This window comes from Paenibacillus qinlingensis (assembly GCF_013204845.1).
GTDB classification, from domain to species: Bacteria; Bacillota; Bacilli; order Paenibacillales; family NBRC-103111; genus Paenibacillus_E; species Paenibacillus_E qinlingensis.
The window spans coordinates 57,672-115,342 of record NZ_JABMKY010000015.1; the positions used below are offsets into that span (position 1 = coordinate 57,672).

A 57,671-nucleotide genomic window follows, 5' to 3' on the forward strand; every position below is an offset into this window, starting at 1 on the left:
GTCGCTCCAATAATAGCCGCTCTAATACTTTGACTCATTCCCATGACCTCCCGATGTTCCGAAAATATATGTATTATTATACATTCGTATACATAATAATTCAATGAATTTTTTTGCGCTCTGACTTTGGCCGAAATTGCTATTTAGCAAGGTATTTCAAGGCTTTTATTCGGTAAAATTGAATTGATTTTAGTTAACTGAATAGTCTGACTATATCGAGTTATATGCACATTATGCATCAATTTTCGCAAGTCGTGCATAAAAAAATCTTAATCGCCGCCATCGCTTCTTCCGTTGCCAATGCACTTAGCCCTACTCATTATCCCAAAGACTATAGTCAGAAGGCAAATTATGTTAGCTACCCTCAAGTTATGCACATTTGTACACAGGCATTGTGTATAAGTCATAGGATTGCGCACAGATTGCCAACAAGTTATCCACAAAAAAGGACCATCAGGTATTCATTCTCCTGACGGTCCTCTACTATGCATGGCGCTTAAACCCTTCTCCCAACACTTCATTCGTTTCACTCAAAATTACAAAAGCCTGTGGATCCACAGATTGCACGAGTGTTTTTAATCGACTGACTTCATTCTGTTTCACGACCACCATCATGACCGTTCGCGATTCCCCCGTAAATCCACCCGATCCGCTAAGTTCGGTTAACCCGCGATCCAAATCGTACAAAATCGCCTTCCGTATGGCATCCGTATGATCTGAAATAATAAAGGCTACCTTGGCATAGTTAAAGCCGAGCTGCACGATATCAATCGTCTTGGTGGTGACGAATAAGCCGATCATCCCGTACAGCGCATTCTCTGGGGTAAATACCAGGGCAGAGCTGATGATGACAAGTCCATCGAATATGGCAACCGATAAGCCAAGGCTTAAGCCGGAGTATTTATGCAATAGTTGTGCTGCCAACCCCAGTCCACCTGTGGAGCCGCGCCCTTTAAAAACGATCCCCAGACCTAAACCCACGCCGATGCCTCCATATACAGCAGCTAGCAGCGGATTGTGTGTAGGTACGCCTAAATGACTGGTGATAAGTACGCAGAATGGGAAAATAACCGATCCTACGATCGCTTTAATGCCGAATTTCTTCCCAAGCAGCCATAGTGCTAATAGTAAAATCGGAATATTGAGCGCCCACTGTGTGTACGCCGGGTTTATTTGGGTGACTTCCTGCAAAATGGTTGAAATCCCCGAGACCCCGCCTGTTGCGATTCGGTTCGGGTTCAGAAAGCTGTTAAAGCTCGCTGCCATGATCAACGAACCAACGATTAGTAATATATATTCGAAAACGGTATGCGTGGGACTTCCCATTGTGATTCGCGGTTCTCTTCTGGACACCCGTGGTCCTCCTTTGTTCGTTTACATGAAAAATCCTACACCTAATAGGTGTAGGATCAACGTTTATGACGTGAACCATGCACAGCTCGGCAAATCAGCTTGCTTGGCTTGTGGCAGGCTTACTCTGGCTTCCGTATTTGATGGCGCAGATACGCGTCGATAAAGGCATCAAGGTCGCCGTCCATGACCGCTCCAATGTTCCCCGTCTCAGCGGAGGTTCTATGATCCTTCACCATGCTGTACGGATGGAAAACGTAGGAGCGAATCTGGCTGCCCCACGCAATATCCGACTGCTCGCCGCGAATCTCGGCTAGGTGCTTCAATTGCTCTTCGATCTTCCGCTCATAGAGCTTGGAGCGAAGCATTTTCATCGCTTTCTCGCGGTTCTTGATCTGCGAGCGCTCTTGCTGACAGCTCACCACGACGCCAGTCGGAATGTGCGTAATCCGCACAGCCGAGTCCGTGGTGTTGATGTGCTGACCGCCGGCGCCGCTTGCGCGGTACGTATCGATCTTGAGATCCTCGGAGCGGATCTCGCCCACGTCTGTGTCGTCTTCGATCTCTGGCATCACGTCACACGATGCGAACGAAGTGTGACGACGGCCAGAGGCGTCGAACGGCGAGATCCGGACGAGCCGGTGCACGCCCTTCTCTGCCTTCAAGTAGCCGTAGGCGTTGAAGCCTGTGATCTGCAGCGTGACACTCTTCACGCCGGCTTCGTCGCCGGGCAAATAGTCGAGTACCTCGACTTTGTAGCCCCGCTTCTCCGCCCAGCGGCGGTACATCCGCAGCAGCATCTCTGCCCAGTCCTGCGACTCCGTGCCGCCGGCGCCTGGATGCAGCTCTAGAATCGCATTCAGCCGGTCGTACGGCTGATTGAGCAGCAAACCAAGCTCGAAGGATTCGAGCTTCTTGACGAGCGCCGCGATGCCGGTTTCGATGTCTTTGACAAGACCCGCATCGCTCTCTTCTTCCTCGAGTTCGACCATGACCTGAATATCCTCGAATGTGTTCGTGAATCCTTGGAACTCATCTACGACACTCTTAATCACATTGAGCTCGGCGATCGTCTTCTGGGCACGTTCATTATCGTCCCAGAAGTCTGGCGCACCCATTTTTTCCTCGAAATCCCCGATGGCTTCTAGCTTATGATCTAAGTCAAAGAGACCCCCGTAATTCGGTTAGTCGCTTCGCTGTTTCTCTTAAGTCTTGTTTAACTTCTGGTTCTAGCATGTCGTACACCTCGTTTATTCTGCTTGCATGTACCTAGACAAGTTGTTAAGTCGGTTGTTAAGTCGCTTACATGCCTTGACCATGGCACTGCTTGAACTTCTTACCGCTGCCGCATGGGCATGGGTCGTTGCGTCCAATACGCTGCTCTTCATCGCGTACTAGCGGTTTTTTGCCGCCTGCTTCATTCTTCGTGTCAACAGCCTGACCTTCTGCTACCGCTTGGCGCTCCAGGTTGCTCTGTACGTGTGCTTTCATGATGTACATCGCGACTTCTTCACGAATGTTATCGATCATCTCTTGGAACATCTCGAAGCCTTCGAATTGGTACTCACGAAGTGGATCTGTACCGCCGTATGCACGCAAGTGAATACCTTGGCGAAGCTGATCCATTGCATCAATATGATCCATCCATTTGCTATCTACTGCACGGAGCGCTACAACTTTCTCAAACTCACGCATAAACTCTGCGCCAATTTCCGTTTCACGCTCATCATACCGTTTGCTCACAAGATCTTTGATCAGCTCAATGATCTCATCTTGCTCTTTACCCCAAATGGTTTGATCCGTAATTTGTGCATCGTCATGCAGCAAGTTGTTGTTCACAAAGTTCGCAACTTCTTGCAGTTCCCACTCTTCTGGGATTGTTTCTTCTGGACAGTGTGCTTTCACGATGCGCTCGATTACTGCGCCGATCATACCTTCGATGACTTCACGGATATTCTCGGACTCCAGCAACTCGCGGCGCTGTTTATATATAATTTCACGTTGTTGATTCATGACATCGTCATATTGAAGGACGACTTTACGTACATCGAAGTTGTTACCCTCAACGCGTTTTTGCGCGGATTCCACGGCACGGGAGATCAATTTGCTTTCAATTGGTTGATCTTCTTCCATTCCGAGACGATCCATCATCGCCATAATATTTTCAGCGCCGAATCGTTTCATCAACTCATCTTCAAGAGAAAGGTAGAATTGTGAGGAACCAGGGTCACCTTGACGTCCTGCGCGTCCACGCAGCTGATTATCGATTCGTCTGCTCTCATGACGTTCAGTACCTATGATATGCAAACCGCCAGCATCATGTACGCCTTGACCAAGCACAATGTCCGTACCACGACCCGCCATGTTCGTTGCAATCGTAACGGATCCGGGTTGACCTGCACGTGAAACGATTTCCGCTTCTTCGGCATGATACTTGGCATTCAGTACTTTATGTTGAACACCTTTCTTCTTCAGCAACTCGGAAAGTCGCTCTGAGTTCTCGATCGATACCGTACCGACAAGCACCGGCTGATTCAGCTTATGGCGTTCCAGGATTTGCTCTACGACAGCTCTGAACTTACCGTTCTCTGACTTATACACCACATCCGGCAGATCCTTACGAATCATTGGACGGTTCGTCGGCACGATAATAACTTCAAGGCCGTAAATTTTCTTCAACTCTTCTTCTTCCGTCTTCGCTGTTCCCGTCATTCCCGCTAGTTTGCGGTACATACGGAAATAGTTCTGGAACGTAATCGTAGCGAGTGTCATGCTCTCATTCTGAACTTTCAGCTGCTCTTTCGCCTCAATGGCTTGGTGCAACCCATCACTATAACGACGGCCCGTCATGATACGACCCGTAAATTCATCAACGATCATAACTTCTTCTTCTTGAACAACGTAGTCCACGTCACGTTTCATAATGAAACGAGCTTTGAGCGCTTGTGTGATGTGGTGGTTGATGTTTACGTTTTGATGATCAAATAAGTTCTCAATACCAAAAGCTCGCTCACCTTTCGCCACGCCATCTTCCGTTAACGCGACAGCACGCACTTTGATATCAATCGTGTAATCCTCTTCTTCTTTCAGCGTCGAAACAAAACGATCGGCCGTAAAGTACATGTCTGTCGATTTCGCAGCTTGTCCAGAAATGATCAATGGCGTTCTCGCTTCATCGACTAGAATGGAATCGACCTCATCGATGACCGCATAGTAAAGCGGACGTTGAACCATCTGCTCTTTGTACAGCACCATGTTGTCACGCAGGTAGTCAAACCCGTATTCATTATTCGTTCCATACGTAATATCACAAGCATAAGCTGCTTGCTTCTCTTCATGAGACAAGTCATGCAAGTTAACCCCAACGGTTAAGCCGAGGAACTCATAAATTTGACCCATTTCCCCGCTATCCCGCTGTGCCAAATAGTCATTGACGGTAACAACGTGTACGCCTTTACCAAGCAAAGCATTCAAATAAACAGGAAGTGTTCCAACTAACGTTTTCCCTTCCCCTGTTCTCATCTCTGCGATACGGCCTTCGTGCAGCACCATACCCCCGATAAGTTGAACGTCATAATGACGTTTTCCTAGTACACGAATACCTGCTTCTCTAACTACTGCAAAAGCTTCTGGCAATAAATCATCGATTTCTTCGCCCTTCTCAAGACGTTCTCTGAACTCGATTGTTTTCCCTTTTAACTGTTCATCGGTCAGCGGTTTAATGCTGGCTTCAAGCTCGTTGATGTAGTCAACGGCCTTAAGCATCCGTTTAATCTCCCGTTCATTGGAATCACCAAAAATTTTCTTCACTAGTCCTAGCATCGGTGAACCCCTTTCCCTTGCGTTCGTATCCTTAAATTGTACCACTTATGACAGTCTTGTCGCAACAAACGAGCATTCCCTTCCTTCTAAAACCTATAGAAATAGGACTTAAAAACCATGCTTTTCGTTTTTCTTAGTATGAAATGGAGAGGCCGCTAACATGCATAGCTAGGTTTATGACTTCATGTGCCGAAATAAACGGCTACGCCGTCCTTCAAAGATGGGAGCGTTTATCCAGAAATATAAGTCACATTAGTATGTGAAACTTATAAAGTCTTTTATTTTAAAGCAAAGAGCTTAATCCGATGATATCGAATTAAGCTCACTTGATCATTTTGTATAGGAATGTTGATTGAATGTATTAGGCAATTGTTTATGCATTACATCGCTGGTTCAATTAAACCGTACTTACCGTCGTCTCGTTTGTAGACCACATTGACTGTGTCTGTCTCCATGTTCGAGAATACAAAGAAGTTATGACCCACCATATTCATTTGGAGAATCGCTTCTTCCACGTCCATCGGTTTCAAATTGAATCGTTTGTTACGCACGAGCTCGAAGTCCTCTTCTTCTTCCATATAGGAAGCTGCCGCGACTTCAACCTTGAACAAATCACGTTTGCCACCATCTTGGCGGATTTTACGATTCGTTTTGGTCTTGTGCTTACGAATTTGGCGCTCTAATTTGTCCACAACCAAATCAATGGATGCGTACATATCGGTGTTGCGTTCTTCTGCTCGCAGTAGCACGCCTGTTAATGGGATGCTTACTTCAATGGCTTGAAGACCTTTAACCACACTTAGCTTTACTTGTACATCGGATGTAAGGGGAGCTTCAAAATACCTCTCTAGTCTATTCAACTTCTTGTCGACATAGTCTCCGAGGGCTTCAGTAACTTCAAGGTGTTCTCCGCGAATGCTAATTTCCATAGTTAAACATCTCCCTTCCTGCTTACATTATACCACATTCCACTTCATCTTCATAATTCCTTTAAATACCGAGCTAACATTCTAGCAAAATATAAAAAAACACCCTAGAGTAGTTCCTCCAGGGTGATCTTGTTGGTTAGTGTATGCAATGGCACAACACGTGCCAAGATAATTATAGTCTGCTTACGTTTGCAGCTTGTGGTCCGCGAGCGCCTTCTACGATGTCAAACTCAACAGCTTGACCTTCGTCTAGCGTTTTGAACCCTTCGGACTGAATCGCTGAGAAATGAACGAATACATCTCCACCATCTTCGCGCTCAATGAAACCATACCCTTTTTCTGCGTTAAACCATTTCACTTTACCTTGCATATCGTACACAATCCTTTCGTTTTAAAAAATATAAATGATAAGAGCGAGAAAATGAAAACCCTTACATTTTGACTATACCATCTATCTGCTTGACCTGTCAATTTATAACTTTTAATAAAGTGAATATTTAGAAAATTCAAGTATTTACATCCCGTGGATAACTGCAGAAAATGTAGAATCCTGTCATAGCGGGATTCTTTACATGTTATTAACAAAGTTATTCACAGGTTTATGCACATTATCCACAGGTTGAGTGGAGAGAAATATGGATAACTCGCGCTAAAACCTTTCATTTATTCACATGGTGGGGCCAGATCGGATTGTTTATCCACGGAATACTGTAGGTGATTGAGGAAAACAGAGGATAAAAGAAAAAACCTCCTGCCGCGGCAAAAGGTTGGTGTGAATAGCTTACTTCTTCTTGTCGAAGAAGTAACTATCTCCGTCATATTGGTTGTCATACGCATTCTTTTGTGTCTTCCCGTTGTCGATCTTCGTCAATTGGGATCTAGCTTGATCACGGAATTTCGTTAGCTTTTGCAGGAAGATAGGATCAAGGCTCACGATCGCTTGAATACGTTCCTTGAACTTCTCCTTATCACGGGCAGAAGCGCCTTCTGTAGCGTTAATTAAGGCTTGCATCAGCGCGCCTCGCTGCTCCATGAATTCGGAAAGCTGCTCAATATCCATCGTGGCAAGCTCGGCTAGCGCCTGCTGCGTTCGTTGTTCTAGCTCAGAGACCAACTCATCCATGGGAAGCTCCAGCAGGTGCAGTACTTGCTGCGCCGCTTTTAACTTGTAATGCAGCTTGCACCCAAGTTTCTTTCAACTGAATCAGAAATCCTAACACTTCTTCAGCTGGCTCCACTGATTTTTTCATATTAGCCTCAATTAAACGATGATTGAAGTACTCATATAAACGCAACAACTCAACGGCAATTGGAGCATTACGATCAATCGTGATGGAGAACTCGCTAATAATGTCCTGTACCTTGACTAGGTTGGTGTTAGCGTCTTGGTAGTTGGTATTTTTCAAAGCCTCTATACCCGCACGGCAAAAACGAATAGCCCCATCACAAAGCATAATTAACAATTGCGCGGGGGTTGCTGTTTGAACAGTGTTCTCCAAGTATTTATTACGTTGGGCTTGAATCATGGATATTTCCCCCTAGTTTAAAGTAGGACTCTTACTAGCCCATTTGCTGTGTTAGTTGTGCACTTTGTGCCGTCATTTGATTCATGTACTTTTCCATCGCTGTGAATTGTTTATAGTAGCGAGTTTCAAGTGCTTTTAGCTTGTCTGTAAAATTATCGATGCGTTCGTTCATATCTTCTAACGTCTCACCCATGAGATAACTTGAATCGGCACTATTCGTAATACCTGCTTTAGCCGTGATATTCTTGAACACAGCATCAGCTTGGTCAGAAAGACGTCTTGCCAAACCGTCACCTTTATTCGAATCTTTGAGACCATCGTTCGCGTTAAACAACGCCATCACTTCATCCGGCTTCTCTGCTATCGCTTTCTTCAACTTGTCTTCATCAATATAGATTTTACCATTCTCTAAATAGCTACCCGAAATACTCTTACCACTAACAATGGCTGTTGATATCCCGATCTGAGAAAGGGTCTTCGCATTGCCAACAGGAAGCCCCTCGACAGTACTTGAAAAAGCTATCCTGAAATTAGTTAATCCACTTGTAAGTAATGGATCCCTGCGGAGCATACCGCTTTTTGCTTTTGTTTCCCAAATTGTGATCTGATCTTCCTTCATAGATTCTCGCTGCTCGTCAGTTAGTGGAGTGAAATCCTTATATTTCTTTTCGGAAGTCTTCGTATTTACCGTGTCAATAAGCTCGTTATATTTATCTACAAACGATTTGATGGAGTTGAAGACGGTATCCACATCACGTGTGTTTGTGATATTAACTACGGTTGTTGGTGAAGCTTTTTTAATTGTAATATTCATCCCGCTGATAGCAAAGGTGTTCGTATCATACTCAGCAGATGCACCATTGAATTCAATTTGAGCCTTTTGCCCTGTAATGCGGAAAGAAGCATAATCTTTCCCTGGAGCAGGTGATGAAATTGGCGCAGTTACCCCTAATTTATCAAGAAGGTTGTAGGAATCTGCTGTTGCGTCGCCGAAAGTAATCGGCTTCGTTTGGTCTGGATTGTTAAATGCAAGCTTATTATTTTCGTCTAGATACGCTGATACACCAGACTTACCAATATCCGAGCTATTAATTTGGTCAATCAACTGACCAACAGTGGTTGTCTTAGATATCTCATAGTCAAGCGACTTTCCGTTAACTTCCATATGAAACTTCTGAACGGTTGTTAAATCTTTGTCGATTAGCGTTGTAATGCCATCAGCGAAGTTCACAGTTCCTGTCAATGTTTGGCCTTTATCGACTACATCAGTTGAGAGCGGAGTATTCGGTGTTACTGGATTGTTATCTGCATCGCCGTTTAACTTTAACACCGATGTTAGAAGATTATGACCGTTTTCATCGCTTCCCATTTTAAGATCAATGGCTGCTTTACTTCCAGTTGAAGAAGACGCAAAGAAAAATTTATCAATGGTTGCATCGTAGCTCATCGTTACGCCGGTAGTACTTGATTTACCATTAACAGATGCAACTAATAACGCAATAGAATCAGTTGGTTTAACTGTTATCGTTGCCGTTCCTTTTTCCCCGCCAATGGACAAAGTCGTGTTAGCAGTAAACGTTGGATCAATGTCCTTAAGCAAGGCACTATCAGATGATTTGCCAGTTGCTTCGGAAGTCACAGAAGCTGAAGTAGCAAGCTTATTGACTTTCAACGAATAGATACCCTCTGGTGCTGTTGCTGTAGAAGTAACTGAGAGTATACTCTCATCAGCCGAGGAAGATTTCTTAGATTGAAAAATCCCTTGACGTGTCATATCCGTTGCTGCGCTACGGAAATTTAAAATCTTCGTATTTATCGCACGATAATCGTCGCGTTGCCATTCAAGTATTTGCTTTTGTTGTTTAAGCTTATCTTGTGGTATTTTAGCCGCAGCCATTAGCTTCTTGACTGTTTCATCGATATCTATACCTGAATTTGAAAATCCACTCAATCGTAGTACCATATTATCCTACCTTTCATGCTGGAATACTAACTTTTATCTCTTCTCATCGACAAGAATCCCTGCCATTTTCCAAAGCTTAGCTACAAAATCCAAACTCTTTTCTGGCGGAATTTCACGAATCGTTTCGCCTGTATCTTTATCTAACACTTTTACGGAGATTAACTTCGTTTTTTGGTGGATAGAAAACTCAAGCGAAGTTGTTCTTCCTTGCATGGCTTTGATCGCGTGCTCAATCGCTCTAACGACTTGCGCGTCACTAATAGTGACATTCTCACCTTGTAATTCCGCTTGTTTGAGATCCGTAGTATTCGTAAAATTGGATGCAATGATTGCTGCTGCACTACTCGTTCCGATCTCATCCACTTTATGAACTTTTACCGGTTCAGGAGAAGGTCTGCTATCTCCCGAACTTCCAAAACCACTTACAGGGTTATTAATACTCATAGAAACAACCTCCAGCCGAAGATATATATATCATATATATCGGATGGAGGTTGTTGATGTGTAATAGACTCAACATAAATATTTAAAAAATATCTATATATTCTCACAGTTCAAAAAAAGTTCACTATATTTGAGTTTTCAAATGTTCGTAGTAATTTTGAATATTACTTTTATCATTAAGATAAACCATAGAATGTTCATTGCTCAAACAATATTTATAAGCTCTATCAAGCAATTCAAGTGGTTTAGCACTTTCTACTCTCTTGTAAAATACATTTATCGAAAGAGCAACTAAAGTTAGAGTTTTTACGCAAAGTTTTGTATACATCTCACCAAAGAGAGTAAAATCATCTATACATAACTCTAGATTTCGAAAAATATTTAAAAAACCATCATGTTGCTCTAATCTACCCTCAATTGTCGCATAATAAGGAATATTAATTTGATCCCCTATTTCTGCCTCTTCAGTTTCATTTTTTTCTGCTTTACCTTCATAAATAAACATAAGGTCGGTACCTTCCACATTACCGAATTGACTCAAAAGCAATTCCCAATACATATGGGGATACCAGAAACATATGCTGTTATTTTGATTTTCAATTATATATTCAATCCCTTTATATTGCTTAAGCATCTCCCTGTTAAATATAATACCCGACATATAATTAGAGGTAAGCATATACGTTAACATTGCATCTTTGCCCTGCTTTGCCAGTCTGTAGGAAGGCGGCCTACTTTGAATTGAGGTAGATGTTCTCAATATTGCTAGGGAGTCTTGGGATTGATTTAATATATTCATTATTTTATCAATAACATGAAAGTTCACCATATCTTCATCACTCAATAGTAAAATGAATTTCCCTCTTGCTAATTCACATACCTTGCATAAGTTTATAGCAAATCCTTGATTCTCTTCAAACTCAAAATACGTCAATCTCGCATCGGTAATATCATCCCTAATATGGTTATAATAAGTCTTTGTCATATTTTGGGTTCCATTATTAGAAAGGATGATTTCAATTTCTTCATCATATGAAGTTTGTAGTAACTGTACTATATTTTCAAGAGCTCTGTTACCTCTGTTATAACTTGGAATACAAATACTAAGAAGAACATTATCACCATATCTGTTTTCTTTAACAATTCGAAGATTGTGAATATTATCTATACTATTTTGAGGAGTGTAACTATTATCTAATAGATTAATTATATTTCTGGGAATATATGCATTTTTGCCGCTAAAATACTTTTCCATGCTAATAAAACTATCAAAAATAACTACATTAGAAATAAGATATTCATTTAAAAGAGCTCCTTGCAAGCAAGAAAGAAATTTCTGTATATCGTTTAATACAATATACGTTTTCCTATTAGCCTTTTTAATAACATTAGTATAAGTAAGTACACTCTTCCAATCCCAATCTTCTATTAGTAAATAGTCGGAAAAGTCATCATCAGCTTGTATTACAGGTATAATTTCATACTTAAATAGTACAACTTTTTCTTTTATAAGCTTTTCTTCTTTGTCATACATATAATATTCATTCGGAACTCCAGTCGGTAGGATCCAAAATGATAACTTCTCGAAATTAACTGCTTCCTTTATATGTTTATTTGCAATTAAAAAGTTTATGTTTGATTCATAAATGTCTTTAAATTCACTAATGTTCGGCTCAATAAAGGCTTCCCATAGCACCTTTTCTATTTCATCTCTTGAATATCCATGAGTCTGTGCTTTTATTAACATCAAAAAGAAATAATCATACTCAGACACTCTAAACAAAAAGTATGCAAATGAGGCATATGTATCTGCTTTTAACCTATCATCTGTTTCGAATTCATTACTTTCAACCTTTTTTATTAACTCCGTATATTTACTATGTGCTGTCTCCAATAAACCAATCTCGAGCATTTTTTCTATATCTGATAGGAATTGATCTATATGCCTCTTGCTTTCAAATATTTTTTCATCTGCCACGCTATCTATCACCTTTCTAACAATCCACTATCTCGTTTTCTCAGAAACGTAATAGTTTATATTCACCACAATTACTTTAATAAATTTGAATTACCTATCCTGGCAAAATTAATAACATATTCGGCAATAAGTAAATCCATTTCCGTATCAATATCAATTGAACGTTCCTTGGTCATTAAATACCCCGCAGTCTCACTACGTAGAAAAGATTTATGTTCTTTAAGCCATTCGACTTTAGCAACATATAAAGCGCCATTTAATACATAGGATTTAGGGAGATCCTGTCTCCTTGCTATGCTTTTCATATCAATAATCGGGGTTAATCTACCTGATTCATTAAAGTTATACATCCAATATGGACTCTTGTCTGGTTCACATACTGACACACATGAATAGAAATTGTTATTTATACAGTGTTCAATACCACCATCAATATCATCAATCTTTCTGAGTATTGAAGTTGGCTGCAATAAAACAACATAATCATATCCATTAATCACATCAAGAGCATGAAGAACAGGCTCAATTCCTGGCGTATCATCTTGTGAAAGTTCCTCAGGTCTATCAAGTACTTCACTACCAAAAAGTGTCGATACTTGTTTGATTTCTTCATCTTCAGTTGAAACCACTATTCGATCAATATATTTAGATTGCCTTGCTTCCTCAATTGTCCAAGCAATTAGTGGTTTACCAGCTATTGCTCTCAAATTCTTCCGATGAATCCCTTTAGATCCTCCTCTTGCGGGAATGATGGCAAGAATTTTATGGTTATTAATCATAAGAAGACCTCTTTAAATTCATCATTGGCTTTCTCATAATCTGCAATTTGTCCAATATCAACCCAGTACTCTCTTATTGGAAATGCTGAGACTGGCCTTAGACTTGTCAGATTTTTTTCAAATAAAGTAGGCATATCAAAGAATGCTTTCTTTGGAATATGCTTTAATAAATCAGGATCAAGTAAATATATTCCCGCATTTACGAAAAAACTATATACCGGTTTTTCTTTTATATTTAAAAGCTTATCATCATTTAGTTCAACTACACCATAAGGCACTTGAAGAACATGATCTCTAACACACATAGTAGCAATAGATTTTTGCTCCTCATGAAAGTCTAACAACTGAGCAAAGTTTACCTTAGTAAGAATATCTGCATTCATCACAAAAAATGGAGAAGACGGTTTTTCCTCTAGCAAACTTAAAGAACCGGCTGTGCCCATTCTCTCATTTTCCCTCAAATATCTAATTTCGATATTCCATTTTGAACCGTCACCAAAATAATCTTCGATCATATCTGCCATATAATTTACTGATATGTAGAATTTACAAAATCCATGTGTAATAAAGCTTTCAATAATTGTCTCCAGAAGGGGTTTTCCCCCCACGTTTAAAAGGGGCTTTGGACACTGATCTGTTAGTGGTCGTAACCTTGTTCCTAAACCACCTGCCATTAAAATGACCCAATTATCCCTTTCTTCTGTTACATTGCCATCTTTCATTAGTAAATTTAGTATTTTACCATTATTATCCAATATTGGAATATGCCTGAGTTGTTGTCTCTTCATTAATTCCAATATGCTTGGACGACTATCTGATAATTTTGCAGTAATCGGCTTCTCGTTCATAACTTCTTGTACAGATGATTGTAAAGAAATACCTCGAAGAATTCCTCTTCTAACATCACCATCGGTAATTACACCTAACAAAATTCCGTTCTGATCAGCGATCAGAGCAATTTGCAACCCTCCCTCATCAATGATTTTCAAAGCATCAATAATAGGAGTGTCTACGCTTACGAGTACTTGTCTCCAGTTCATTTCAGCACCTCTTATGTTTCATTTCTTTGTGCCTGAGATCACCCATTCTTTTACACAATCCACCCGATTGTGTGCTTGACGCGAAATCAGTTCCACTTCATTTATCATAAAACATTCAAAGAGATCATTTATCTCATTATAATCCGTAAATCGGGCATACCCCTTACCTGAAATCGGCCCTTCTGAGACCATATAAGCATTTTTACCGACTTTCTCACCTGTCCCATCGCCCCAACATGTGGTTGCAAAAGTTCGAGAGAAAATTTTTCCATTGCCTATTAATACACGGCTAGCTTCCTTATATATTTCTTTTGAATCTTCGTATGAGTTACAACAAACTGACTCATTATCTATTACAGCATGAAAAAAATTATCAGGATATGGAAGTTTTTTGAAATCACTTGTTATTACTTCACCTTGCCACCCATGACACTCATTATTTAAACGTTTTGTAGCTAGCTCAACAGCTGTTTCAGAACCATCTATACCATATACAGTAAACCCTTCCCTAGCTATAAACCATAAATTCGCCCCGGGACCACAACCTAATTCTAATACTCTCACAGTTTGACGATTATGTACTTGATAAAAATTTCGTGCAATAAATCGAATCAGATCCTCCCCAGGGTATTTCCCCCAGTTTTGACTACTATATATTTTTTCCCAAATCGGATCCCAACTCATACTTTTCCCCCTAGAATCTATAAAATAATATTTTTTCGGTTGACCCTTTATTTTCTCCTAACCAATTCTCTTTTAACTGTCCATAAATAGTTTCGTTAAAGATTTTTTTTCCTATATAAAAATCTTTTTGATTTTTTGAAAAGCCCTTTTTAAAAAACAGCAACAAATTTTCTGGATTCGCATCCGTACCTCCACCTAAATGAAGGAATTCGTAGTTGTAATTTTTCAAAAACATTACTGCTTCATGTAAAATAAAATTTGTTGCCCCCAACCGCTTTCCTTCAGCATTGGAAGCTGAAAGGTGATATTCTGCGTTCTTTCCATGTAAGAGAAACAAAGCTGCCCCTACTGTTTTCCCTTCAAACTTCGTTATGAATAGCTTGGCGTGTGACCAATTTAAAATTTCAGAAAAATAATCCTCTGAGAAATGATAAAATGGATTAGAATTTAAACTCTTCATGGTATGTATATATAATGAGACAAAATTTTCTATATCCTCTTTTGATTTAAAATGTTCAATTTCCAAACCCTCATTACTTGCTTTTTTTATAGCTGTTCTAATTCGTCCTTTGTAATTTGACCAGGTATCACTTTGCAGATCAATCCAAACGACTTTCCTGTCTATCATAACAGCTCCTGAATACCATTTTGCACTCTCTAGCATGGGATGGAATCTCATAAATTCAACAATAATATTGTTTTCAACACACCAATCACAATATACTCTCCATGCAATTGAAAGGAATAACGGATCCAAACAGTTACTTATTGGTCCACCATAGCCATAAGGTGACTGTATATCTTTATAAAGGGTACCTGGAATTACCGAAATATGAAACGCATGGTAGTATATTTTCCCCACCTGCCTATATACAAAAAAGGCTGATTCAAGAGAGACATCACGCTTAGCATCGATTTTCACATAATCAGGATGCAAGTAAGGATTTTGATACATCGGATCTAGCTCATTGAATACTTTCAGCGCTTCCTCATAATTAACAATCATCTTTCTTTATTACCTCATCGGCTCCGTATGACCTTGTTGCCACTTTCCCAATAAAATCCCAGTATTGAAGTGGAGAGATGCCTGTTCCTGGTCTTTTCATAGTCAAATTCTCAACTGAATAAACTTCACCCAATCTGATCTCGGTAGCAGCAACTAAGCTCTTTCTAGCAATTTCAATATTTTTAATTTCTGATGCAGCCGGTAGTTTGACCGAATGTCCTAAAGCAACTTCAATATTTCTTATAGATGAAACCAAAGTTATTAATTCATCCGGATCAATGGAGGCTTGATGATCAGGACCTTCTAAATTTTTATCTAATGTAATATGCTTTTCAATAATAGCTGCTCCTCTTGCTGCGGCAGCTATTGATACTTCAATGCCAAGAGTATGATCAGAGTAACCTACTTCTAATCCAAATGATTGTTTCATTGAATCCATAACTTTTAAATTAACATCTTTATATGGTGTTGGATATTCAGTCGTACAGTGTAATAAAACCACCTTTTCCCTTAAAGCAGCTTGACCAGAAACTGAATAATAAGATTCATAAAAATGCTTTATAGAAGGTTCTTCCTTAGAATTGATATATCCAAAAGCCAAAACTCCAAGTGCAGTTTCTATATCACCTAACGTGCACATTCCCGTCGATAATATTACTTTCCTCCCTGCTTTAGCAACATTTAGTAGTAATGGACCATTTGTAATTTCCCCAGAAGGAATCTTAATCGTTTCTAGTTCAAATTCAAACAGAAGTAAGTCTAGACTCTCTAAATCAAACGGAGAGGATAAAAATTCAATATTATGCTTTTTACAATGCTCAATTAGAATAAGATGTGCATTTTTATCTAATTCCAACTTCTTTACCATTTGAAATTGTGATTCATCAGAATCTGTTGTTTTCATCTGATAATCTGCTTTTGGTGCATAACGACTTATTTCATTCTCAGTAATAAAGGTTTGAAATTTCACCGCATCTGCACCTGCTCTTGCAGCAATTTCAACTAAATCTTTTGCCATATCTATCGAACCATTATGATTAACGCCAGCTTCAGCAATAATATACGCTTTTTTATTGTTCATTTGAAAACCCCATTTGATGAAATTCTTTTATTATTAAATGTTTATAGTCAGAGAAGCTTTTAATTATTTCATATATTTTTACAGAACTTTCTCCTTCACCATAAGGATTAAACACGTGTTCACAGTCCAAAGAAATTGCACGCTGGATAGACTCATATATTTCTTGCTCTTCTGGTTCACAGTTCAATACCGATTCAGCAAGCAACCTCCCCCTTTGCCGATCTCCGATGTTTACTGTAGGCTTTTTAAATGAAGGAGCCTCGTATAAACCACTAGAAGAGTTACCAATAACTACATCTACCTGAGCCATTGTGCTTAAATACTTATATTGTCCCAGTGAGACATATGATTTTACGTTATTATGCCTTTTTTCAAAATCTTCTATCATCCGAATAAGCATACGTCCGTCACTATCAGCATTTGGTTTGGTTATAATGATGCCAAAGTCATCTCCAAGTCTCGATAGAGCCGCTAACAAGCGTTCAAATTGCACACTTGGATTCTCTTTATCGAGTGTACTAGGATGAAACGTCACTAACGCATTTTTACTTTTCCAACTGAAACTCAGTAACTTCGATAATTGTTTACGATTAGCTAATTCCATGTTCTTAATCAGATCAATTCCTGGACTGCCAACATTATAAATATACTTAGGGTTCTCCCCAAGCTGTCTTACTCTTTCACCCGATTCTTTATTCGTTACAAAGTGCAAATGAGACATCTTTGTGATACTATGCCGGATCGCTTCATCATACGCACCTTGCGTGACATCTCCACCACCAATATGAGCAATTGGAAGTTTTGCTATAAGTGCAGCTTGTGCTGCAGCTAGTATTTCATATCGATCACCGAGTAAAACCACTAGGTCAGGCTTCAGTCTCTCGTAACCGTCAGCAAAACCAATTATACCTAGTCCAATTGATTTGGTGACACCTACTGCTGTATCGCTTGATAATATCATTTCAATTCTTTCGTTAATCATAAATCCATCTTCAAGAATCGTTTTATAAGTAAGACCGAACTCGTGAGAAAGATGTGACCCTGTTGCTATAATTTGCAACTCAATCTCTGCATCCTCTCTCAAAAACAACATTAATGAAGATAGAAGTCCATACTCCGCTCTTGTTCCGGTAACCACACATATTTTCTTAGTCATTCGTTACCTCTTCTTAGAAAAACGCTGCTTGGAATATTGATGATACTTGATTCCAGTTTTTCAGCCGTAGAAAGGTCCATTCTAGGACTTTCAGCAAACATGGTCAATCGGTGCATTAATTGCCACACAGGTCGAGTCATTACTCCTACCTCATTGGTACGTTCTAAAATTTGGTCACGCAAAGCTCTTCCTTCTTTAATCATAAGAACATTTAACCAGTAGTTACTTCTAGAAAATTCGGGTTCTTCAAAGAAATCAACACCCTCTATCTCATGAAAAGCACTTTGATAAGCTCCAGCTAAATTACGTTTAGACTCAATAAAAGTCGATAATTGTTCGATTTGAGCACACCCTAAGGCCGCATTAAGATTCGGCATGCGATAGTTATATCCAATATAATCATGAGAAATTTCCCATTTGTGAGGGATTTTTGAAGTCGTAGTTATATGCTTGGCTAATTTGGCAAGTGGCTCATGATTGGTCAAAATTATCCCGCCACCACCTGTTGTAACGACTTTATTCCCATTAAAGCTAACCGCGGAGAGCATACCCCAATTCCCCGTATGTTTTCCTTTATACATAGTTCCAAGGGACTCGGCAGCATCTTCAACCATCACAATCTTAAATTGATTGCAAACTTCTAATAATGCATCCAAGTCAACTGCATGCCCAAAAGTATGCATGGGTACAACAGCTTTAATCCTTCTTCCTGTAACTCGATTAAAACAGCCTTCTTTATTAGTTACAGTAATAGCTTTTAAATATTCTGAAAGCTTCTCTGGTGAGATCCCTAACGTCTTTTCGTCACTATCTACAAAATGGGGAATTGCACCACAGTAAGCAATCGCATTAGCAGTTGCTATAAATGTAAGAGTTGGAATTAAGACTTCATCTCCAGGACGTATATCAGCTAATAAGAGACAAATATGAAGCGCCGCTGTACCATTAACGGTAGCAATGGCATATTTAGCACCTGTGAAGTCTGAAATCATATCTTCAAATCGTGTTACATACTGGCCTACTGTTGAAACCCATCCTGTATCCAAACAATCCTTGACGTATTCCCATTCATTTCCCGAAAATTGCGGTTCGTGCAATCCTATTGGATTCTTCTCATCGACTGCAGCAACATCCCTTATAGCTTTTATAATATCTTCTGCTAGTTTAGTCATATATTATAGAAGTTGGCTTTATATTGAGCACGATTATCCTTATCGCTGAACCACTTAATCGTCTCCTCCAGGCCTCTTCTTAAACCTTCTTTCCCAGCATATTCAGGCTCCCAACCTATTCTCCGAGCCTTTGTGTTATCCGCCCATAAACGATCTACTTCACTCTTCTCCGGTCTTAACCTTTGAGCATCGGTGATAACACTTATCTTTACTCCCATAATATCCGCTATCATTTCAACTGTATCTTTAATTGATATTTCATAATTACTGCCTATATTGATTACTTCACCGACTGATTCATCCGATTTCATAATGGAAATAAAACCTCTTACTGTATCATTAATATAATTAAAGTCTCTCGTAGGACCAAGCGATCCTAATTTTATTTCTGTTGCCCCATTCAGTAATTGTGTTATTACCGTAGGAATTACAGCTCTTGCAGATTGTCGAGGTCCATACGTATTAAATGGTCTAATAATAGCGATAGGAGTTGAAAATGATGAATAAAATGACATTGCCAATTGGTCCGCCCCAATTTTGGATGCTGAGTATGGGGATTGCCCCTGTAATGGATGATCTTCTGTAATTGGTACAAATTGCGCAGAACCATATACTTCACTGGTAGATGTATGAACTACTTTGGCAATTTCTAATTCTCTCGCGGCTTGTACAACATTTAATGTTCCTTTGATATTCGTATCAATATAAGTCTCAGGCGAATGATAAGAATATGGAATAGCAATAAGAGCAGCCAAGTGCATGACGACGTCGCAATTTTTCATCGCTTGTTTAACTCCATATGTATCACGAATATCACCTGAAAAGATCTCCATACTGTCAATGATTTCTTTAGAAGAGTGATCCAGCCACCCCCAGGAGTTGAAAGAATTATACATTGTAAATGCCTTGACATTATAGCCCTCTTTAACTAATTCTTCAGCTAGATGCGATCCAATAAAACCGTCCGCACCAGTTACTAATATGTTCTTTGCCACATCTGTCACTCCAATCCGAAAGCTTCAATTACTAACCTACTATATCCAAAACAGCTTCACTAGTTACTTTATAAGTATCTTGCAAAAGTAGCGCGTCATGTTGAATCACATAAACGAAGTCGCCAAATTCTTTAAGTATTATTTTACCCTTAACTAAAATATTGTTTTCTCCCCTGATTTGAGCAACCTTTTTAAGAAAGAAATCATATTTCACCCTATTCATAGGCAAAATAATCGAATTAAAAAAGTCGTTCTTTGACACTTTGTTCATAGCCGCATCTAATTTTGGCATTACATTCGCTAGTTTCTGTTGATCATATTTATTTATAGCTTTATCTATTTTCCTTAAATTCTCAACAACTTCATCCAACTCTTTTAGTAAGACTTTATAGGAGTAGCTCATTTTATTAATTTTGAATTTCACATTATCTAAATCATAGGAATCATGTCTTTTTGTGTACCAGTCAGCTTGCACAACAGGGACTTTTAATTCTGTTTCTATTACGTCCTTTAAAGAACAATATGTCGTGTGACTGATTCGCGCGCCTCCATTAGTCGTATTAATAACCTTTAGATCTGGTCTTCGACTAATTAGACTCTCCATTTGTATGCGCATTTGACTCCAATCTTTATTCGTATAGACTTCCCCTCCAGTTACACTTGGTACCGAAATCGCTGTTTCCAAAGCGTTTCCTACATCAACACTGTCCTCAATAACAAGCGATGATTTTGAATATATCTGATTGTTTTTATATGCAAAATTTTGGCCTACGAGAACAATTAAACTACAGTTGAGCGTTTGCAACAATTGTGTTGTAATAATTGAAATAGAAGCAGCATCATTGACCAGGTTAACTGGTTCTCCTGTTATACTCTTTATGAGAAACGAAGAAATCGTATCTTGACTAGTTAACATATGCAACTTGGGACCAGGGTACTGATTCACAACCTCATGAGCCACGCTGCTTCCATAAATTAATGGAATTGACTTAATATCCTGCTCTATTACTTTTTCGAAAACTTTTAGATTTAAAGGAGATGGATCATACGTACATGCGGCATCAGGATATATCCCATAAGCTAATAAACCGTTAATGGCTGTTCCCACCGAAAATATATAGGCTAATTTATTCTCCTTAATATATCTTAGATTATCTAGTTCTTCCTCAAGTGAAGGTCCTGCTGCAACTAATACAACTGGTTTGTCGTTAAAGGTTTCTTTTGTATCTATCATAATATCTGGAGTCTGCAAAATTGTTGGAAAGTTGATCAAACTGTTAACTACCCATCTCTTCTCATAAGTCGCATTAATTTGTATCGATTGTATTTTATTTGAAAAAGACTCTTTATATTGTTTATTTACTTGTTGTGTTATTTCCGGAAATAATCTTGAATAAGCCGGATGAATAACAAGCACAGATCCGCCATGATAAGTGTCTACTATATAACGTAGGTAATTCGATATATCCGCCTCTTCATATAACAGAAAAATATCTTTCAATTTTGAAAATGAGAGTTGGTCAAGTAAACGGCATTTAATATACTCGTGAAATAAATCCGGGAAAGGTTCTAAAATTGTATAAGATAAATCAGGATGTTTCTTATTAAACATCTCGATGTGGTAACCAAGTCCACAACCGAAAAATACTACGTGTCTATAATCGGAAGTAGACTCTATACTAGCAACGAATTGCTCTGCTTCTACTACAGGATTATACTTACTTAATAATTGCATCATATTCCCGTTTACTTCAACTGCCAAAGTGGGATTTCCATCTTTCGCCATAGATACTTGCATCTCAGACAGCTTATACTTACTTGATAAATTCAATAATGCATTATAAACAGCAGGGAATTTATCTTTTAATTTATTTAGGTTTTTTTCATAAATCATTTTTCAACACCCTCAACCTCTACAATTTTTAATGAAATATCTTTCAATTGAGTAAGTGCAGGGAATATTTCATATTTAATTAAATCTGCTAGAAGGGTGTAATCGGAATTACTTAAAGCAATTTCAATATTACGAATTTCCTTAATTAGTACCTGTAGATGCACTTCATACTCTTGTCTATATACATTTAGATTATCCATTTCTGTAAATGCTTCATACACTTTAAGTATAAATTGAATACCTTCAAACAAGTGACTGATCTTGCTCCATGTTTTGTCAGTCATTTTATTATATATCTGTGAAGATAAAGCTTCTACTTCTGGAAGAGCACTAGACAGGTAATTTACCGTATCTATTAACCGTTGCATCATATGTCCTCTACGGGAAATAAAAATAAACTCAACCTTCTTAATCTCCGATAAACGTAATAATAGATATCCTCGGATATCCTCATGTATTTCGACTCCATCAACGAATACACGCTCAATATATAAGTTTTCATCCTCTATTAGACCATTGACTTGACTAAACACATCTTCAACACTTTCCGCGCTATTACTGAGAATAAACCAATCATCTCTCAACTTAATTTGCAAAATAAACCCTCCAATAATCTCATGTCTTTTACTATTATATCGGAATACTGTCTCGAAAATGTAAATACAAGTTTATGGTAAAGTAAAAAGACTCTAGATTAACTAGAGTCTCTTTACTTCAAACTAGGTATTAACGAAGCAATTGAAGAACGCCTTGAGGCTGTTGGTTTGCTTGTGCCAACATTGCTTGAGCTGCTTGAGAAAGGATGTTGTTCTTAGTGAAATCCATCATTTCTTTCGCCATGTCCACATCACGAATTCGGGACTCAGCAGATGTCAAGTTCTCGGAAGCAGTTTGCAAGTTGTTGATTGTGTGCTCCAAACGGTTTTGAACAGCACCCATTTTGGAACGTTGCGAGGAAACATTTTTAATCGCGCTATCCAAAGAAGTTAACGCTTGGGACGCATTTGTTGCAGTAGAAACATCAACGGATGATAATCCTAGTGCAGCCGTTCTCATATCGCCAATACCAAAGCTAATCGTTTGTCCTCGGTTAGCACCAATTTGGAATGTTACTCCTCCATTGCTTGTTGCTTCTGTTTGTGCTTGAGACAAACCAAGATCTTGAATCGCTGTTTGACCAGTTTGATCTTTGAAATTGATAGGACCATTTTCATTTGTAATAACAAAGCGGCCATCATCACTCACATTAACTTGTGCTTGAGAGATGAAACCATCTTGACCAGATGATTTACCAGTAGTACCGTTGTAAGCAGTGATTGCAGCATTAATTGCAGTTTGCAACATTGCTGCGCCACTTGCCATTGTAGCGCCGTTTGCGAGACCAGATAAAGTAACCTGCATTAGCACACCATTTACTGTCATATCGGCAGTAGTACTAGCAGCAACAGTCGTACCATTATAGTTAGTTGTTCCTACAGCTTGAGTACCGGTTGCGCCAAGGATTTTCCCACCAAGTACACCAGCACCTGCTGTAATACTGGAATCTACACCTTTAGAACCACTCTCTAGAACTAGCTTCCCAGAAGCATCAACGTATCCAGTAACGTGAGCTACATTTTTACCTGCAGCATCAATTGCAGCGTTAATTGTATTTACAATTAGATCTTTTGCTTTATTTTGAGTTGTAATGTCTGTTGAAATACCTTTTAATGTGTTTTTATCTTCTGTCGATAGATTTTGCCAATTTACATCGATGTTAGTTCCATCAATTTTGAGTGTTTCTGTTTTAAAATCAGCATCTAAAGGGACACCGGAAGCCATAGTACCTGACCCAGTTATTGTACCACCAGTCAATTTAGCTACAGCTGCACTAGTTGTAGTATCTTGTGCAACATTAGATGTACCAGCGGATTTCAAAGCACCATTCAATAATTTTTGAGTATTAAACTCAGTTGTGTTACCAATACGATCGATTTCGTCTTTCAATTGTTTTACTTCTTCTTGAATCGCTGCGCGATCGTCATTTGTGTTTGTTCCGTTTGCGGATTGGTCAGCCAATTCGCGCATACGTTGAAGGATCGAGTGAGTTTCGTTCAATGCACCCTCTGCTGTTTGAATCAAAGAGATACCATCTTGAGCATTTTTGGAAGCCATATCCAAACCACGGATTTGTGCTCTCATTTTCTCGGAGATTGCTAGACCAGCTGCATCATCACCAGCGCGGTTGATGCGAAGACCGGAAGACAATTTCTCAAGGGATTTGCTTGCTGCTGCTGTGTTACCCGTCAATTGACGGTGAGTGTTCGCTGCTGCGATATTGTGATTAATTCTCATTTGTTTCTTCCTCCTGAAGGTTCGTTTGATCCACATCCATGTGGATTTATTTTGGGCTCACAAGCGGGTCGGCCGCCCAGCTTGAGGCCCGTTGTTATATATATCGTCCTAGCGATTCCGAAAGTTTATAGGTAAATTAAAAAAAATGTCGACCCCTGGCCGACATTTTTGCTCTATTTAGACTTATTCATTAACTTACTTAGGTTCAAAGGACTAATCGGATTAGAAATCGCTTCTTTGTTCGATTCTTGTATGTTCTGATAGATCTCTTTGCGGAAAACTTCGACATGTTTTGGAGCGCGAATGCCCACACGAATTGTGTCTCCTTCACTACCCAGAACGACGATCTCGATCTGATCACCGATCATAATCGATTCTCCTTTTTTCCTGGCCAATACGAGCATACTCCTCACCCCTCTACTTGTGTTGGTTCGCCTACTTCGCTTAACACGATTTCATGTTTGACGTTGTACTCCGAGTCGTGCAAGATAATCTGCTTGGCAGACTGCTCTTGTACATTCCATATGATCGGCGCTAAGAGATTAAGTGTGATCTTCGTGAAGTCATCATTTACTGTAACCACTGACCAGACTAGTACATCTTCTGGCTTCTCAATCTTTAATTCAGTCTGCACAGCCTCTGGAATATTTAACTCATAATCTTTAAAGAAAAGGAAAGGATCTGTCACCAAAAAAGCAAGACCGCCTTCTTGAACGGATTGGAAATATGAGAAAGGAGCACTATCCGCAGGCTGAACCAAAGTAAACTGAGTTAGTTCTTCAAAGCCTGGCACTCCTTGTGTAAACGTGACGATATCTGAGTCCTGCACTTCGATCTCACCGAAAAATAAAGTCGTAATTTTCATCTGCCTAGCTCCTTCATTTGAACGAATAATGAGAAAACCTCTATCGAGGCCATTCGAAGATGAGCGACCGCGTTTAGAGGTAGGTTTTATCGCCAATAATCAAGCTGTTTTCGGAAACCGAAAACTTATACTTTCTTATGTGGTAAAAAAGCTATAGAAATCATCTATAGCCTGATTATACCCCATTATGTTTTGAAATCAATTTGTGACACTGAGATATCAACCTTAGGATACTGTCTCATGTAAATATCAAGCTTACCTCGATTGTACTCAATCTCAGGCTTATTTACCCGTGCATTAACATTTACTTTACCGTCTGTAACATTGATTTCAGCTTTGCGTGCTGTGTACGTTATATCAACATTATCATAAGCTGCTTCCCCGTAGTAATCGAACTGCGGACGGCTAATACTAAGCTCTTTCGCAATCTCAGCAATTGCATTCCCGCCATGATGAATGGCAGCCATCCTATTGCCATCCTCTACGCGCCTAGCGATCCCTTGCATAGCGATTTGTGAACATTGAGAATAGATCCGGCTCAACGCTGTAAGAATCGGTCCTTGACCAAGAGCATCCCAAGCTCGACTTTGATCTATCTCTAGTTCTCCTCTAGGCTGTCGTATGTCCTGTTTAGGACGATCGACTTGCATTTCATAAGTTGCTCTAGGCTGTCGAATATCTTGCGTTCCGAGGTCGGCATCTATTCCAATTAGAGCCGGTTGTTGGCTTATTTGTATTTGTGGAATACTTGGCACTTCAACCGCCTCCTAATTGAAATTATTACCGCAAGAAATCAACTAATGTAGGGACAATCACTTTGGATCCAGCAGAAAGCGAAGCCTGGTAAACGTTCTCTTCCATTTTCAAATTGGTGATGACCAATGACATATCCGCATCTTCTGTCTTCGACTGCAGACTTTGCAAGTTAATCCCAATGTCTTGCAAGCGTTCCTCTGCGAGCTGAACGCGATTCGTTTTGGCACCAATATCCGCACGCGCCCCCAAGACTCCACTCAGCCGTTGATCCATAAGTTCAATAGACTTCTGAATACCTGGTGTTGTGCCTGATGCTAAAGCCGCAGATAAATCTTTTAATATTTGAAAAGCGTTATTCACATCGCCAGATTTACCAAAAATCTCTTCCGCTGTTTTATTCATGGCGATTTGAACGCCGGCACCAATTTCAAACTTAATTTCACCGCTATCCGTTACAGCATTTGCTGCATTATCTGGGTCAGGGAATGGGGCTTTATCTGTGATTTGTCCATTGAAAACAAACTTTCCATTGAACTGACTATTTCCTATATTTGTCATTTGATTATACAGTTGGTCAATTTCGGTTTTCATGGCATTCAGCGACTCTTCCGAGTTCGTACCATTCGCAGCCTCTACAGCAAGTTCACGAGCTCTTTGCAATACGCTACCTGTTTGATCCAACATCGTATCCGTATAATCTAGAAAAGAAACCGTCGCATCAACGTTTCTCTGATATTGATCATTCGTTTCTAGCTCACTACGGTAGCGCATAGAGAAACTAATTCCCACTGGATCATCTGATGGCTTATTGATCTTGCGACCTGTTGACAATTGATCTTGAAGCTTATCCATTCGAGATAAATTTCCATTCAAATTTCGCAGTAATTGTGTATTCAACATGCCTTGTGTGACGCGAAGAGCCATTGCAATTCCACCCCAAACTTCTAGTTTTGTTACTTACATCTATCTGCCTACCGTACCCATCGAATTAATCACTTTATCTAACATCTCATCAAATGTAGTTAAGGAACGCGCTGCCGCGTTATATGCGTGCTGGTATTTAATCATATCAGCCATTTCTTCATCTAACGAAACACCGCTTACGGATTGACGTCTTGCATCCACTTGATCGACAAGAATCTTCTGATTAGTAACTTGGCGTTGAGCCTCTTGCGTTTGAACCCCAATCTCGGAGACTACCGCACGAAGGAACTCATCAAATGTACCGCCATTCAAAATAATTTTGGTAACACCAGAGCCATCAAAATTATATTTTTGATTTTTAATTCCCGCCAGTTTCAGCGCTAGCTCATTATTACCTTTAACGACATGCTCAACACCATTGGCATCAAGGTATGTCTTAGCTGAAGCTGCAATATTTTCAACATTATCTGTAATATTCGCACTAACTTTAAACGTTGCTGCTGCAGTACTGAAATCAGCAATTGGAGTGAAGAAATCTCCACCTTTTGTAGGAGGGTCTTTCAGGGTGTATCCTTCTTTATGCGCTGTATTAACTGCAGTTACAATGGTGGAAACCATTGAATTTAATTGATTCTTATACTCTGAAACATAACGTTGGTTGGATAGCATAAGTCCATAAAGCTCACCACTGTTCAAGTCAGTTGGATACGCTGAAGCTGCTGTATTCTCATCGAACTCTGTTGCTGTGCTTGCCACTACCAAGTCCTGATTGCCCATTTTCACACGGTAGCCACCAGATTCTTCTTGAACGGAAACATTGATGACTTTGGACAGCTCATCGACTAGCAAATCACGCTGATCGCGAAGATCATTCGCATTATTGCCAAGACCTTCAACACGGAAGATCTCATTATTCAGGCCGGCAATTTGCTTCAGTGTTGTATTGACCTGTGTGACTTTAACCGAAATGTTGTCATTTAAGTCGGATGCAAGATCGTTTAACTGTTTCGCTGCATGATTAAACGCGTCTGTTACTGCTAATGCACTTTCTTTAACTACGGCTCTCGTCTCCAAGTTATCCGGTTGTTTACTAAGCTCCTGCCAGGAGTTCCAGAAATTATCGAGTACTTGACGAAGCCCCGTATTAGACGGTTCATTAATAATTGCTTCTAGTTTCTCTAAAGTATCTTGGCGAACAGTCCACTCGCCTAGACTCTTATTCTCATTTGCATATTGCTTATCTAGGAAAGCTTCACGAATACGTTTCACTTCTGTAAACTCGACACCCTGCCCCATTTGTCCAGGGATTGTTGAACGGTTAAAACTTAATGCCTCAATGGGCTCAGATGCGACCATTTTGACAACCTGGCGTGAAAAGCCCGGCGTATTCGCATTCGCGACGTTATGTCCAGCTGTAGTAAGTGCTGCTTGTTGCGTAAGGATTCCACGCTTGGATATTTCAATTCCGCCAAAAGTTGATCTCATGGTTTCTCTCTCCTATGCCCTACTGGGTATTCTAATTAAGATTTAAACCTAGCCTCTTCGATCGAAAAGTCCTTGCCGATTTCCGCTCTTAGCTAGGTTCGGATTTTTGTACACCATATCATCATCTGGCGGTCCAATAATAAGATCCAGTGAATAGTCTACAAAAGCCAATGATTGCTCAATCAATTGTTGATTGATTACGTTACTTAATTTCAGTTCCTCTATGGTAACAAGCAGCATTTGTTGAGCTTTCATAAGCGCTTGCTTCTCTTCAGCTTTAAAAATAACTTTAATTAAATCACTCACCGTGATGTTGGGATTGGGATTGTAACCTCTTGATATCAAGTAAGAACCGATGAATAAAATGCGTTGTTGATTCGCCTCTGCAATCGCTCTAACCCACTTGTTCTCTCGATTAACAATCATATTGAGTTCATCAATATTGTTGCTGACAAGAACCTGCTTCTTCACGTTGGATAGTTCAAGCAATGCCTCATGCGCTTCCTGCAGTGCGTTCATCGTTTCCAATAAAGGCTGTATTGACATGATCGTCACCCACTTTTATCTCATGTATAAATGAGTTGATTATTTCAAGTACGGCAGCATCTTCTCTGCGATTTTACCCGCATCCACATGGTAAGTCCCAGATGCAACTGAAGATTTCAATTGATCGATTCGAAGGGATTGCTCTTCTGTTCGATTTCCTTGAGCACCAAGCAGTTCTTTCGCTTCAGCAGATATCTCAACCTGATCCTTCGCTTTACCCTTCTTCCCTGCAGCCTGTGCGAATGCGGATTCTCCTGTTTTCTTATATGGATTCACATTACCGATGCGCCCATTATCATTAATTTTCATACCGATACACTCCTATATTCTCTGACCTAAAAAATAAAATGCCGATAATCGTTAGAACTATTATCGGCATCTTCTATATGAAACTTTATATCTCAACTGACCTATTTCGAAATTAGTGGCGGTCCCGCAAACGTTCTTGAATTTTAAAGCTGACTTTACTTTCCTGAGAAGACTGATCTTGCCTACGCCGCTCATCCTCCGAATTATTCCTTACATCCTTTACAAGCTTCATTCGGCAAGGTTCGCAAATCGTATTTTCACGGATCAGAGTTCCACATACTTCACATGGATACGACATATTAGGCGCATGCAGAATGGAAATACGGCCTTCACGAATGAACTTTGTAATTTGTTTAAGAGAGACACCTGTTGCTTCGCTTAAATCGTTTATATTGACGCCTTTATTTTCACGCAGATACTTCACACATTTCTCATATTGCAACTCTAGTTCTTTCATGCAATTCGGACAAAAATCTGCGAAGCCTTTTACAAATATTTTCCCACAACGTGAACAATTCTGCACATTCATACTCATTGTATGTCCCCCTTTTCAGCATTCCCAGTTTCCACTTTTTAATTCCAGTTTACCGCAATTCGACAGCTTTTGCCTAATACTATTTTTGTAAAAATAAGACTATGCCCTTATTTATCTCGCCCATGTGAGTCCGCATATTTCGACAGGTATCGACATTTCCTGTTTTAACACCATTGCACATTGATTCATCGTACTCCCCGTTGTGTACACATCGTCCACTATATAAATGATGATAGGTTCTCCGTACCCGATTATTCGTCCAAGTTCTGTTGAATCAAACTCAAAAACGTGCGCAAGATCGTCGATACGTTCACTTCGCTTTTTGAAACTCTGCTTCGCAGTATGTTTAGATCGTTTGAGTAAATATAAGACCGGGAGATTAACTCGCCTGCCTAGCTCTCTCGCCATTTGTTCCGCCTGGTTGAACCCACGCTCTTGCATGCGTTGCTCACTTACAGGTACGTAAGTGATACACTCTCGAACCTGCCCCGCAGATGCCGATACCCGATCCAACCGAAGCTGCTGAAATGCATGAACTAACATATGGCCGAAAACTGCCTTTAAACGTTCGTCTCCTCGATACTTATATCTGGCAAGCAGCTCTTTCATCGTCTCATCATATCGGACGGCACTTCGGCTTTTGACGAAATAGGTGTGAGGCTTCCGACGACAATCCGGACAGTGCTCCCCTCGCCCACAAGATAAACAAACCACCTTACGAATCCAGGGAATTCGGGTGTAGCATCCATGACAAAGCCCTAACTCCCCTCTCTCCAGACTGGTCACCTGTTTGCACAATAAACATGCTTCCCGCCTAGGACTTAATAATGAAAATAACGAGTTCCCTATCTGACTCCACCAACTGCTCATACCTTACCCCCTTGTAAAAAGCCCTGTTTTCGTGCAATCCGATTCATCGTGCGTATCTGTCGAAGGGCTTCTTTCTGTGATTTCGTTATTTCTGCGGCTGCCAAATAAACCTTCCCATACGGATCATCCTTGGATCTCCCAGCACGTCCTGCCATCTGGACCAATGCGGCTTCATCGAATAACTTCGAGTCTGCATCCAAAATGAAAACATCCGACTGGGGCACGGTTACCCCACGTTCTAAAATGGTCGTCGTGACAAGTACGCGGATCTCCCGATTACGAAAAAGCTGCACCTTCTCTGTGCGCGAAGTATCTTTAGAGGAGGTTCCCTCTACGCGGACCGCTGCGCTTTTAGCGGCCTTGTTCAACTGCTCTCTCAGCAGCATGACCATCGGCTCTACGAGCTGAATATTCGGTACGAACACAAAAACTTGTGCTCCACGTTCAATAGATACTTCTAAACGAGATTGAATCGATTGTGGGATGGATTGGGATGCGATGGATTTTCTTAGCGTAGGTGTAGATATCAATTGAGGTACTGGTAGGGGATGTTTATGAAATCGTACAGGAACGCGAACATGTGGCAGACGCCCGCTCTCGGCGGCCTGTCTAACGCGCGTAGGCGGCGTGGCAGACAACAGGATATTCGTCCCGCTGGGTTTACACACTTTCTCTGCAGCATAGCTAAGCATGGGGTTATTGTGGTACGGGAAGGCATCGATTTCATCGATGATGACGAGGTCAAATGCTTGATGAAACCGCAACAACTGATGCGTTGTTGCGATCGTGATTTGCCCTTGCTCCCAGCGCTGCTCGCTTCCGCCATACAGCGTGACCACGCTGTATGTTGCGAACGCCCGCTGGATGCGCGGTTGTAGCTCCAACACCACGTCCTTACGTGGTGTTGCAATGAGGACACGCCCGCCACGGGCGGCGGTGTAGTGAATGAACGGGAAGATCATTTCGGTCTTCCCGGCGCCCGTTACAGCCCAGATGAGGAATTTACCTGGGCCATCAGGTTCCTTGCCTTGGATGTAGCGCAGCCCCTCCATGGAAGCATGGGTCTGAGCATCACTGAGCCCCCAGGGCTCTATGTAAGCCTGTAATTCGCCAGCAGCCTCTGCGTCAGCGGTGGACAGCACATTACCTGAGCCTCCGAGCACAAGCAAGGAGCAGGATCGAGCCCTGCCCATTGTGAGGCACTCCTCGCAATAGAGGCAGTCTTGTCCGCAATGTAAGCATGGCGACCAGAACATCCGCGTTTCTCCGCTTCCACAGCGTTTACATGCGTAATGCGAGACTTTCTTAAACCATCGCCGCCATTCACGCCTCGCTTGCATGTGCAAGCCACTCGTGAGCGTTATATCGCCATTAAGGTAGGCGAGTTGCAAATAGGCTGGCCACGAAGCATTCAACCCCGCTAACCCTGCCGTCTCAACACCTGGGGCTTCTATTAGAAGCTGAAGCTCATCCACCAACAGCGAACGCCCTCTGCAAGCTTCGACGAGACTAATATACGTAGACGAGTGTAATTGAAAGCTGCGAACATGCTCGTCACACCAGCGCGTATAGTCCAGCACTTCCGAACGTATCTCATCTACATTCGTTAGACCAAGTAACGAGGCTCCCCGCTTAACCATCGCAAGTAAGCGACTCTCGCTATGTTCCTTAGAAGCCATATCAATCTTTCTCAACCCCTCAAGCAGCCGAATTCCCTGCCCTAACGAAACAAAAGGTTCGAACAATACGAGGCCGGCGTCGGCTGCGTAATGCTCGAACCAATAATGGATATCTGTCTGGGCATGTATCGTGAATTGCCACTCCCACACATGTCTCTTTCGAACAGCATAGATCTGAACCTTCATTCCTCACCGTTCTCTCTTCATCAATTATAAATCATATAGCGTACATGTTAGTTGAAGGTTTGTAAATTTATACCTGAAAGCGTTTGCTCTCAGACAACAGGAATCTTCACGAGTTCCTCCCTATTACTGAGGTGAACAAGTACAACTGGATCTTCATCATGCTGACTTAGAAAACGATCAACGGCATCATAGTCAGACTGTAAACGCAGCTCTAAAGCATACGTTTGGGATAATCGCTCAATGATCTCTCTTGTATCGTCAGATGACCCCTCGTCAATAATCGTTGCCCTGACCTGGTTTCCTCTTACACGCGAAAAGAAAAATAATGAGCGAATAACCCACTCAATTTGATTTTGATTGTTTTTGGTAACAAGTAAAACAGTAGCAGGTTTCTTCTTCATTCCCTTACGTAGTAAGAGATGCAGCATGATAATGCTCACGCCATAGCAACCGAAGATACAAAGCAATCCAATCCACATAGCGGGTCCCTCCCTTACCTGCAGTGTATGCGGCAGTGCAAAGGGGGGTTCCTATGGGCACGGAAATGCGGTATCGCGAATTACAGCGTTACCCAACCATTTTTAATTGCAATAATTACCGCTTGGGTGCGATCATCGACTTCCATTTTTTGAAGAATACTACTTACATGGTTTTTTACTGTTTTCTCACTGATGTACAAGAATTCGCCAATCAGCTTATTGCTTTTGCCCTCTGCCATAAGACGAAGCACTTCTGCTTCCCTTTTGGTTAAAGGGCTGTTCGCATTATGTATGTACTTCAATCCAGAATCTTTGACGCCTGTACCGGTACCAACCACACCAACGTCATCTAGATACGTCATACGTCTAAGTTGATTGATAAGCTTACCCGTTACCTTCGGATGAATGTAGGCATGTCCTGCAACAACAGAACGAATCGCATTAATCAGCGACTCTGCTTCCATATCCTTCAGCAAGTAACCTGAAGCCCCTTTACGAAGCGTCTCAAACACATAGCTTTCATCATCATGAATCGATAGAATAATAACTTTAATGTCAGGAAAAATGAGTTTCAAACGTTCGGTTGCAATGACACCGTTCTCCAGGGGCATATTGATGTCCATGAGCACGATATCGGGCGTAATTTGATTACACAATTCAATGACTTGGATGCCATCGCCACACTCACCGATAACTTCCATATCATCTTCCATATTAATGATCCGTTTAACACCTTCACGAAAAAGCTGATGATCGTCTGCAATGACAATATGCACATTGCGTTTGTGACTCGCCGTGTTGTCCATTCTAGTTTTCCTCCTTGTTCTCTCCAACGCCGCCGATAGGGATGAGCATCGTAATTTTTGTTCCTGAACCTTTCTCAGACTCCAGAACCATGGTACCTTCTAGCAGCTCTACACGCTCTCTCATTCCCAGTAAACCAAAGTTGTTCCCCTTGGCTATTCTTAGTTCTGTTAGCGGAACATCAAAGCCGATTCCGTTATCTACAACGTAAATCTGTACTTGTTCTGGTTCTAGCGTGAGTTCAACAGACAAGAAGGTTGCTTTGGCATGTTTGTTTATATTCGATAAAGCTTCCTGCACCAAGCGGAAAATGGCAATTTCCAACCCAGACGGAATGCGTGTTTCTTTTCCGACCAAGTTAAACTGTGTGTGGATTCGATATTTATCTTCAAAATCCTGCACATATTTCCGTAATGTAGGCACAATCCCTAAATCATCGAGCGCCATTGGTCGGAGGTTGAAAATAATTTTACGTACCTCTTCAAGGCCATTTCTGACTTGTCCCTTTAAATCAACTAACTCATCCTTCACCGCCGAAATATCTTCCTTAACGAGCATCCGATGGGCAATCTCAGTCCGAAGTACAACATTCGCCAAGGTTTGGGCCATCCCATCATGAATTTCGCGCGCGATTCGTTTGCGTTCTTCCTCTTGGGCCAAAATAATTTTCAAACCCAGCAGTTGTCGATTCTTAGCCGACTCAATAATGCGAGTTAATTGATTGAGATCTCCAGATAAATATTCCAGTGCAACATTCATCTGTGAAACAATCGTTTCAGCGCGTTCTACTTGTTTGTCCACATTCTTCATGCGAACTTGCAAGTCATTGCGGCGGATTTTGAGATTATTCTCTTTTTCCCGCGCAACGGTTAGCTGTAATTGAAAAGCGATAGCGGCTTCATAAGCAATCTTGATATCTTCTTCTCGATACTTGTTGAAATCTCGACTGACTTCCGTGAGCCGGATCCGCGACCGCTTGTATTCTTTCTCTAACATATCCACGAGATCAATCGTGACACCCGTCTCATGCTTAATGTCATTGAGCTCCCGAGTAAGCGACTCTTTCTCTAAGCGTGATGACTCAGCAATCTCAAATAATTGATACTTGCTGCTTTCCATGACGTTAATGGCGTTGGTTATGACCTTGTCTATAGCGTCTGGTTGCACATGAAACGAGCTCCTTTTAATAAAACCTTATAATAGTAAGTTGTCTACCCCATATTGTAGCATAGTTCTTCCCGTTTGCCGTGTACTTCTAGTACTATTTATTCAATAGAAATTCCGTAATTTTGGGGATCCCAGCCTACTTTGAATCCTAATCTCTCCGAAATGAGTCGTAATGGGACCATTGTCACGTTATTCATGATCGCTGGAGCCACTTCTGCCGTGACACGACCACCATTTACAAGCAGATCTGCTTGATCAATCCATAGGTCAATTAGTTTGTCTCCACGTAGGACGGTTACCTTACGTTCTTTGTCATCCCACTTCACAGTGCCACCCAATGCTTCTGTGACAAAACGAAGTGGAACCAAGGTATTATCCTTCACAATCGTCGGCGCTTGTTCCAACGTCATCGGCTTGCTATTCAAAGTTGCTTGCTTCTTATTTACGGTAAGTTTAATTGCATTTTTCGGTAGCGTTGGCATTTGTCCTTTATAAATGAATGAAATATCGTCAATATTAATTTTCCCTTTAGCGGCTCTTTCATCCTGCCCGTTGGCTGGATTTGCAACATAAATGCTTTTCACCAGCAAAGGTGCTTTCAGATCCGATACATCCGCCGTCACCTTGCGCCAACCTGTCCAATTCATATTTTCCGTAAAACTTACGTAATTCAGCTTACCATCTGCATCAATAACCTCTGCACGCACCCAATTGAAGCTGCCATCTCCCAAGACTTTAGCCGTAATAAATTCAGGCTCACCCTCAATTGGCGCACCATTCCCATTATTAAACCTCGCATAGGCCGCTTTCGTTCCTAGTCCCTTGGAGAAATCATAAGTGATTTCCAAGTTCTTATTTCCATTGTTCGGTACAATATTGACACTAGAAACGACCTCTGCCGGATATTTGTCTCCTGTTGTCATGACTGCAAATTTATCTAAATCGTACCACACTTTCTCCTGCCCGACAGGCAAAGTTACCATAGTGCTATACCCATCGTAGCGTGCAATAACCTGAGCCGTTTGCGCTCCAGCTGTACTATCTACGTGTAAGACGCCATTTGTAATCGTTCCTTTGACTCCGCTAAGCTCCCAAGTTGCTGATGCCGCGGGTAACTCTCTCGTTGCTCCACTTCGCGTTGTAACGGTTATAGGAAGCCTGAAATCGCCTCCCTCCGTCAATGAGAACGATCCCGAGCTAAAAGCCATCGACGTAATCTGATCACGCCCGACAATTTCCACATCCATCGTTGCTGAACCTTTGCCTGATTTTGCGACAATCTGCGTTTTCCCAGGCATTGTTGGCGTATAAACGTTATCCTTGAACGAGCCATTAGCCACCGTGCTACTCCATTGTGGGACAACACCTGTTACGGCTATTGGATTGTAATAATCATCATATGCTTTGAATTGATAAGTGCTGGATTCATTTACGAATAATAAGGATTGTCCTTTTAAAATAAGGCCTAACAACTCGCCTTTCGGCGCTGTCGAATATACACCCAAACCATTGGCTACCGCACGTTGATTCCCATTCTGTGTTTTGTTCACAAGCTTCGGATCTACATCACCTAATGGCCTAGACACCATCTGTGTCGATCCACCGCCATCGAGAACCATCCCTCGCCACACACCAGCATCAATCATGAATTGCTGAAGCTCTGGCAGCGTCATCCCAGCACTAGGGCCATTGCGATCTGCTGTTATAATATATGCCTTCTTCAAATCCTTCGAATAACCTACAGCTGTCCTAGAAACAGGACTATATCCACTAAAATCATTAATATTCCGGGTAAAATAGCTCGGCTTTGCTTCATCCACTAGCAGTGTACTGCCGCCGATGAGCATTTTGAAGTTTTTCCAATCGTACGTCTTTGATGCATCGTGTGGAACCATGTCGTATTTTGTCGTGATTTTATCGCCAACTTTGAGATGATTAACAATAAACTCTCTAGCCAAACCAGAACCCCTAAGGATATAACCATCTGCAGGAGCAATCATTTTTACATTTGTATCAACTTGGATCTCTTTGACGATATCATTCTGGATAAGCGCCTCAGTAGGTACATGAGTACCATCCACAGCACGCTGTGTCATCGCCCAAGCACTTGTGTAAAGGAAAAGACCGTCTGCAATCAGTGGAACGTCATTATCGTCCCAGTAGAACGTTTTGTTCACGCCACCAAGCTCAAACTTCGTCCCATCCTTTGCCGTAACCGTACCCTGAAAATCGAAAATATCAATAATCGGCTGATTCGTCTTCGTAATAGCAAATGAATACAACCCCGAAATCTTCGCTGGCGTCGCCATCACCTGTCCATTCGTGATCTGCGCACCCTCTGGTACTCCTTCCGCCTGGGTGTTGTAGAAATCCCCGTTTACGCCTGCTACAGCGCCTGTATCCTTCACCATGCCGAGCACACTTTGGTTCTTCGTGAACTGATTATTCGTTCCTGCCATTGCGTCTATCTTCACGTTCGGGTTCGTCAGATCCACTTCGATCACATTGGCGTTCACCGATACTTCCTTATTGCTTCGTGTTGTCGTCCATACGTAGTTCTTCATAATTGCGCCTGATGTAATCGTCTCTTGTGAGCTCAACGTCAGCTTCGTGCCCGCCGCGTTTACCGTAACTCCCGACACCAACTGCCACACCATAGCGCAAGCCAGCGCTGCTACTCCTACTTGCCTCTGTACCTTCACGTTGCCGTTCCACTCCTCTTTTTCATCTAAGTCTAGTATCTATCATTATATCGATAACTATATAGACTCTTAAACTATGGAAAAAGTTACGATATTCCCCATGTTGTATTCATATGTCATAGATAAATGGTAAAAATGTAAAAAAAGAGCACAACCCTCCCGGGTCTGCTCTCTGCTTGAGATGCTTATATATATAAATTAAATTATTTTCTTTAATTTAGCTTCTTGTTCAATCGATCGCGCTGAGAGCAGTTCAATAATCCTGTGTTGTTGCTCTTGCACATTTTCCAGACGCTTCACGATTTCGTTGGTTTCCAGTACGGCTTGCTTGATTTGAGATTGTTCTAATTCTAGTCTGTCTAGTCTTGTGTTCATTCCACTTAACTGTTCAAAAACCGGGGATAATTCTGCTCTTAGCAACGTAGTAAGTGATTCCTTCATTTCATTGTCCATCATTTCGCTCCCTTCGTATACCAACGCAGAACTTATCTTCTACCTATCATAACATAATTCCCTATGAATTAGCATCAGATGACATATACATATAGTACCACTGATATTAGCAAAAGGAAACTTAAACTTTTACTACAGTAAATTAAGATTGCGATAATATACAAAAACAAAAAGCCGCCCCAGAAGGACGGCTTCTCTCTATTAATGCTTAAGCTCTAACGCTTGAGTTCTCAATGATTCTGCTTTATCTGTACGCTCCCAAGGAACATCTAGATCGTTACGACCGAAGTGGCCATAAGCCGCTGTTTGACGGTAGATTGGACGACGAAGATCAAGCTCTTTAATGATACCCGCTGGGCGAAGGTCAAAGTTACTATGGATCAGCTCAACAAGCTTCTCTTCACTCACTTTAGCCGTACCAAATGTATCTACAGCAATAGATACAGGACGAGCAACACCAATAGCATAAGCCAATTGAACTTCACATTTCTCTGCAAGGCCAGCTGCTACGATGTTCTTCGCAACATAACGCGCCGCGTAAGCACCGGAACGGTCAACTTTTGTCGGATCTTTACCGGAGAATGCGCCGCCGCCATGACGAGCATAACCACCGTACGTATCAACGATAATTTTACGACCTGTAAGACCTGCATCCCCTTGAGGTCCGCCGATAACGAAACGGCCAGTTGGGTTGATGAAGTAGTTCGTCTTCTCATCCAACAAGTGTGCTGGAACGATTGGAAGAATAACATGTTCTTTAATATCTTTTTGGATTTGCTCCAAAGTTGTGTTCTCATCATGCTGCGTGGATACAACGATTGCATCTACACGAACAGGTTTATCATCGATGTACTCAACAGTTACTTGAGTTTTACCATCTGGACGCAAGTATGGAAGAGTGCCGTTCTTACGAACTTCAGTCAAACGACGAGCCAATTGGTGAGAAATAGAGATCGGAAGAGGCATAAGCTCAGGCGTCTCATTTACTGCGAAACCAAACATCAAACCTTGGTCACCAGCACCGATTGCTTCGATTTCTTCATCAGACATGTTACCTTCTCTTGCTTCAAGGGCTCTGTCTACACCTTGTGCAATATCAGGGGATTGCTCGTTTAACGAAACGAGAACCGCACATGTTTGGGAGTCGAAACCATACTTCGCGCGTGTATAACCAATGTCTTTAATCGTTTGTCTTGCAATTGCTTGAATATCGACATATTCAGACTTCGAAGTGATTTCACCAATTACCAAAACCAAACCAGTTGCTACAGATACCTCACATGCTACACGAGCATTAGGATCATTAGCTAGAAATGCATCCAAAACCGAGTCAGAAATTTGGTCACAAATTTTATCTGGATGACCTTCTGTTACGGATTCGGATGTAAATAAACGACGTCCACGAACTTGAGCCATATTATTCATCCTCCTACATTACATTTAGTATGTTTGAAAAGCTTCTACTCGATGCCTCTATGATAAAAAATTGGGCCCGGCTTTAGCGGTAGCTTTTCTCGCCAAACGGAATCCCTCTTTTGCGCTCATGCGCTGATAAGATCTTTGAATTCCGCACTGGTACAAATTAATAAATCATAATAAAGATAATACCTGAATAAAGACAACATTAAAATGAACCTTCCCCTATCGGAAAAGGTTAAATTGAATATTGACCTTCAATTACCCATCCTACTTTATTTGTCGTGTAATGTCAATTTATAATTTCAATTTTCACCATTATATTCTTAAGTTTACTTTAAGGTACGCTTCACTTTTTTTTCACAGCTATTCTCTATACTATTTTATATATTAACTATTAGATTCGAAATCATCCGCAAACTCTTAAAATTTGAAGAAAGAGGTCAGCCATAGCCGACCTCTTTCTCATCACTATAATAGGTAGAATAATATCTAAAGTGTAAATAAAGTTTCTTCTGCTCTTTGAATCAGACGCTGTGTCATGCGGCCACCAACGGCCCCGTTATCTCTAGATGTGATATGCCCCCAGTAGTCTTTTTTCGCAGAAGATGAAGGAATGGAGCCAAGTTCGCCCGCAAATTCTGTATCGACATTGAGCGACTGTGAATATCCAACTGGCAAACCTAACTCAGCAGCAATTTCGTATTTCAAGATATCTAACGCTTTTTTCGATTCCGGAACCACTTTACTTCTAGCCATAACTAAACGCCTCCTTAGAGTTTTTGTTCAGATCATTTACTCGATAAGCAGCTACCCGATCTAAGGGGTACGCTACTAGTATGGCTAGAATCGGCTCCGTGAATCGAATAAGAAGTTGTCATTTTGGGTAAAATTATGGAGTAAACAATTATTGCGGAACCTTACTACCATCCGCATTTAAAATCAAAAATCCACCACGTACCATGACATAAATGGACGTGTCATTTTTTGGCGAAGGTTTAATGCCGCGGCCTTCTGTTGGGAAAATCAAAAGATGATTCAGCGCGACTTCCGTCCCTGCTGGCAGATCCTTGCCTCCCGTTACATCCGGGATGCCGTTCTCATCGTTGCTCACGGCTAGTACCTTGCCGCTACGCACGATAAATTCCGAGCCAGCGCCGGCATACAAAGTTTGTCCATTTTCCAATTGGACAACCTTCATGTTTGCCGCTGCCGTTGGGGTAGTGCTCGTGCCTCCGTTGCTCCCGCCAGCATTCGCTGCGATCGCGGAGGCCACAATCTCTTTCACCTTTGCTTCGCTTAAGGTGTGCAGTTCGAAATAGCTTTGGGTAATCACCGGGTCGGTTGTTCCTGGGGATGGGGCTTCGGCTTGGGAATTCGACGAAAATGTTAAGATAATAAAGCTGCAAGCACTCAAAAGCAGGAGCTTTTTCTGTTTGTTCATTTGGTTTTCCTCCATATGAATGAATGAGAAAAGAGACCCCGAAGGGTCTCTCTCTAGTCTTATACTATACCACAAATCTTAAGATACAGGTACAGTTACAAGAGTTGTAGTAGTTTTACCATTGCTGGAAACAGCTTTCAATACAAACTCATTTACAGTTCCACCACTAAGTACAATTTTACCATCAACAACTTTTGCAGTACCGCCGCCTTGAACATTAGAGATAATGTACTGAACACCGAAGAAATCGTTGTAAGTTTTGATGTAGTTTACGTCATCAGCTGGAGTTGTTCCTGCTACATATTTGTACTCAACACCATAGTTATCAACAACTTTGGCATTAATTAGTTGTTCGATATCTTTTGCTGAGCTGTATGTCGCGTTCGCATCAGCAGTCAATGTTGCAACTACAGGTAAATCAGCTTTTACATTTGCAGTGTATGTGAAGTCTTGTGTTTCACCGTTTGCTTTGTAAACAACAGCAGTAACAGTAGTTGTACCTACTCTTTGACCAAGTACTTTACCAGCAGGTGTTACAGTTGCAATGTTAGAATCTACAACATAAGCTGTCTTAACTTCTTTCAAAGCATCTGGAACTGCAACAGTATCGCCAGCTTTATCTTTAACTGTGACAGCTACACCTTTAGCGAACTTACTTTTACTTCCAACAGAAGAGTCGCTAGTAGTTGATTTTGCTTTGTCATTTGTTTGGATTGCAAACAAATCAGAAAGCGTATTAGCGGAGTAAGTCAAATCTTTATTCTCGATAACTTCTACAGTTCTCTTGAACGGAGTAGAAATTTCTGCACCGCCAACATTTTTAGTGATAGTGAATTTAAGAGTAGTTTTACCTAGCGTAGATCCTGCAGTAAACTTAATCTCTTTATCATTCACTTTACCTTTAAGGTCAACATACGTAGCACCATCAGTAATCGCTACACCGCCAATTGTAATTGAAGAAGTAGCACCTTCAATATTAGCTTTAACTGTATATCCGTCTGTTGTCGTGTCTAAATTCTCACCATATTGGTCTTTTACTAATACTTTGTAAGTTGTTGTTGCACCATTTAATGCTTTCTTAGCTGGTTCAGTTGTTCCAGAAAGAACTACACTTTCAGGTGTACGAGCAGCTACAACCGTTAATGGTAATTGAGCTTGCGTTTGAATGTTAGCATTGTAGATTGACATGTAGAGGTAAACTACACCTCTCTCTTTTGCAACTACATTGTTAATTTTCAATTTACCTTTGTTCTCACCATACTTAACAATACCTTTAGAAGTTACATCTGGACCAGTACCAACAGATGCGCCGGAAACTGTGAAGCTAATGCTATCGGAATTATCAACAATATCTTGTGCGGAAAGTTGTTTACCTTCAGCATCGTAAGCTACGATAGGAATAAATTTATCAGCTGTATCACCATCTGCAATTGTTCCAGTGAAAGTACCAAATTCTAATTTAGTAGGCACGCTTGCTGCTTTCAAGGATAGTTTTCCAGTTGCTGAAGCACCTGTATCATAATACGTTACAGTGTAATCAGCAGTTTTATCAACCTTTTTACCCGAAGCTACTGTAACTTTCAACTTGTTATCTTCAACTTTTTTATCTAGGATATTCATGTCAGTTGGTGTGATAACAGGAGTAATTGTTGTTGAAGCATCGTCTACCATTTTGAAACCATATTGGTCATATCTTGTGATATCGAATGTAGCTTGGTCGCCTTCTGAAGATAGTGCAGTTTTACCATTTGTATAAACTGCATCTTTAAGCTCAACTTTGGATACTAGCTGTTTTGTTCCAATTTTAAATGTCTTAGATACCGAAATAGCAGATTGATTCAAGCTTACTGTAACTGGTAGAACACCAATTTCAGTTGGATATAGCGTTAGATCAGAAGTATTTACTTTCAAGTCAAGGTAACCTGTGTCAGCATTACGAGTCAATGCGCCAGAAGTTGAAGGGAATACGGAATAGTTACCACCGTTCAAAGTAGCATTCTCACCGTATTGGTTTTCAGCTTTAATTGAAAGAACAAGATTAGCTGCTTGTGGGATCTTGTCACTAGCGTTTACGAAGCTAAGTTTAGTAACTTTTTCGTTTTCAGCTGTGAATGTTGCAGTTGTTTTGTCAACATTAGCTGCATCAAGACCGGATAGTGTAGCTGTGTAGCTGCCTTCAGTAAGTTTTACGGTTGTCAAAGTCAATACTACAGACTTCTTGTCAGCTGCAAATTTTGCAGTTGTTGCTACTGCTAAGCTACCTTTTGTCAAAGCAACTTTAGCTTTAGTGTCATCAACTGGTTTGTTGAAAGAAACTGTTACTTGTTGAACACCAGTAGCTTTTGCTTCGGAAACGGATACTTTACCTGGGGATACGTATTGAGCTTTCGCTTCGTATGCACCAGTCAAAAGAAGATCACGAGTCGCGTTGGATGTACCACCGAATTTACCGTCTGCTCCATTGGAGAGAAGTTTCAATTCAAGTGCAAGTGCTACATAACCTTGTGCCCAATCAGTTACTGTTGCATCAGTACCTGTTTTGCCTTTAGCATCAGCATCTTTACCAAGAACGCGAACCAAGAAAGTAGCAAGTTGTTCTTTTGTTACTTTACCAGCTGGGTTGTAAGTGCCTTCACCGTAACCATCAGTGATGCCAGCAGTTTTCAAAGCTTCGATGAAAGGAAGTGCGTAGCCGTTAGCTGCGTCATCAGCTTTAACATCAGAGAAGCTGGAAGTTTTAAGATCTTTATTAACTTCGATACCAGTGATCAAAGCTGCAACTTTCGCGAATTGAGCACGGTTCATTTCTTCTTTCAAACCGAAAGTTGTTTCGCTTACGCCATCAAAAATACCAGCGCTGATAAGAGCGTCAAATTTCGCTTTTGTTGCTGCGTCAAGATCTTTAAGATCTGTGAAATCAGCGGATGTTTTACCAAATGCTACGGAAGAAAACATGGATAATGCCATTGCTGCAGTTAGAACTACGGATAAACTTTTTTTCATAACCTTTTTTTCTCCTCCTTGAATATCTGTATAATTTTTTTCTTTAAAACCATTATTATTTGAGCTCGATGTACTCATTTTTGGTTCACCTCCTTTCCAGAGTTAGAGCAAAAAGTATAACTAAGTTCATTAGTAGCTCTAGTGGCTACTTTAGAAACTAGTAATTTCACGATAATATCCATTCATACCAATTCACATTATACAATGGTCGAATAGCTCCGTAAAGTTTTTTTTATTTTAAATCACTTCATTTTGTTTTCAAAGTATTAAACGCATATAATCTTAAAAAGTTGCGTTTACCTAGAAAAAAATTAAAAATAATATTTGAATTGCTTTGAACTTATAAAAATTATTAAAAACACAAAGGAGTCATCCTCGGGAAACTCCCCAAAGATGACTCCTTTTTAACTAATTATTAGTTCGACACTACAGTGCTTGTTGTTTTACCATTAGATGAAATTGTTTTTACAACAAACTCATTAACAGTTCCACTAATTGTTATTTTATCAGTGCTCGGGTTGTAAACTACAGTTCCGCCACCTTGAACATCAGAGATAATATATTGTACCCCTAAGAAATCTTGGTATGCTTTAACTTCATTTACGCCACCATCTGTATATTTGTACTCTGTGCCATAGTTATCAACAGCTTTTACATTCAACATTTGAGCTACATCCTCAGTTGAGCTATATGTTGCACTTGCATCTGCTGTTAATGTCGCTACTGTAGGAGCATCTGCTTTTACATTTACTGTGTAAGTGAAATCTTCTGTTTCACCATTAGCTTTATACACCACAGCAGTAACTGTTGCAGTACCTACACGTTGACCTAATACTTTACCATCTGTCGTTACTGTAGCGATATTAGAATCAGTTGTGTAAGCTGTTTTCACTGCTTTAAGATCACTTGGTACAGCAACTGTATTACCTGATTTGTCCGTTACTGTAACCCCTAATGTTTTTGCAAATTTACTCACTGAACCATTTGCAAAATCGCCTGTTTTTGCTAATTCATTTGTCGTGATTGCAAATACATCTGAAACTGCTTTTGCTTTATACACTAGATCTGAGTTTTCTACAACTTCTACAGTTCTTTTCAAAGCTGGCGCTACTTCTTGCCCGCCTTTTGTAAGTGCTACTTTAACTGTTGTTTTACCCAGGGAAGCTGCTGTGAACGTAATTTCTTTGTCATTAAGCTTTCCTTTTAGATCAGTTTTGAAGTTATCTCCAGTAGCTTGTGCTGCAGAATCTACTGTAACACCTGCAGTTGTTCCGTCCACATTGACGTTTACTTCGTAGCCTGTAGGAACCGTATCAAGCGTTTCACCATATTGGTCTTTTACAAGAACTTTAAATGTTGTTGTAGCATTCACCAATGCTTTTGTTGTTGGCTCATCCCCTGATAGCTGTACGCTCTCTGGTGTACGTGCTGCAACCACAGTCAATGGAAGTTGCGCTTGTGTTTGTACGTTAGCATTGTAGATGGACATGTATAGGTATACAACGCCTCTCTCTTTTGCTTGGATCGAGCTTAATTTTAACTTACCTTTGTTTTCACCGTATTTTACGATACCATTCGCAGTTACATCTGTACCTGTTGCTACTGTTGCACCAGAAACTGTGAAGTTAATGCTACCTGCATTGTCAACAATATCTTGTGTGGACAGGGCTTTTCCTTCAGTGTCATAAGCTACGATTGGAATGTATTTGGCACTAGTATCACCATCAGCAACAACTCCGTTATAAGTACCGAACTCTAGTTTAGTTGGTACAGCACCAGCTTTTAGGGATAATGTAGCCGTCGCAGAAGCGCCGCCTTCGTAGTAAGTTAATGTGTAATCACTCGTTTTATCAACCTTTTTACCAGTTGCCACTGTAACTACCACTTTGTTGTCTTCAACTTTTTTATCTAGAATATTCATGTCAGTAGGTGTAATAACAGGCATAATTGATGCAGAAGCATCCGCTACTACTTTATAACCATATTGATCATATCTTGTAATAGCATACGTTACTTTATCGCCTTCACTGGATAGAGCCGTTTTACCATTTTCGTATGTTGCAGTTCCTAGCTCAACTTTGGAAACCCGTTGTTCAGTCCCAATTTTAAATGTTTTGGATACTGATATAGCAGACTGATTCAAACTTACTGTGATTGGCAATACACCAATTTCAGTAGGATATCTGGATGTGTCGCTCGTATCTACTTTAAGCTCGAGGTAGCCATTATCTGCATTACGGGTAATTGAACCTGTGTAACCGAATACTGAGTAGTTACCACCATTTAATGTTGCATTTTCACCATATTGGTTCTCAGCCTTAAGTTGAATAATGAAATCTCTTACTTGCGGTACTACATCACTAGCATTTACAAAGCTTAGTTTTGATATTTTTTCATTTTCAGCTGTAAATGTTGCCGTAGCTTTCGCTACACTAGCTGCATCTAGTCCGGAAAGTGTTGCTGTGTAGTTACCTTCTGATACTTTAACATCAGTCAAAGTTAGCACAACTGATTTCTTATCATCTGCAAACTTAGCAGTTGTTGCAACGTTAGTAGTACCTTTTGTCAAAGCAACTACTGCTTTCGCTGTATCAACTGGTTTGTTGAATGTTACAGTTACTTGTTGTATGCCAGTAGCTTTCGCTTCAGTCAAAGAAACTTGACCAGCTGGTACGTATTGTTGTTTCGCTTCATATGCACCAGTTACAAGTAGATCACGAGTTGCATTTGTGATACCACCAAAAGTGCCGTCTGCATTGTTGGAAAGAAGTTTCAAGGCAAGTGCTTCAGTTACATAACCTTGAGCCCAACCAGAAACAGTAGCATCTGTACCTGTCAATGCTTTTGCTTCTGCATCTTTACCAAGCACACGTACCAAGAAAGTAGCTAGTTGTTCTTTTGTTACTTTACCAGCTGGGTTGTATTGACCTTCTGCATAACCATCAGTAACGTTAGCTGTTTTCAAAGCTTCGATGTAAGGAAGTGCATAACCATTCGCCGCGTCGGTTACACTAACATCAGTAAAGCTTGAAGTTGTAAGATCTTTATTTACATCAAGACCCATAATCAAAGCTGCTACTTTAGCGAATTGAGCACGGTTCATTTCTTCTTTCAAGCCAAAAGTCGTGTCGCTCACACCGTCGAAGATGCCAGCAGAGATCATAGCATCAAATTTCGTTTGTGTTGCTGCATCAAGATCTTTCAAGTCAGTGAAGTCGGCAGATGTTTTACCAAAAGCGACAGCTGAGAACATCGAGAAGGCCATTGCGGAAGTAAGAACTACGGATAATGTTTTCTTCATAAAGGGTATTTCCTCCTAATATTTTAAGTTTTTGTTATAAAACTTATAACTAAATTGATGTAACGCCTTCTATTAAAACGCAATATCTATCGTATATAATTTCGTATATCACTTTTTGCTGCAAATTGAGTATACGATAATATAAGCGATTTTTCATTGCTAAGTATTTTCCAAACATGGCCGTCGCCGTTTGCCATATCTGAACTACTTAACTAAATTGTAATCAATGATTGTAAAAAAGATTTGAACGGAAGCTTAATAGAACTTAAAAGTTAACTGAAAGATTGCTGAATGTATCGTTAACTGCTCTCACCCAAACCCCAACTTTTCAATCACCAAATACTTATTAAAATCCAAAAGGAGACCAAGTAGGTCTCCTTTTGGGTAAACATTAATTTTTAATTATTTAGTAACCAAAGTAGTTGTTGTTTTACCGTTAGATGCGATTGTTTTTACAACAAACTCATTAACTGTTCCACTTGTAGTAATTTTATCAGTGCTTGGGTCATATTGGACAGTACCTCCACCTTGAACATCGGAGATAATATATTGAACTCCCAAGAACTCTTTGTACTTACTAACTTCGTTCACGTTAGTGTCTGTATTAAATTTATACTCTGTGCCATAGTTATCAACAGCTTTTACATTCAACATTTGAGCAACAGTTTTAGTTGCACTATATGTTGCATTGCTATCCGCAGTAAGGGTAGACACTGTAGGAGCATCTGCTTTTACATTAACTGTGTAAGTGAAGTCTTGTGTTTCACCATTCGCCTTCAATACAACAGCTGTAATTGTAGCTGTACCTACACGTTGACCTAATACTTTACCATCAGTTGTTACTGTAGCGATATTAGAATCAGATGTATAAGCTGTTTTTACCGCTTTAAGACTACTAGGAACAGCAACTGTATTGCCTGATTTGTCTGTTACAGTAACATCTACAGCTTTCGCAAATTTACTTACTGATCCATTTGCAAAATCACCTGTTTTTGCTACTTCATTAGTTGTGATTGCGAATACATCAGAAATTTCTTTCGCTTTGTATGTTAGATCTGTGTTATTTACAACTTCTACAGTTCTTTTCAAAGCCGGGGCTACTTCTTGTCCACCTTTTGTAATTGCTACTTTAACTGTTGTTTTACCAAGAGAATCTGCTGTGAACTTGATCTCTTTGTCATTAAGCTTTGCTTTTAAATCAGTCTTGAAGTTATCTCCAGCAGCTTGAGCTGCGGAATCTACAGTTACAGCAGAGGATGCTCCGTCAACATTTACATTCACTTCGTATCCTGTAGGAACTGCATCAAGTGTTTCACCATATTGGTCTTTTACAAGAACTTTAAACGTTGTTGTAGCATCTACCAATGCTTTTGTCGTTGGCTCACTACCTGATAGTACTACGCTCTCTGGTGTACGAGCAGCAACCACAGTCAATGGAAGTTGAGCTTGTGTTTGTACGTTAGCATTGTAGATGGACATGTATAGGTATACAACGCCTCTCTCTTTTGCTTGGATCGAGCTTAGTTTTAACTTACCTTTGTTTTCGCCGTATTTTACAATACCATTGGAAGTTACGTCAGTACCCGTTGCTACTGTTGCACCAGAAACTGTGAAGTTAATGCTACTTGCATTGTCAACAATAGCTTGTGCCGAAAGAGTTTTACCGTCAGCATCATATGCTGTAATCGGAATGTATTTCGCATTTGTGTCGCCTTCAGCAACTACTCCATTATAAGCACCGAACTCAAGTTTAGTTGGTACAGAACCAGCTTTAAGTGATACAGTTGCTGTCGCAGATGCTCCACCTTCGTAGTAAGTTACTGTATAATCACCAGTTTTATCTACTTTTTTACCAGTTGCTACTGTTACTACTACTTTATTGTCGTCTACCTTTTTATCTAGAATATTCATATCAGCAGGCGTAATTACAGGTGTAATTGATGCGGAAGCATCTTCTACTACTTTGTAACCATATTGATCATATCTTGTAATGTCATATGTTACTTTATCGCCTTCACTGGATAGTGCTGTTTTACCATTTTCGTATGTTGCTTTTCCTAATTCAATTTTGGAAACTCGTTGCTCTGTACCAATTTTAAACGTTTTAGACGCTGTTACAGCAGATTGATTTAGACTAACCGTAATTGGTAACACGCCAATTTCAGTAGGATATTTAGCTTTATCACTAGTATCTACTTTAAGTTCAAGGTAGCCATTATCCGCATTACGTGTAATTGTACCTGTGTAACCAAATACTGAGTAGTTTCCGCCATTTAATGTCGCATTCTCACCGTATTGGTTCTCCGCTTTAAGTTGAATAACGAAGTCTTTTACTTGTGGAACTACATCACTTGCATTTACAAAGCTTAATTTCGATACTTTTTCATTTTCAGCTGTAAATGTTGCTGTCGCTTTAGCTACGCTAGTTGCATCAAGGCCGGAAAGAGTTGCCGTGTAGTTACCCTCTGTTACTTTAACGTTTGTCAAAGTTAAAACAACGGATTTCTTATCATCTGCAAACTTAGCAGTTGTTGCAACGTTAGTTGTACCTTTTGTCAAAGCAACTACTGCTTTCGCTGTATCAACTGGTTTGTTGAATTTCACTGTTACTTGTTGTACGCCAGTAGCTTTCGCTTCAGTCAATGAAACTTGACCAGCTGGTACGTATTGTTGTTTTGCTTCATATGCACCAGTCACTAGAAGTTCACGAATTGCATTAGAAGTACCACCAAATGTGCCATCTGCATTGTTAGCAAGAACTTTTAATGCAAGTGCTTCAGCTACATAACCTTGTGCCCAACCAGAAACAGTTTTGTCTGTACCAGTTAATGCTTTTGCTTCTGCATCTTTACCAAGAACACGAACCAAGAAAGTAGCTAGTTGTTCTTTTGTTACTTTACCCGCTGGGTTGTATTGACCTTCAGCATAACCATCAGTTACGTTAGCTGTTTTCAAAGCTTCGATGTAAGGAAGTGCATAACCATTCGCTGGGTCGGTTACACTAACGTCAGTGAAGCTTGATGTTTTAAGATCTTTATTTACTTCAAGACCCATAATCAAAGCTGCTACTTTAGCGAACTGTGCGCGGTTCATTTCTTCTTTAAGACCAAATGTTGTGTCGCTTACGCCATCAAAGATTTCTGCGGAGATCATCGCATCGAACTTTGCTTTTGTTGCTGCGTCCAGGTCTTTCAAATCCGTGAAATCAGCGGATGTTTTACCAAAAGCGACAGCTGAGAACATGGAAAAAGCCATTGCGGACGTAAGAACTACGGATAGAGTTTTCTTCATAAAGGGTATTTCCTCCTAATATTTTAAAGTTTTTTTGTTATAAAAACTTATAACCAACGGGGCGACTTTTGAATCTACTTACTGGCCGATCTCTGATTCTCTTTCGTGTAGCTTCGCGTCTATCACCTCGTCTACAAACTTAGTATACGACACTCTATACTACATTTCATTGATAAGTATTTTCCAAATGTGTGTCTCGAGAGGTTCTATATGCACATCAAAAACAGCCCCATCACTTATTAAGTGACGTGGCTGTTTGTCTTAAGCTCTAATCTACTCTTGCTTATGGAACCATCTTTTGTTGCTTCATCACACGATATCCGATTATAGACGCTTGGGCGCGTGTAAGTAGCTCAGTTGGATCAAATCGCACTGTTTCTTTCTTCTCTCCTGGAAGCAATGTATTCGGTATGCCTTCAATTAGACCCGCTTTAGACACAGCTTCAACAGCAGGTCTGGAATATGACTCAATCCGATCTCCATCTGTGAACGCTTTTTGCAACGTAGCGAGAGATTTGGCAAGATCAGTGTTCATTTTCATCTCAGCCGCTCTAGCGATCATTACAGCAGCATCTTGACGCGTAATGGATCCCCCTGGATTAAATCGATTACTCGCCTGACCACGGATAATACCGGCTCTTGCAGCTGTCTCGACATACTTATAGTCGTAAAGCATACCAATCGCGTTATCAATTTTCAGAACATCCGAGAAAGTTGAGTTACCAGCATAGTTCAAAGGAAGCTTAAAGATCTTGACTAATACTTGAGCAAATTCCCCACGTGTAATGTAATCATTCGGGCCAAATGAGAACGTAGTTTTCGCTCTCATCAAACCTTTGGAGTACAATGTCTCGAGCTCATTTCTTGCGAATGAGTGCCCTGTCATATCATCGAAGCTGCGATCCATATACATAACTTGATAGTAGCCGAACTTCCGGAAAGGCACTGTTATCGTGTTGTTTTTGGTATCTACAACGCCGCCGAGGTTCTTCCAGCCATAATCTGTCGTATTAGAATAATTCGCATAAATATCATAGAAGAATACAGTGATGTACTTTCCAGCATCTTGACGAATGGCCTGATCAAACTGTAGCGTCAATTCTCCATCTTGTGTAGGAACAACGATCTCATCATTTAGACGGTTAAAATAGGCTCTTCCTGAGTTCGTAGTGTCATACGGATCGACACCCGTGCCGTTAAGTCCTTTAGTTAAATCATCAGGTGTTGTTGTAGTTGAATTTGGTGCTGGAATGAAACCTGCATCCATATAGTAGAGATTACTTGCTGCATGAAAGGTATCTTCTACAACTTTCACACTAATTTTGGATTTATAATAGCCATTCGGTACAGGAAATAGTGCTTTATCTACTCGACCATCATCTGTATCCGCGATACCAAACAATATCTTACGTCCTGTTGTAATATACTGATTGTTATTGCTATCCGGTACATTTCTCATTAATTTAGTGTCTTTAGGGAAAGATAGCTGTAGCCCACTATTAAAGAGTTTAAACTTCGTATTCATATTTTGAAGCGTAGCTGCACCCTGAACGTTGGTATTGGTATTGAAAAGAATAAAACTACCATTCACCTTAGCCCCGTTACGATTAATAGTAAACTTAATTTGATTTGCACCAGGTTTCAAATTAGTAACTTGATATAAATATTGATCCACGGAATTCACAGTGCGTTTAGTTGCTTCATTTTTATCGAATAAAACACTTTCCGCATTCTCAGCTTCAATAATGATGTTATAAAAATCACTATTGATGTTAGATTGCAGCTCCCCTTTAGGGTTCTTAATCAAGACCGGTTGAACAATTGTGTAAGGAACATTCTGCCTTGTAATTGTAATAGACTTCGTTGCTGTGATATTGGAATTATTGGTGATTCTAAACTCAAAGACAATATCTGAGTCATCCAACAATTTAAATGCTGTTGTTTTAAAGTTTGTGCTACTAATAGAAGTGAAATAATTAGCATTTCCTGCTGAAGTCACGGATTGTGAATTCGCTGTTTGGTCGATAACAGCAATCGAGCTGGAACTGCCTATCGTTTGCTGATAAACCAACGCATCTCCCTTAGCATCCTTCGTATGCACAACCAACGTTAAAGCTTTGATTGGTGAAGCCACTCCATTTGCATCTAGACTTGAATATAATCCGTCAAATGACACAGTACGCTGTGTCGTCGTATAAGTATCCGGATTACTATTTGCGATAAATTGAATTCCTGATGTACCACTTTCTACTGGTTTAATAGCCGTAAATTGAGGTGCATCTGTAGAAAATAGATAGATGTCATACGATTGTTCTGTGATAAATACATTGTTGACATAAATTTTGAACTTCAATGTATTTTTGCCTTCAACCATCACCTTCGTGAGATCAGTGTTAAAAAGAGTTAATGGTAAAGTGAAGGTATTCAATGTCCCTGGAACTGCTGGGGTTGTTGGAGTTGCTGGTGTGGGAGGAACCTTCCCAAATATCGCTTCAACAGTTCTAGAATCAAGTGTATACACACTTTCATTCATAGATACTTCTACTTTATTAGCAGGTACCGCTGTGCCTGTTACTGGATCTTGATAGAAGTTAACCAGTCTACCCGAAATACAAGCTTCTGTAGCTCCACACGATAGATTCTTAATATTCTTGATCGTCATACTGTTAGAGATATTATTAACCAGAACATAAGGAGCGTTACTTATGTTCAACTTATAATCAACAGTACTGTATCTTGTTGTTGCTCCCGCTGTGTCACTATAGAGCTCAATACTTAATTTCTTGTTGCCATCCGTTATGCCTTGAAGTTTAAGATCATACTTAAATAATTGGGCTACATTATCCCATGTTCCTATAATTGGATCTGCATTAGGGTAATAAACGCCATCAATCATAGCCCTAATTGAACGAGTTTCATTATTGGCATACACATGAATGTCAGCTGGGAGCTCGTTCACTTGCGTTGCATCGCCTAGGCTAAGTTCATTTTCAATCGTTCCATTACTTATGGTTGATCTATCGATATATGGATGACTAGGATCAACATATTTAAATTTATATTCTGTGATTACTGGAATTAGGCTATTGGTAACATCTCTAAACGTAAATGTTAGACGCTGCTCATTCGCCGCGACAGAAGTAATATTAGGTATGGCAACCTTTAAGTCTTTGACCAGATATTCATTAAGACGAGTCATTGAATTGTTCTTAGTTGCAGAGTAGGTGACTCCTGATACCGTCGTTGGTAGCAGATCAGTAGGACTACCTAAATCAATTGTAGCCACGGAAGCGTCGTTAATTGCCACATCTACATAACGGTATCGTAAAGACCCGGATGCTTCCAAATCGCTTTTAACGCTAGCTGTGAAAGTCAAAGCGCTTGTTTGGAAGGTTGGAATCGTAATTAAGTCTTTTGGTGGTGGGGGCGTTATCGCATCGGACAGATCCAGATCTGTTTCTTGTATTTTTCCGTTAAAAGCAAAGGGCTGGCCATTATCGTACCATAGTTTCTTAACTGCTTGATATTTATTCGTATCATTGCTCGCAATGAAGTTAATAATATTGTCACCTGGATTCAAACAGAAGCTGGTAACAGAAGCGCATGTTGAAGAAGACTTGTTCTTGTCATCCCCAGTGAAATAGAAGTAACCATCATTACTTTTGAAGCCTTGTTTAGGCAGACTATCGCCAGTTAATGTAGCCTGAACCGCACTAGCGTTGGACGCCTTTGTTTTAATTTGGATACCTGTTGTCCCTGCTTTCAGAGGGCCACGGTCAATCGGATAAATCTTTCCTTCTTCCAGTTGAGCGTTATTTACCGTAATATCGGATAAATTAGTTGTTGGAGCATAGTACAACCAACCTGGTGCAGAAGCAATTGCATTGGAATCTCCTAGATAAACGACGACTTTATTTAAGCCTTCTGTTAACTGGATATTATCAAATTTAACAAGATTCGTTCCAGTAATAACCGCTTTGTTGTTCTTCTCTGTTGTCACAGCACCTGAATTGATATTCGTAATTTCGAAGTAAATGGAAGGGATCTGCGAATCTGTTACATTAGTTGTTTCTACATTTAATGTAAAAGGTAATTGCGTAATTCGTGTAACTAAATTGTTATCCTTCGGCTTCGCTAAGGATGTACCGGCATTATCCGTGTCCGTGTATAAATTTTTGATAACAAGCGTTGAAGCTGCACTCGCTGTCATCATAGGCATTAAACTAATCATCAATGACATGATCAACAGTATGCTTGCTAATTTGGTTCGTAATCGTTTCAAAACAATTTCCTCCTTATGTTATCTAAATGTTATTAGCTGTTATGTAGGGACGGAGTGTACCATTTATCAATCATCACTTACTAGATTTCGACAATCCCTCCCAAATTCTTCTATCATTCTACATGATTAGACGCGGCTAATCGCCAAAAGTTACTGTATATTACTTATCGGTTGATTGTAGGGAAATGTTTAGAGAAAGAAAGGTTTTTCCTTATAAATACAAAAAATCCAGCCACAAGGGCTGGATTAAATACTTGCTATAAATGATAAGTTATTTACCTACACGATCACTCTGTACCTGCTTACCAACTAGTTTTTGCAGGAAGTTGATCACAGGTTTGCGGCTTTTACTAATAATACCGATCGCCTCTGCCCCAACAAGCATAACGAGGAACAGCGCAACAATAATCATGATAAGTCCCCACGTGGAATCTTGAGAAATAAATACTGAGCAGACCACCGCGCTACCACCGAAAATAGCAGCAATTCCATAGATAATCAGGACGCTTGTACGATGGCTGAAGCCCATTTGCAATAAGCAGTGATGCAAGTGGCTTTTGTCCGGTGCTGATATCGGCAGTTTATTTACATAACGGCGAAGCATCGCAAAGAATGTATCAGATAAGGGCACGCCTAGAATCATAATCGGAATTAAAAGTGAAACAACGGCCGCTTGCTTAAAGCCGAGAATCGAAAGTGTCGCAAGGGCAAAGCCCAGGAACAAGGCGCCGGAGTCGCCCATAAAAATTTTGGCCGGATGGAAGTTAAAGAACATGAAGCCTGAAATACTTCCTAGCAAAATCACACAGAGTAAAATAACAGTCACATTCCCCATCATAAGGGCAAGAATGAGAATAGTTGTTGTCGCGATACCCGATACACCTGCCGACAAACCATCCAGGCCGTCAATCAAGTTAATCGCATTGGATACACCGACAATCCATAATATCGTAATCGGGATACTCAACCAGCCAATCGGCAAGTTAGTTTCGCCAAACGGAATATTAACCAAGTCTATTTTGAGTCCAAAGGAAACAACGATACAGGCAGCAATAAGCTGTCCTAAAAGCTTCCATTTGGGAGATAATTGAAAGCGATCATCTAGAGCACCTGTAACAACAATCACAAAGCCTCCGAGCAGAAGTCCAAAAGCAGCATCTGAATTCACGGCATCAAGTGCTGGAGAGACGACGAAATAAGCTCCGACGAACGCAAGGAAAATCGCTAATCCTCCTAGACGCGGCATTATTCGCGTATGTACCTTCCGATGGTTGGGGGCATCAACAGCTCCTACCCAGAAGGCAAATTTTTTGACCAGGGGTGTCAGCAATAACGCCATAACGCACGCAGCAATAAACCCTATCGCATATAATCCATACATGTCTTCTTCACAGCTCCTCTTGTCATGGGTGGCAGGCCGGTGACCGCCGAAATGAATTATACTCCCATTCCGTCACAAATACTACTGCTAAATTCATCTGAAATGACCGTTTTCAGCCAATTTTCAAAGATATTTTCATGGTTTTGTGACGTTCTCTTTGTCGCGCATCACTTTCACTGCGAATTTCGGGAGTAGAAGCATTCTCTTATAGCGCCACGGCTCCTGAAGAAGGCGGTAAAACCATTCCAGACGTAATTTCTGAAAAAATTTAGGTGCTCTCTTTAGCTTGCCCGAAAGCACATCGAAACTTCCGCCGACTCCCATCATTACGGGCACACCCAATTGTTCTTTGTATTTTCCGATCCAAGGCTCTTGGTTTGCTGCCGCTCTACCTACTAAAAGCAGATCTGGTTCAGCATCTTTAATGGCTTGGATCACTTGCGCGTCCTCGGCATCGCCGAAATAGCCATCCCTTACGCCGACAAGGTTCACCTTCGGGTAAGTCGTGCGGATTTTCTCAGCCGCGGCTTGTATAACTTCATTAGAAGCACCTAAAAGGTAAACCTTCCATGCCTTCTTCTCCCCGACCTTCATAAGTTCGTGGATTAAATCATAGCCTGGCACTCGTTCTGCAACTGGTTGACCGACGTGATTAGCCGCCCAAACAACACCCGTTCCATCCGGAACGATTAACTCTGCACGCTGCATCATCTTCAGATACGAAGGGTCGTCCTGCGCGGCCATCACCATGATGGGATTAGCCGTGATCACCTGATGCGGTTGCTTCAACTCGATAACCTTTGATAAGTAGTCAACGGTTTGTTTCATGCTCATTTTGGAGATAGGCACACCGTAAATGCGCACTTTCGGTATAGCTTGCAAAGATGCCAGTGCTGCCGGCTGATTGGTAACAGAAGTAGAGCTCATTATATCTCTTCCTTATTATTGACGTTGTAGGTTGCATTTTGGTTGCTAGTTGGTGCAATGTGGATGAAAATCTATCTACTATTTCCTCTTGTAAAAGGATATGATCCGCTGCGCGGGCAGCTGCGCTTGCGCCTTCAGCTGCTCGATGGCGGCGCGGCTCGACGCCGCCCACTGCTCGCGATCATCGAGGAGGCCCAGCGCCTCCTGCGTAAAGGCAGAAGCATCGAAGCGAGCTGTCGATGCTTCTGCTTTCATGCCAAGCCTATGGAGGAACTGGTCGATCTTCGGATCGTACGAGATCCCTACCATAGGCACGAACTGCGAGGCTGCATAGATCAAAGAATGCAGCCTCATCCCGATCAGCAGGTGGCACGCTGCGACCTGCGCGAGCATGTCCTGCGGATGCGTGATGCCACGCACCATCTCCGCCCTGTTCTTGTGATCGCCCAAGCGATCGATCACGAACTGCGACGCCACCTCATCCGAGGGGAGGTGGAAGGGCAAGAACCGCAGCTGCACATCCGTGCGTGCTGCGAGCAGCTCTTGCAGGGACCGCGCGAGAGCTTCCAGCTCGGAGCGGTCCTCGTTCCAGAAGCGGACGGACACGCCGATCGTCCGCACTTCACTTGCCTGAGGCGTGCCCCCCTCCGGCACGCCAACCCCGCAGTCCCGGAGGGGCAAGCCCATCACCGGGTCGGGCACGACCGTGATGC

Annotated in this window: 47 protein-coding genes (2 of these 47 cut by a window edge); all 47 read right to left on the reverse strand. The window is 40.8% G+C overall.

Features of this window, described 5'->3' with window-relative positions:
* Nucleotides 1-38, reverse strand: the 5' portion of a protein-coding gene (argC, locus tag HQN88_RS23740) for an N-acetyl-gamma-glutamyl-phosphate reductase (protein WP_216855805.1). Its footprint begins 1,012 nt before the window's first position; 38 of the gene's 1,050 nt are visible here — the first part of the coding sequence; its start codon is at nucleotides 36-38; the stop codon falls past the left edge of the window.
* A gap of 445 nt (nucleotides 39-483) precedes the next feature.
* Nucleotides 484-1,326, reverse strand: coding sequence for a YitT family protein (locus HQN88_RS23745; protein WP_173117355.1), 843 nt, complete (start codon nucleotides 1,324-1,326; stop codon nucleotides 484-486).
* 146 nt (nucleotides 1,327-1,472) lie between these two features.
* Nucleotides 1,473-2,586 (reverse strand): peptide chain release factor 2 gene (prfB, locus tag HQN88_RS23750; protein WP_173117178.1). Its coding sequence is split into 2 segments (ribosomal slippage): nucleotides 1,473-2,513 and nucleotides 2,515-2,586, totalling 1,113 coding nucleotides; the frame shifts between segments, so codons are not numbered across the junction.
* Nucleotides 2,587-2,652: 66 nt separating this feature from the next.
* Entirely contained in the window at nucleotides 2,653-5,172 is a 2,520-nt protein-coding gene (gene secA / locus HQN88_RS23755; protein WP_173117180.1) for a preprotein translocase subunit SecA, read from the reverse strand.
* A 380-nt stretch (nucleotides 5,173-5,552) separates the two neighbouring features.
* The gene (gene hpf, locus HQN88_RS23760) at nucleotides 5,553-6,101 is read right to left on the reverse strand and encodes a ribosome hibernation-promoting factor, HPF/YfiA family (RefSeq protein ID WP_056611526.1); all 549 of its coding nucleotides are present in this window, start codon (nucleotides 6,099-6,101) and stop codon (nucleotides 5,553-5,555) included.
* A gap of 172 nt (nucleotides 6,102-6,273) precedes the next feature.
* Entirely contained in the window at nucleotides 6,274-6,471 is a 198-nt protein-coding gene (locus HQN88_RS23765; protein ID WP_028556842.1) for a cold shock domain-containing protein, read from the reverse strand.
* Nucleotides 6,472-6,882: 411 nt separating this feature from the next.
* Nucleotides 6,883-7,224, reverse strand: a complete 342-nt coding sequence (fliT, locus tag HQN88_RS23770) for a flagellar protein FliT (RefSeq protein WP_173117182.1) — start codon at nucleotides 7,222-7,224, stop codon at nucleotides 6,883-6,885.
* Complete coding sequence (fliS, locus tag HQN88_RS23775; RefSeq protein WP_173117184.1) at nucleotides 7,217-7,627, reverse strand: flagellar export chaperone FliS; 411 nt, start codon at nucleotides 7,625-7,627, stop codon at nucleotides 7,217-7,219. Before fliS ends, fliT begins: the two co-directional genes overlap by 8 nt.
* Nucleotides 7,628-7,661: 34 nt before the next feature.
* Nucleotides 7,662-9,590 carry a flagellar filament capping protein FliD gene (gene fliD, locus HQN88_RS23780; protein ID WP_173117186.1) on the reverse strand — a complete coding sequence of 643 codons (1,929 nt, stop codon included), beginning with the start codon at nucleotides 9,588-9,590 and terminating at the stop codon, nucleotides 7,662-7,664.
* Between the two features lie 33 nt (nucleotides 9,591-9,623).
* Complete coding sequence (locus HQN88_RS23785; RefSeq protein ID WP_173117187.1) at nucleotides 9,624-10,034, reverse strand: flagellar protein FlaG; 411 nt, start codon at nucleotides 10,032-10,034, stop codon at nucleotides 9,624-9,626.
* A gap of 124 nt (nucleotides 10,035-10,158) precedes the next feature.
* On the reverse strand, nucleotides 10,159-12,012 hold the full coding sequence (locus tag HQN88_RS38470; RefSeq protein ID WP_173117189.1) for a glycosyltransferase: 1,854 nt from the start codon (nucleotides 12,010-12,012) through the stop codon (nucleotides 10,159-10,161).
* A 71-nt stretch (nucleotides 12,013-12,083) separates the two neighbouring features.
* Nucleotides 12,084-12,791 carry an acylneuraminate cytidylyltransferase family protein gene (locus HQN88_RS23795; protein ID WP_173117191.1) on the reverse strand — a complete coding sequence of 236 codons (708 nt, stop codon included), beginning with the start codon at nucleotides 12,789-12,791 and terminating at the stop codon, nucleotides 12,084-12,086.
* Nucleotides 12,788-13,831 (reverse strand): nucleotidyltransferase family protein, encoded by a 1,044-nt coding sequence (locus HQN88_RS23800; RefSeq protein WP_173117201.1) that lies wholly within the window; start codon nucleotides 13,829-13,831, stop codon nucleotides 12,788-12,790. The genes HQN88_RS23795 and HQN88_RS23800 overlap by 4 nt, the downstream gene beginning before the upstream one ends.
* 18 nt (nucleotides 13,832-13,849) lie before the next feature.
* Nucleotides 13,850-14,515 carry a class I SAM-dependent methyltransferase gene (locus HQN88_RS23805; protein ID WP_173117202.1) on the reverse strand — a complete coding sequence of 222 codons (666 nt, stop codon included), beginning with the start codon at nucleotides 14,513-14,515 and terminating at the stop codon, nucleotides 13,850-13,852.
* A 10-nt stretch (nucleotides 14,516-14,525) separates the two neighbouring features.
* Nucleotides 14,526-15,521: a GNAT family N-acetyltransferase gene (locus tag HQN88_RS23810; RefSeq protein ID WP_173117204.1), complete on the reverse strand. Its 996-nt coding sequence runs from the start codon at nucleotides 15,519-15,521 to the stop codon at nucleotides 14,526-14,528.
* Entirely contained in the window at nucleotides 15,511-16,602 is a 1,092-nt protein-coding gene (neuB, locus tag HQN88_RS23815; protein ID WP_173117206.1) for an N-acetylneuraminate synthase, read from the reverse strand. The genes HQN88_RS23810 and neuB overlap by 11 nt, the downstream gene beginning before the upstream one ends.
* Nucleotides 16,592-17,758, reverse strand: a complete 1,167-nt coding sequence (gene neuC / locus HQN88_RS23820) for a UDP-N-acetylglucosamine 2-epimerase (RefSeq protein ID WP_173117207.1) — start codon at nucleotides 17,756-17,758, stop codon at nucleotides 16,592-16,594. The genes neuB and neuC overlap by 11 nt, the downstream gene beginning before the upstream one ends.
* Entirely contained in the window at nucleotides 17,755-18,930 is a 1,176-nt protein-coding gene (locus tag HQN88_RS23825) for a LegC family aminotransferase (RefSeq protein WP_173117209.1), read from the reverse strand. Before HQN88_RS23825 ends, neuC begins: the two co-directional genes overlap by 4 nt.
* Nucleotides 18,927-19,925: an NAD-dependent 4,6-dehydratase LegB gene (locus HQN88_RS23830; protein WP_173117211.1), complete on the reverse strand. Its 999-nt coding sequence runs from the start codon at nucleotides 19,923-19,925 to the stop codon at nucleotides 18,927-18,929. Before HQN88_RS23830 ends, HQN88_RS23825 begins: the two co-directional genes overlap by 4 nt.
* Nucleotides 19,926-19,956: 31 nt before the next feature.
* Nucleotides 19,957-21,819: a motility associated factor glycosyltransferase family protein gene (locus HQN88_RS23835; protein WP_173117213.1), complete on the reverse strand. Its 1,863-nt coding sequence runs from the start codon at nucleotides 21,817-21,819 to the stop codon at nucleotides 19,957-19,959.
* A complete protein-coding gene (locus tag HQN88_RS23840; protein ID WP_173117215.1) occupies nucleotides 21,816-22,415 on the reverse strand; it encodes a hypothetical protein in 600 nt (199 codons plus the stop codon). Before HQN88_RS23840 ends, HQN88_RS23835 begins: the two co-directional genes overlap by 4 nt.
* A 130-nt stretch (nucleotides 22,416-22,545) precedes the next feature.
* Nucleotides 22,546-24,153 carry a flagellin N-terminal helical domain-containing protein gene (locus HQN88_RS38165; protein ID WP_173117217.1) on the reverse strand — a complete coding sequence of 536 codons (1,608 nt, stop codon included), beginning with the start codon at nucleotides 24,151-24,153 and terminating at the stop codon, nucleotides 22,546-22,548.
* A gap of 173 nt (nucleotides 24,154-24,326) precedes the next feature.
* Nucleotides 24,327-24,557 (reverse strand): carbon storage regulator CsrA, encoded by a 231-nt coding sequence (gene csrA, locus HQN88_RS23850; protein ID WP_068669513.1) that lies wholly within the window; start codon nucleotides 24,555-24,557, stop codon nucleotides 24,327-24,329.
* Between the two features lie 5 nt (nucleotides 24,558-24,562).
* A complete protein-coding gene (gene fliW / locus HQN88_RS23855) occupies nucleotides 24,563-25,018 on the reverse strand; it encodes a flagellar assembly protein FliW (RefSeq protein WP_173117219.1) in 456 nt (151 codons plus the stop codon).
* A gap of 185 nt (nucleotides 25,019-25,203) precedes the next feature.
* Nucleotides 25,204-25,773, reverse strand: a complete 570-nt coding sequence (locus HQN88_RS23860; RefSeq protein WP_173117221.1) for a DUF6470 family protein — start codon at nucleotides 25,771-25,773, stop codon at nucleotides 25,204-25,206.
* A gap of 25 nt (nucleotides 25,774-25,798) precedes the next feature.
* Nucleotides 25,799-26,698, reverse strand: coding sequence for a flagellar hook-associated protein FlgL (gene flgL, locus HQN88_RS23865; RefSeq protein ID WP_173117223.1), 900 nt, complete (start codon nucleotides 26,696-26,698; stop codon nucleotides 25,799-25,801).
* 39 nt (nucleotides 26,699-26,737) lie between these two features.
* Nucleotides 26,738-28,183 carry a flagellar hook-associated protein FlgK gene (flgK, locus tag HQN88_RS23870; protein ID WP_173117225.1) on the reverse strand — a complete coding sequence of 482 codons (1,446 nt, stop codon included), beginning with the start codon at nucleotides 28,181-28,183 and terminating at the stop codon, nucleotides 26,738-26,740.
* Nucleotides 28,184-28,231: 48 nt separating this feature from the next.
* Nucleotides 28,232-28,729 carry a flagellar protein FlgN gene (locus HQN88_RS23875; RefSeq protein ID WP_216855806.1) on the reverse strand — a complete coding sequence of 166 codons (498 nt, stop codon included), beginning with the start codon at nucleotides 28,727-28,729 and terminating at the stop codon, nucleotides 28,232-28,234.
* Between the two features lie 39 nt (nucleotides 28,730-28,768).
* Nucleotides 28,769-29,038 (reverse strand): flagellar biosynthesis anti-sigma factor FlgM, encoded by a 270-nt coding sequence (gene flgM, locus HQN88_RS23880; protein ID WP_173117227.1) that lies wholly within the window; start codon nucleotides 29,036-29,038, stop codon nucleotides 28,769-28,771.
* Nucleotides 29,039-29,150: 112 nt separating this feature from the next.
* Nucleotides 29,151-29,567, reverse strand: coding sequence for a flagellar protein (locus HQN88_RS23885; protein WP_173117359.1), 417 nt, complete (start codon nucleotides 29,565-29,567; stop codon nucleotides 29,151-29,153).
* 117 nt (nucleotides 29,568-29,684) lie between these two features.
* Nucleotides 29,685-30,443 carry a ComF family protein gene (locus HQN88_RS23890; RefSeq protein ID WP_173117229.1) on the reverse strand — a complete coding sequence of 253 codons (759 nt, stop codon included), beginning with the start codon at nucleotides 30,441-30,443 and terminating at the stop codon, nucleotides 29,685-29,687.
* Complete coding sequence (locus HQN88_RS23895; protein ID WP_246320418.1) at nucleotides 30,440-32,308, reverse strand: ATP-dependent helicase ComFA; 1,869 nt, start codon at nucleotides 32,306-32,308, stop codon at nucleotides 30,440-30,442. The genes HQN88_RS23890 and HQN88_RS23895 overlap by 4 nt, the downstream gene beginning before the upstream one ends.
* Nucleotides 32,309-32,397: 89 nt before the next feature.
* Nucleotides 32,398-32,787, reverse strand: coding sequence for a hypothetical protein (locus HQN88_RS23900; protein WP_173117231.1), 390 nt, complete (start codon nucleotides 32,785-32,787; stop codon nucleotides 32,398-32,400).
* An 80-nt stretch (nucleotides 32,788-32,867) separates the two neighbouring features.
* Nucleotides 32,868-33,593, reverse strand: coding sequence for a response regulator (locus HQN88_RS23905; RefSeq protein ID WP_056611570.1), 726 nt, complete (start codon nucleotides 33,591-33,593; stop codon nucleotides 32,868-32,870).
* Between the two features lies 1 nt (nucleotide 33,594).
* Nucleotides 33,595-34,758, reverse strand: coding sequence for a sensor histidine kinase (locus HQN88_RS23910; RefSeq protein WP_173117233.1), 1,164 nt, complete (start codon nucleotides 34,756-34,758; stop codon nucleotides 33,595-33,597).
* A gap of 98 nt (nucleotides 34,759-34,856) precedes the next feature.
* Nucleotides 34,857-37,460 (reverse strand): stalk domain-containing protein, encoded by a 2,604-nt coding sequence (locus tag HQN88_RS23915; RefSeq protein ID WP_274318839.1) that lies wholly within the window; start codon nucleotides 37,458-37,460, stop codon nucleotides 34,857-34,859.
* A gap of 198 nt (nucleotides 37,461-37,658) precedes the next feature.
* Complete coding sequence (locus HQN88_RS23920; protein ID WP_246320419.1) at nucleotides 37,659-37,916, reverse strand: hypothetical protein; 258 nt, start codon at nucleotides 37,914-37,916, stop codon at nucleotides 37,659-37,661.
* 198 nt (nucleotides 37,917-38,114) lie between these two features.
* Entirely contained in the window at nucleotides 38,115-39,329 is a 1,215-nt protein-coding gene (gene metK, locus HQN88_RS23925) for a methionine adenosyltransferase (RefSeq protein WP_173117235.1), read from the reverse strand.
* Between the two features lie 492 nt (nucleotides 39,330-39,821).
* Nucleotides 39,822-40,088: an alpha/beta-type small acid-soluble spore protein gene (locus HQN88_RS23930; RefSeq protein WP_173117237.1), complete on the reverse strand. Its 267-nt coding sequence runs from the start codon at nucleotides 40,086-40,088 to the stop codon at nucleotides 39,822-39,824.
* A 148-nt stretch (nucleotides 40,089-40,236) separates the two neighbouring features.
* Complete coding sequence (locus HQN88_RS23935; protein ID WP_173117239.1) at nucleotides 40,237-40,773, reverse strand: hypothetical protein; 537 nt, start codon at nucleotides 40,771-40,773, stop codon at nucleotides 40,237-40,239.
* Nucleotides 40,774-40,851: 78 nt separating this feature from the next.
* The gene (locus HQN88_RS23940; protein ID WP_173117241.1) at nucleotides 40,852-43,854 is read right to left on the reverse strand and encodes an S-layer homology domain-containing protein; all 3,003 of its coding nucleotides are present in this window, start codon (nucleotides 43,852-43,854) and stop codon (nucleotides 40,852-40,854) included.
* 337 nt (nucleotides 43,855-44,191) lie between these two features.
* The gene (locus HQN88_RS23945; RefSeq protein ID WP_173117243.1) at nucleotides 44,192-47,077 is read right to left on the reverse strand and encodes an S-layer homology domain-containing protein; all 2,886 of its coding nucleotides are present in this window, start codon (nucleotides 47,075-47,077) and stop codon (nucleotides 44,192-44,194) included.
* Nucleotides 47,078-47,479: 402 nt separating this feature from the next.
* The gene (locus tag HQN88_RS23950; protein ID WP_173117245.1) at nucleotides 47,480-50,368 is read right to left on the reverse strand and encodes an S-layer homology domain-containing protein; all 2,889 of its coding nucleotides are present in this window, start codon (nucleotides 50,366-50,368) and stop codon (nucleotides 47,480-47,482) included.
* Nucleotides 50,369-50,651: 283 nt separating this feature from the next.
* A complete protein-coding gene (locus HQN88_RS23955) occupies nucleotides 50,652-54,650 on the reverse strand; it encodes an S-layer homology domain-containing protein (RefSeq protein WP_173117247.1) in 3,999 nt (1,332 codons plus the stop codon).
* Nucleotides 54,651-54,921: 271 nt separating this feature from the next.
* On the reverse strand, nucleotides 54,922-56,031 hold the full coding sequence (locus tag HQN88_RS23960) for a glycosyltransferase family 4 protein (RefSeq protein WP_173117249.1): 1,110 nt from the start codon (nucleotides 56,029-56,031) through the stop codon (nucleotides 54,922-54,924).
* Between the two features lie 135 nt (nucleotides 56,032-56,166).
* The gene (locus HQN88_RS23965; RefSeq protein WP_173117251.1) at nucleotides 56,167-56,958 is read right to left on the reverse strand and encodes a WecB/TagA/CpsF family glycosyltransferase; all 792 of its coding nucleotides are present in this window, start codon (nucleotides 56,956-56,958) and stop codon (nucleotides 56,167-56,169) included.
* A gap of 78 nt (nucleotides 56,959-57,036) precedes the next feature.
* Nucleotides 57,037-57,671, reverse strand: partial view of a polysaccharide pyruvyl transferase CsaB gene (csaB, locus tag HQN88_RS23970; protein WP_173117253.1) — the 3' portion only. Its footprint extends 496 nt past the window's final position; the window shows 635 of its 1,131 coding nt (coding positions 497-1,131); the start codon falls outside the window, past its right edge — the gene reads right to left on this strand; the stop codon is at nucleotides 57,037-57,039.

Excerpts from the sequence above, each read along its gene's own strand:
- csrA (WP_068669513.1), bottom strand. The coding sequence starts at position 24,557 with ATGCTCGTATTGGCCAGGAAAAAAGGAGAATCGATTATGATCGGTGAT.
- HQN88_RS23890 (WP_173117229.1), bottom strand. The coding sequence starts at position 30,443 with ATGAGCAGTTGGTGGAGTCAGATAGGGAACTCGTTATTTTCATTATTA.
- HQN88_RS23960 (WP_173117249.1), bottom strand. The coding sequence starts at position 56,031 with ATGTATGGATTATATGCGATAGGGTTTATTGCTGCGTGCGTTATGGCG.
- HQN88_RS23875 (WP_216855806.1), bottom strand. The coding sequence starts at position 28,729 with ATGTCAATACAGCCTTTATTGGAAACGATGAACGCACTGCAGGAAGCG.
- hpf (WP_056611526.1), bottom strand. The coding sequence starts at position 6,101 with ATGGAAATTAGCATTCGCGGAGAACACCTTGAAGTTACTGAAGCCCTC.
- HQN88_RS23930 (WP_173117237.1), bottom strand. The coding sequence starts at position 40,088 with ATGGCTAGAAGTAAAGTGGTTCCGGAATCGAAAAAAGCGTTAGATATC.
- HQN88_RS23765 (WP_028556842.1), bottom strand. The coding sequence starts at position 6,471 with ATGCAAGGTAAAGTGAAATGGTTTAACGCAGAAAAAGGGTATGGTTTC.
- HQN88_RS23785 (WP_173117187.1), bottom strand. The coding sequence starts at position 10,034 with ATGAGTATTAATAACCCTGTAAGTGGTTTTGGAAGTTCGGGAGATAGC.
- HQN88_RS23885 (WP_173117359.1), bottom strand. The coding sequence starts at position 29,567 with ATGAATGTGCAGAATTGTTCACGTTGTGGGAAAATATTTGTAAAAGGC.
- HQN88_RS23800 (WP_173117201.1), bottom strand. The coding sequence starts at position 13,831 with ATGAACTGGAGACAAGTACTCGTAAGCGTAGACACTCCTATTATTGAT.
- HQN88_RS23810 (WP_173117204.1), bottom strand. The coding sequence starts at position 15,521 with ATGATTGTTAATTATGAGGAAGCGCTGAAAGTATTCAATGAGCTAGAT.
- HQN88_RS23825 (WP_173117209.1), bottom strand. The coding sequence starts at position 18,930 with ATGACTAAACTAGCAGAAGATATTATAAAAGCTATAAGGGATGTTGCT.
- HQN88_RS23795 (WP_173117191.1), bottom strand. The coding sequence starts at position 12,791 with ATGATTAATAACCATAAAATTCTTGCCATCATTCCCGCAAGAGGAGGA.
- flgM (WP_173117227.1), bottom strand. The coding sequence starts at position 29,038 with ATGAAAATTAATGATAATGGGCGCATCGGTAATGTGAATCCATATAAG.
- neuC (WP_173117207.1), bottom strand. The coding sequence starts at position 17,758 with ATGACTAAGAAAATATGTGTGGTTACCGGAACAAGAGCGGAGTATGGA.
- secA (WP_173117180.1), bottom strand. The coding sequence starts at position 5,172 with ATGCTAGGACTAGTGAAGAAAATTTTTGGTGATTCCAATGAACGGGAG.
- HQN88_RS23940 (WP_173117241.1), bottom strand. The coding sequence starts at position 43,854 with ATGAGTACATCGAGCTCAAATAATAATGGTTTTAAAGAAAAAAATTAT.
- neuB (WP_173117206.1), bottom strand. The coding sequence starts at position 16,602 with ATGAACAATAAAAAAGCGTATATTATTGCTGAAGCTGGCGTTAATCAT.
- fliD (WP_173117186.1), bottom strand. The coding sequence starts at position 9,590 with ATGGTACTACGATTGAGTGGATTTTCAAATTCAGGTATAGATATCGAT.
- HQN88_RS23935 (WP_173117239.1), bottom strand. The coding sequence starts at position 40,773 with ATGAACAAACAGAAAAAGCTCCTGCTTTTGAGTGCTTGCAGCTTTATT.
- fliT (WP_173117182.1), bottom strand. The coding sequence starts at position 7,224 with ATGGATGAGTTGGTCTCTGAGCTAGAACAACGAACGCAGCAGGCGCTA.
- HQN88_RS23805 (WP_173117202.1), bottom strand. The coding sequence starts at position 14,515 with ATGAGTTGGGATCCGATTTGGGAAAAAATATATAGTAGTCAAAACTGG.
- flgL (WP_173117223.1), bottom strand. The coding sequence starts at position 26,698 with ATGGCTCTTCGCGTCACACAAGGCATGTTGAATACACAATTACTGCGA.
- fliS (WP_173117184.1), bottom strand. The coding sequence starts at position 7,627 with ATGATTCAAGCCCAACGTAATAAATACTTGGAGAACACTGTTCAAACA.
- HQN88_RS23900 (WP_173117231.1), bottom strand. The coding sequence starts at position 32,787 with ATGTGGATTGGATTGCTTTGTATCTTCGGTTGCTATGGCGTGAGCATT.
- HQN88_RS23950 (WP_173117245.1), bottom strand. The coding sequence starts at position 50,368 with ATGAAGAAAACTCTATCCGTAGTTCTTACGTCCGCAATGGCTTTTTCC.
- HQN88_RS23835 (WP_173117213.1), bottom strand. The coding sequence starts at position 21,819 with ATGATTTATGAAAAAAACCTAAATAAATTAAAAGATAAATTCCCTGCT.
- HQN88_RS23965 (WP_173117251.1), bottom strand. The coding sequence starts at position 56,958 with ATGAGCTCTACTTCTGTTACCAATCAGCCGGCAGCACTGGCATCTTTG.
- HQN88_RS23945 (WP_173117243.1), bottom strand. The coding sequence starts at position 47,077 with ATGAAGAAAACATTATCCGTAGTTCTTACTTCCGCAATGGCCTTCTCG.
- flgK (WP_173117225.1), bottom strand. The coding sequence starts at position 28,183 with ATGAGATCAACTTTTGGCGGAATTGAAATATCCAAGCGTGGAATCCTT.
- fliW (WP_173117219.1), bottom strand. The coding sequence starts at position 25,018 with ATGAAAATTACGACTTTATTTTTCGGTGAGATCGAAGTGCAGGACTCA.
- HQN88_RS23905 (WP_056611570.1), bottom strand. The coding sequence starts at position 33,593 with ATGGACAACACGGCGAGTCACAAACGCAATGTGCATATTGTCATTGCA.
- HQN88_RS23895 (WP_246320418.1), bottom strand. The coding sequence starts at position 32,308 with ATGAAGGTTCAGATCTATGCTGTTCGAAAGAGACATGTGTGGGAGTGG.
- metK (WP_173117235.1), bottom strand. The coding sequence starts at position 39,329 with ATGGCTCAAGTTCGTGGACGTCGTTTATTTACATCCGAATCCGTAACA.
- HQN88_RS23920 (WP_246320419.1), bottom strand. The coding sequence starts at position 37,916 with ATGATGGACAATGAAATGAAGGAATCACTTACTACGTTGCTAAGAGCA.
- HQN88_RS23745 (WP_173117355.1), bottom strand. The coding sequence starts at position 1,326 with ATGGGAAGTCCCACGCATACCGTTTTCGAATATATATTACTAATCGTT.
- HQN88_RS38165 (WP_173117217.1), bottom strand. The coding sequence starts at position 24,153 with ATGAGAATTAATCACAATATCGCAGCAGCGAACACTCACCGTCAATTG.